Here is a 57671-nt window from a genome sequence, read left to right as displayed (position 1 = left end):
TGCTTTTTCGATTGCGTAGATTGCAACGTTACCTGCTCCAGAAACAGCAACTGTCTTGCCAGCGATGTCTTTTCCTGCAAGTTTGAGCATCTCGCGTGTGAAATACAGAAGTCCGTATCCTGTAGCTTCTGTACGTGCAAGGGATCCACCGTAGCTGAGTCCTTTACCTGTCAGAACACCTTCTGATAATCCACGGATTCTCTTGTACTGTCCGTACATATATCCGATCTCTCTTGCACCTGTTCCGATATCTCCGGCTGGTACATCTGTGTCTGCTCCGATATATTTGCAAAGCTCTGTCATAAAGCTCTGGCAGAATGCCATAACTTCACGATCTGATTTTCCTTTCGGATCGAAGTCTGATCCACCTTTTCCTCCACCGATTGGAAGTCCTGTCAAAGAGTTTTTGAAGATCTGTTCAAATCCAAGGAATTTGATAATTCCGATATTTACTGAAGGATGGAGACGTAATCCTCCTTTGTATGGTCCAATTGCACTGTTAAACTGTACACGGTATCCTGTATTAACCTGAACCTGACCTTTATCATCTACCCACGGTACGCGGAATTTGATCTGTCTTTCCGGCTCAACGAGTCTTTCAAGAAGAGCGTCTCTTCTGTATTCTTCTTCATGAGCTTCTACAACTGCACGAAGAGATTCCAGAACCTCTTTTACTGCCTGATGAAATTCTGGTTCATCTGGGTTTTTCTTTACTACAAGTTCAATTACTTCATCAACATAAGACATACTACTCAATACCTCCTGAATGTTCTTTTACAAAAATGTGACTTTGCACACTTCTTTGCTAAAAAAAGAGGGACAAACAAATGTCTGTCCCTCCGGAACACCTTTGTTCTTTAACAGAGTAAAGCATTCAGGCGCCTGTGTCAAGATTTTTTTTCATATTTTTCAATTTTTATGAATTTCCACTACATTTTTGTTTCAAATACAGCTGATTTTCATTTTTTTTCTTGATACTTCTTCTCTTTTTTGCAAGTTCGTGTCGACAATCTTGCATTTTTGTCTCATTCGAAGCATTTTATTCCAGATTTCCCGTCTTATTTGAAATATTTCACACCGGATTCAAAGATCTTCATATCCTGCTCACCATAAATATTGATTGCCACGGAATCTGCACGACGTTCTGAATGTGCCATCTTACCAAGCACACGGCCATCCGGACTTGTAATACCTTCAATTGCGCGATAAGAGCCATTGACGTTCCATTCTTCGTCCATAGATACATTTCCGTCAAGGTCACAGTACTGTGTTGCAACCTGTCCGTTTGCAAAGAGCTTGTCAAGCCATTCTTCACTTGCAACAAAACGTCCCTCTCCGTGGGATGCCGGATTGGTATAAACTCCGCCAAGCTCTGCCCCCTGCAACCATGGTGACTTGTTGGTAACAACTTTCGTGTAAACCATCTTGGAAATATGGCGTCCGATGGTATTGTAGGTCAGTGTCGGAGAATCCGGTGTCTGTCCCACAACTTCTCCGTAAGGAACCAGACCAAGTTTAACCAGTGTCTGGAATCCGTTACAAATACCAAGTACAAGACCATCTCTTTCGTTCAGAAGTTTTTCTACTGCTTCTTTGAGTTTTGCATTCTGGAATGCAGTTGCAAAGAATTTTGCTGAACCATCTGGTTCGTCACCAGCTGAGAATCCGCCCGGGAACATGATGATCTGGGATTTTGCAATTTCTTTTTCAAATGTATTCACAGAATCTACGATATCTGCTGCATCCATGTTACGGAATACTTTTGTGATGACCTTTGCGCCTGCTCTTTCAAATGCTTTTGCACTGTCATACTCGCAGTTTGTTCCCGGGAATACCGGGATAAATACAGTCGGCTGTGCAATCTTGTGTCCGCAGATTACAATGTCTTTTGTATCATACAGCGGAGATTCTACCTTTTCGTCAGAAGCTTCGTCAGATACCGTACGGAATACCTGTTCCAGAGTTCCTGTCCATGCATCTTCTGCTTCTTTCAGTGTGATTTCTGTATCTCCAAATGCGAATTTCGCATCATCTGTCACTTCACCGATCACAGTGTAAGAAATGGAGAGTTCTCCAACCTTGTCTGCCGGAACTTCTGCTACGATGTCACCGAATGCAGGTGCAAAAAGTTCTCTTGCATCCATGCTGTGTTCGATCTTCACACCCATTCCGTTACCGAATGCCATCTTACTGACAGCTGCGATCACTCCATGGCGGTCAAGTGCGTAAGCCGATACAATCTTTCCGTTGTGGATATCATCAGCGAACTTACCGTACTGATCCATTACCTGTTCATATACCGGAAGCTCATATTCATCTTTTTCAATCTTCATCCATACAAGTTTATTACCTGCTTTTTTCAGTTCCGGAGTAATGATATCTCCTTCTTTGGCAATGTCAACTGCAAAGGATACCAGTGTCGGCGGTACATCGATATGTTCAAATGTTCCGGACATGCTGTCCTTTCCTCCGATTGACGGAAGTCCGTAAGCAATCTGTGCCTTATATGCACCAAGCAGTGCTGCAAATGGCTGACTCCATCTTTCCGGATCCTCTGTCATTCTGCGGAAATATTCCTGGAATGTAAAACGGATCTTGCTGTAATCTCCACCACAAGCCACGATCTTAGCCATAGACTCTGTGACAGCATAGACAGCTCCGTGATACGGACTCCAGCTTGACAGATACGGATCAAATCCATAACTCATCATCGTAACGGTATCGCATTTACCATGCATAACCGGAAGCTTTGCAACCATACTCTGCGTCTCTGTCATCTGGTATTTTCCACCGTGAGGCATGAAAACCGAGCCTGCTCCGATCGATCCGTCGAACATCTCAACCAGACCTTTCTGCGAGCATACATTCAGATCTTTCAGAGTATCCAGCCATTTTTCTTTTACATCGCCAACCTCAACCTGTTTCTTAAGGATGGTATCTTCTCTTGAAGGAATATCAACTTTAACCGTTGTCTCCTGGTGTGCACCGTTGGTGTTCAGGAAGGCACGGGAAATATTTACAATCTCTTTTCCTCTCCATGAAAGAACAAGTCTCGGATCTTCGGTAACAACTGCAACCTTTACCGCCTCCAGATTCTCTTCTTTTGCATAGCCAAGGAATTCATCTACATCCTTCGGATCTACCACAACAGCCATACGCTCCTGGGATTCAGAAATTGCAATCTCTGTTCCGTCAAGACCTGCATATTTTTTCGGTACTTTGTCCAGATTGATCTGAAGACCATCTGCAAGTTCTCCGATTGCAACAGATACTCCGCCTGCTCCGAAGTCATTACACTTCTTGATCAGCTTGCTGACTTCTTCTCTGCGGAACATTCTCTGGATTTTACGTTCGGTCGGCGCATTACCCTTCTGAACCTCAGCTCCACATGTCTCGATGGATTCTTCGGTATGAACTTTGGAAGAACCGGTTGCTCCACCACAGCCATCACGTCCGGTACGTCCGCCAAGAAGAATGATGATATCTCCCGGATCCGAATTTTCACGGATAACTGCACGTCTCGGAGCAGCACCCATAACCGCACCGATCTCCATTCTCTTTGCCACATAATCCGGATGATAGATCTCTTTTACCAGTCCGGTTGCAAGTCCGATCTGATTACCATATGAGCTGTATCCATGTGCTGCACTACGCACCAGTTTCTTCTGCGGCAGTTTTCCTTTCATCGTCTCTTTTACAGATACGGTCGGATCTGCTGCACCTGTTACACGCATTGCCTGGTATACATAAGTACGTCCTGACAGCGGGTCACGGATTGCTCCACCAAGGCAGGTAGCTGCACCACCAAATGGTTCGATCTCGGTCGGATGGTTGTGCGTCTCGTTCTTGAAGTTGACAAGCCACTCTTCTTCCACACCATCTACTTCAACCGGGACAACGATACTGCAGGCATTGATCTCATCGGATTCTTCCTGATCCTGAAGTTTGCCTTCTTTTTTCAGCTTCCGCATTGCCATCAACGCAAGATCCATCAGGCATACAAATTTGTCTTCGCGTCCTTTAAAGATCTCACTGTGTGTCTGAAGGTATTCTTTATAAGTATCTTCCATCGGCTTTCTGTAATCGCCATCACCGAAGGATACTTCTGTAAGTTCTGTTGAGAATGTAGTATGACGGCAGTGGTCAGACCAGTAAGTATCCAGAACACGGATCTCTGTCATAGATGGATCTCTGTGTTCCTCCCCTTTGAAATAATTCTGGATGTGCTGGAAATCCTTGAATGTCATAGCAAGTCCAAGCGAACTGTATAACTCTTTCAGTTCCTCTTCCGGCATATCTTTGAATCCGTCAAAAATCTTTACATCTGCAGGTTCCTCGAATTTCGTAACCAGTGTCTCCGGTTTTTCAAGCCCTGTCTCTCTGGAATCCACCGGATTGATGCAGTGTGCCTTGATAGCTTCCATCTCTTCTTCGCTGATCTCACCTTCGATCACATAAGTGGTCGCTGTCTTGATAACCGGCAGCTCATCCTCTTTGATAAACTGTACGCACTGAACAGCAGAATCTGCTCTCTGGTCAAACTGTCCAGGAAGAAATTCTACAGAAAAAATGTGGTCACTTTCTTCGCGCGGGAAGTCCTCTCTGTAAAGCACATCTACCGGTGGTTCTGCAAACACACCGTTGCATGCTCTTTCAAATGTTGCATCAGAAAGATTTTCCACATCATAGCGGATCAGTACACGTACATTCTTCACCGTCTTAATTCCAAGATAACTCTTCACCTCATGGCGAAGTTCTTTAGCCTGTACTGCAAATTCTGGTTTTTTCTCCACATATACACGTTTTACGCCCATAATTTCCTCCATTAGCTTTGGTAGTAATATTGAAACCGCATGCCTTGATCCGGCATAACGGCAGTTTCCTCGATTTTTATTTTACCACATCACCTTTTATAAGTACAATAAATATAACTAAATCTTTTTATAAGTATATCTTATTTATTACAATTACCGTGAACCGCATCTCTTATTTATCTTTTTCTGGACAATACTGCAGACAAAAGATACGATTAAAAACACAGCAAAAATACTTCCGATCCTCATCACCATATCATAGAAAAAGCCCTCCGGAAGCATCCGGATCATATAGTCTTCTGCCGGATCAAGGATCCATAGGTTATTACTGAAGAAAATATGATGAAAGATCACAAAATATTTGTTAAAGTCTCTTGAGAACAGAAATCCTGCTACCGCGGTAAGTGCCAGAAATACCGCCAGCACCCGCTGATACATCTGCGGGATCAGTCTCTTCCAGTCTGCTTTCATAAGCACAAGTGCCGCCATTGAAAAAAGCAGTACGATGATCGCTCCCCTCCGGATTGCAAGTCCGCCAAGAAAAAGCCCCTGCACATCTGCCATATGAAGCCGGTCCTTCTCATTGAAAAAATCCTGTATATTTCCTTCCACTTCCGTCTCAATACTCAGTTTCTTCTCGTTGCCCCGCAAATAAGACATCATGAATTTTGTCACCTTCATAATATCCGGCATCTCCATATAAAGTTCATCCGCCACCTTATATTTTTCATATTCTTTTTCATAAAAATTCCAGTCTCCGTATGCACCGATCTCAAAACTGCTGATCAGCAGGATCACGATCAGTGAAATACTCGGCAAAATCGCCAGGATTTTATGCAGCCATTTCTTTTTTGCCATCCTTTTTCTCCTTCTCTTTTTTGTCTATAGTTTAGCAACCCTGTCTTCATTTGTCAAAAATGGTTTTCTCTTGAAATTTCATTTTTTATCACTTATAATACTAATAGGTTTTATAAGGAGGACTAATAATGGATATCAACTATGAATTATATAAAGTATTTTATTATGTTGCAGACACGCTCAGCTTTTCTGAGGCTTCCAAGCAGCTCTTTATTTCACAGTCCGCTGTCAGCCAGTCCATTAAAGCACTGGAAAAGAAACTGGATCAGGTTCTTTTCATCCGAAGCACAAAAAAAGTTCAGCTCACCCCGGAAGGCGAGATCCTTCTGCGTCATATCGAACCGGCGATCAATCTGATCAAGCGCGGGGAATCCCAGATCATGGAAACAGCCTCTACCGGCGGTCAGATCCGCATCGGTGCCAGCGACACCATCTGCCGGTATTTTCTGGTCCCTTATCTGGAACGTTTCCACAAAGCTTTCCCTAACGCACATATAAAAGTGACCAATGCCACTTCGATCAAGTGTACGGAACTTCTGGAGAACGGTCAGGTAGATCTCATTGTCGCTAACTATCCGAACGTTTACCTTGGCAGTCTTGCCTCCTTCCGAAAGATCCGTGATTTTCACGATGTCTTTATCGCAAACCAGTCCTTTGCGGAACTGCAGGGGAAAAAGCTTTCCCTCAAAGAACTGCAGCGTTATCCGATCATCATGCTGGACAGAAAAAGTACAACCAGTGAATTTCTGCATTCTCTCTTCCAGCAGCATCAGTTGGATCTGGTTCCTGAAATCGAGCTGAGCAGCAACGATCTTCTGATCGATCTCGCACGGATCGGACTTGGCATCGCTTTTATTCCGGACTACTGTGTACCAAAGAATTCCGACCAACTCTTTGTCGTCCAGACCGAAGAACAACTTCCAAAGCGTCAGCTGGTTGCCGCGTGGAACGGACATGTTCCGGTTTCCCGCGCGACACAGGCATTTCTGGATTACTTTAATGCATAAAAAGTTTCTTAATTATCCGTCTGTTTTTCCCAGAACAGACGGATTTTTTCTTCCACAATGTCTAACCGGCATCTTTCACAGTCCGCCCATTCTTTCGGGAAAATCTCTTTCCCCTTCTCCCTCTGAAAACGCTCATCCAGAAGAAGTATCACTCCGCGGTCATCCTCTGTGCGGATCACCCTTCCTGCTGCCTGCAAAACCTTGTTCATCCCCGGATACCGGTAAGCATAGTCAAATCCGTAAAGTCCCTTCTGGTCAAAATAGCTTTTCAGGATTTCCCGCTCATTACACACTTGCGGCAACCCTGTTCCGATGATCAGTGTCCCGATCAGCTTCTCATTTGTCAGATCGATTCCTTCTGAGAAAATCCCGCCAAGAACTCCAAAACCGATCAGACTTTTCTCTCTTCCCATTTCAAATGCACGCAGGAAATTTTCCCGTTCTTCTTCATCCATGTGCTTCTGCTGAATAACCAGTTCCATCTCTTCTTCATCTGATGCAAGAAGCTGTGTAAATTCCTGATACACATCTTCCATAAACCGGTAAGACGGGAAAAAGATCAGATAATTCCCCATTTTTGCTTTCACTACCCGGAAAATGTATGTCGCATATCGTTGATACATTTCCCTGGAACGCATGGTGTAACGGGTACTCACATCCACACCATTCATAAGCAGTCTCTTCTTTGTATCAAACGAAGAATCAATGTAGACCGCATAGTTGTCTTTTTCCGTACTAAGAAGTCTTTTGTAATACTGGATTGGCAGAAGTGTTGCCGAAAAGAATACAGCACTGTTCCCCTTATCCAGACATTTCTGCAGATTTGCCGCCGGGTTAACACAAAACAACTTCAGAACAAATCTTCCATTCTCCTGATACTCCGTATAGACGACATAGTTCTCATCCAACCCATCATATATATTCAGGAAAGACCTCACTTGAAAATAAAAATCCAATACGGTTTCCCGGACTTCTTTATCCACACATTCCTCGAGATACCGGTCTGTCTCAGATAGTACATTCATAAGCTGGATTCCAAAATGCGAAATATTGTCCAGCACTTTATAGTTTTCACACTCTTTTTTCATTGCCAGAAGAATCTTATTGCATGCCTCCAGTCTTTTTGCAAACCGCGGTGCTTCTCCCTTTACCAGTTTCTTCACCGCAAGAAAGTCCTCCTTGCATAACTCTGCACTGTACATCTGCCGTCCACGTTCTACCAGATTGTGTGCCTCATCGATCAGAAACAAATATCCTCCAGCGCCACCTTCTGCAAAGAAACGTCTGAGCCGGGCATCCGGGTCAAACACATAATTATAATCGCAGATCACACCATCCACCCAGGTCGACACATCCAGTGCCATTTCAAATGGACAGACCTTATGCTTTCTTGCCTGCGCTTCCAACACTTCCCGGCTCATCACATCTTCCTGCATCAAAAGCTCATAGACCGCATCATTTACCCGATCAAAATGCCCTTTGGCATATGGGCAGTCATCCGGATTGCAGCTTGTCTCCTCACAGAAACAGATTTTTTCTTTCGCCGTTAAAGTGATCACTTTGAACTTCAGATTCTGTTCCCGCAAGGTTTCGAATGCCTGCTCCGCCACCGTCCGGGTGATTGTTTTTGCCGTCAGATAAAAAATCTTCTCGCCCAGTTCTTCTCCAACCGCTTTCACTGCCGGAAATACCGTTGAAATCGTCTTCCCCACTCCGGTTGGTGCCTGGATGAACAACTTTTTCTTCCGAAGAATCGTCCGGTAAACAGATACCGCAAGATCTCTCTGCCCTTTACGATATGGAAACGGAAATTCAATCCCTTTAACAGATGCATTTCTTGCCTTTCTCCATTCAATCTGGAACTTTGCCCATTTTTCATACTGTCGGATCACTTCATCGAACCAGACTTTCAGTTCATTACTCCGATAAGAATACTGAAACCTTTTCACCTCTTCCGTCTCCATCTGGCAATAGGTCATCTGTACCCCGATCTCATCCACCCCTTCCTGTTCTGCTACCATGCTGGCATAACATTTTGCCTGTGCCAGATGAATGCCTGCCGGCTCCTGCACCCGGTCAAGTTCCCGCAGAACACCCTTGATCTCATCTACCATGACCTGCTCTTTTGTATGAATCAGTCCGTCGGCACGTCCTTCTATTTTCAAAGTAAACCCATCACAGACAATCTCTGTCTTAAGAGGTACCTCCGCCTGATAATCCGATCCCATCTGTCTCTGGATCTTCCGGTGAATCCGGCTTCCCATCTGCATATTCTCCGGATCTTGTCCGCCTCCTGTTCGATTGTCAATATCCCCTTCTCTTAAAATAAACTCCACAAGGTTTCGCACCGAAATCCGGATCATCGGGAGATTCTCGTCCATGTTCTTTCTGCCTCCGCTTTTTGCTACCTGTTATCATACCATAAACACATGTTCCTTGCCAATTGTATCCGTCCTGTCATGATATGGCTTTTCACATTTTCCGTGCCTCTATAGCTAAAAAGCCCCGGCGATCATCACCTCGCCGGAGCTTTCTTCTTAATTGAACTTGTCAATGATGTTTTTAAGATACTGGTTGTCTGCCTCATAGAACTTCTCCTGTTCTACAATTTCGGCAAGTTTCGGATCAATCGGCATCTTTCCGAGTACTTCTACCCCAAGTTTTTCTGCAATCTCGTCAATGTGGCTTTCCCCAAATACAGATATTTTCTTTCCACAGTCCGGACATTCCAGATAACTGTAGTTTTCCACCAGTCCGAGAACCGGTATGTTCATCTTCTTTGCCATATTGTAAGCTTTCTCTACGATCATCTGTACCAGATCCTGTGGCGAAGTCACGATCACAACGCCGTCTACCGGAAGTGACTGGAATACCGTAAGAGGAACATCCCCTGTTCCCGGCGGCATATCAACAAATAAGAAATCCAGATCTCCCCACATTACATCAGTCCAGAACTGGGTTACTACTCCTGCGATCACCGGTCCTCTCCAGATGACAGGATCTGATTCGTGTTCCAGAAGCAGATTGACCGACATGATCTTCGTGCCGTCTTTTGCAACGCACGGGAACATTCCCGCCTCGCTTCCGACTGCACTTCCATGCACTCCATACATCTTCGGGATAGATGGTCCTGTGATATCCGCATCCAGAATACCAACTGAATATCCCTGCTGTACCATCATACGTGCAAGAGATGCTGTCACCATTGATTTGCCGACTCCACCTTTACCGCTGACTACTCCAATTACTTTTTTTACCTGTGAATACGGATTTGCCGGTGCTTTCAGATCTTTCTTCGCACTGCTGCATGAACCCGCATGCGCACAGGAAGAACACGATTCCGGCGAACATCCGCTGTTCTGCTCTTCTGCCATAACGCCATCCTCCTAATTTTCAGGATTTATAAATCCTATTCTTCTACTGCTGCTATCACTTCAATTTCGCAAAGAAGGTTCTTTGGAAGTGTCTTAACAGCAACACAGCTTCTGGCTGGTTTTGATGTGAAATATTTCGCATAAACTTCGTTAAATGCGGCAAAATCTCCCATATCAGCAAGGAAACAGGTTGTCTTTAATACTTTGTCAAAAGAAGTTCCTGCTTCTTCAAGGATTGCTCCGATGTTCTTACATACCTGGTCAGCCTGTCCTTCGATGGTATCAGCTTCTACAGTATCTGTAGCCGGATTGATCGCAATCTGTCCTGCTGAATAAAGGATTCCCCCATGTACATATCCCTGGGAATACGGTCCAAGTGCTTTTGGTGCTTTTTCTGTTGATACTAATTTCATGTTGCAAATCTCCTTTTCAAATATATTCTTTCTATATCATATCACATCTGCCTCAAAATTCCAAATTTATTTTCGCATACAATGTTATGCCAGCTCTGCTTTTTCTCTCGTCACATTCTGAATCCATTTATAGCTTCGGTAGCGCATGACTGTGATCGGTACTTTGATCACCTCATCACTCATCAGAAGGATATAAACAACCTGCACCGGCGCATGAAAGACAAAGGCAGCGATCATACCCAGCAGAATAGAGCATCCCCACATGGTAGACACATCCAGGATCAGACCAAACCTGGTATCTCCTCCTGCCCGGAATACACCCACCACAAGGGTCGTATTGATCGCCTGGCAGAGTGTAAAGTAAGACATAACAAAAAACATAAAATAAAGATACCCCTGCGCTTCCTGTGAGAGTGTCATCACATGATTTGCAATCGGAGCAGCTATCAGAATGATGCCGCCTCCTACCGCACCAGTAATAATACTCAGCCACAAAAATCTTTTTCCATACTCTTTTGCCAGATGAAACTCTTTTGCACCGATGGTCTTACCAAGATAAATGGCAGTCGCATTGGATACACCAAAGGCAACCACCGTTGCCAGCTGTCTTGCAACCTGAGCAACAGAATTTGCTGCCACCGCAGCACTTCCCAGATGACCGATCACTGCTGTATTCGCTGTAGAACCAAGTCCCCACATCATTTCATTCAAGATCACCGGACTCGCATAAATCAGAAAGTCTTTTAGAAGCACCTTGTCGATCTTACGCATATAGACCGGGTGAAATCTAACGTCATGGTTTTTTACTTTTGCATACCAGATTACAATGATAAGTTCTACGATCCTTGCTGTCAGAGTTCCGATTGCCGCACCCATAATTCCCATCTTCGGTAAACCAAATAAGCCAAAAATAAGAAGCGCATTTACCAGGACATTACAAACTAGTGACGCGCTGTAAACAACCGTTGCGATCACAACCTGCTCGATACTCCGCATAATGTAAAGATAGACCTGCGTTGCCGCCATCAGAACATAGGAAAGCGCCACGATCCGCAAATATTTCACACCTTCTGCGATCACGGCCGGGTCACTGGTATAGATATGAAGCAGCACTTCCGGAATGATTTCCGCAACAATGGTAAAAAGAGCTGCACAGCTGACACCGATGGTCATTCCCATTCCAAGGATTTTTTCAATCGTCTGTGTATCTTTCTTTCCCCAGTACTGTGCAGTCAAAACCGTTGCACCTGATGTTGTACCAAAAAGGATCAGTGTCATGACAAACTGTATCTGCCCTGCAAGGGATGCACCTGAAAGAACTTTTTCGCTGACTCTTCCAAGCATCAGCACGTCTGCCGCCGTCACACCCACATTGATCAGATTCTGAAGTGCCATTGGGATTACAAGTGCGAACACTTGTCTGTAAAATTTTCTCTTATTTATTTCCATCTTATTTTTCTGCCGCTTTCCGGAAAATCTGGTATACATCTTCGGCAGTAAGTTCTTTGATTTTTGAAAGTTTTACAGTATCATTTAATGTCGCCGCCATTGCAAGTTCCCGCAGATCTTCCTCTGATACTTCTCCGATCTCCAGTTCCTTTAAATTTGTCGGCATATGAATCTCACGGAAATATTCTACCGTCCGGCGAATTCCCTCTTTTGCGGCTTTCGCCACATCTTCTTCCTCTACGCCCCATACTTTTTTTGCGTAATGCGCAAATCTTTCTTCATCGTTTTTATAGACATATTCTGCCCAGGATCCCCAGACAGCTGAAAGGGTTGCACCATGCGCCTTATCATATTTTGCACCAAGTGCATGTCCGAGCTTATGTACAGAAAAATCTTTTGCTCTTCCGAGACCTGTCAGACCATTATGGGAAAGGCTTCCTGCCCACATGATTTCACTCATGGCATCGTAGTCTGTCGGATTCTCCAGACCTTTCTTTCCATTTTCAATCACAACCCGCAGAACTCCCTCTGCAATTTCATCTGTTATCTGATTTCTCGTATTTGGAATAAAATATCGCTCTAGTGTATGCATCATGATATCCACGATTCCGCACGCAATCTGATATTTTGGAAGCGTATAGGTAAGAACCGGATTCATAATCGCAAACTTCGGGCGGTTCAGGCTAGTGCTGATTCCTCCCTTTTTCCCTGTTTCTTCGTTTGTCAGAACTGCGGAATCGCTTGTTTCACTTCCTGCTGCCGCAATCGTAAGTACGCATCCTACCGGTGTCGATCTGGTAAGTATGATTTCACCTCCCCAGATTTCCTCCAGAGACCAGTCCGGGTTTGCCACACCATGGGCGATTGCCTTTGCTGTATCAATAGAACTTCCACCGCCTACTGCAAGAAGAAAATCCGCACCGAACTCAATTGCTTTCTCAACGCCTTCCTGTGCATATGCCATCCGGGGATTTGGCTTTACTCCGCCAAATTCCTCATAAGCAAGTCCTTCTTTTTCCAGTGCTTCTTCTACCTGCGCAAGAAGTCCGCTTTTCTTTACACTTCCACCGCCATATACGATAAACACACGGCTTCCGCCCCATTTCTTAACTTCTTTCCCAACTTCTGCCTGTGTGTTTTCTCCAAACAGGATTTCTGTCGGGGTATACTGTATAAACTTTTGCATTTTACCTCTCTCCTTAAAAAAATCCGAACCGTTCAATAAAGATTGCGGTTCGGACTAAATCTTTCAGTCTTATCTTATAACCATACTTTTCCGGTATGTTCGCCATTGATTACATAGTATACTGCATAATCTTCCGGTTTTACATAAAGCTCAATACTCTTGATCTCGGAAATTTTATGTTTCTGTTTTGTCCAGTCTTTTTTTACTGAAGCAATCATATCTTTTGTGTTTACTTCTTTTTCACCATACTGAAGAACAACTTCTGTTTTGATTTCTTTCTTTGCCGCAGATTTTTTTGCTGTTGTTTTTGGTGCTGCTTTCTTTACTTCTTTTGTAACTTTCTCTGCAGTTTTCTTCACTTCTTTTGCAGCTTTTTCAGCTGTTTCTTCTACTGTTTTTTTCACTTCTCCTGCAGCTTTTTTTACCTCCTGCGCTTTCTTTTCAACAGTAGCCTTTACTTCTTTCGGCTGTGCTTCTTTTTTAGCAGTTTCTTTTACTTCTTCTACTTTTTCGCTGACTTTATCTTCTGCTGCTTTAACTGCTGTTTTTACTTCTTCTTTAGTTTCTGCCGCTGCCTTTACCTCTGCTGCCTTTGTTTCTTTTATCTGTTTTTTCAGTGCCATATTGGTTTGCCCTCCTTAACCGTTAAGCCTTACTATTTTAAATCCGCAAAACTGACAATACGCTGTGTTATCATTTGCTCTTTGACATTATAGCATACTAAATGAAAAAAGTCACATTTTTTCATTTAATTTTACTTGCCTCCGTGTTATACTATAAAAAGACGAGAAAAGGAGGTACGTGTTATGGGTATTTTAGTAGCACTAATCGGTGTAGCAATCATCGCCGCTGTCGTTGTTGCTTCTTTCACTGCCGTTCTCGGAGGTGTCATCGGAGGAGAACTGGAAGACGAAGAAGAATAAAAAAGGTGGCTGTGAAAAATTCAATCGAGTTTTTCACAGCCACCTTTTTATTATTCTTCAAATGTTTCTTTTAACTTATCCATGAACCCTTTTTTCTTAGCTTTACCCTTCGATTCAGAAGCCGGCTCTTCCTGGTTCAGTGTATTTCCTGTCAACTGATCAAAATGTCTAAGCACTTCTTTGGCTTCCGGACTTAATTTTTCCGGAGTCTGAATAACCAGCGTCACATAATGATCACCTCTGACCTGAGGATTTCTCAAAGAAGGTACCCCTTTTCCTTTCAGTCGTACTTTTGTATCAGTCTTAGTTCCCGGTTTTACGGTATAGATCACATCACCATCAACCGTCTTGATTCGCACATCACCACCAAGTGCTGCCTGCGCAAACGAAATTGGTGCAGTTGAGAAAATATGAACATCCTGTCTCTGGAAGATTGGATGTCTGGAAACCGTAACTTCTACCAGAAGGTCTCCCCTCGGTCCGCCATTCACACCCGGTTCACCTTTTTCACGGATTCTTACGCTCTGACCATTGTCAATACCTGCCGGGATTGTGACTTTGATCTTCTTGCGGCTTGAAGTATAGCCTGTTCCACCACAGTCCGGACATTTCTCACGAATGATCTTACCCGTTCCATGACAGTCCGGACAGGTCTGCACATTCTGCACCGTTCCGAAGAACGACTGTGATGTATAAACAACCTGACCTTTTCCACCACATTTTGAACAGGTCTCCGGACTTGTTCCCGGTTTTGCTCCTGTTCCGTTACACTTTGTACATGGATCTTTCAGAACGATATCCAGTTCCTTCTCGCATCCAAAAATTGCTTCCTCAAATGTAATCCGGACACCTTTACGGATATTGGCGCCTTTCATCGGACCATTGTTCGCACGTCCGCCTCTTCTGCCACCGCCAAACAGATCACCGAAGATATCACCAAAAATATCACCAAAGTCTGCCCCGTTAAAATCAAAACCGCCATATCCACCGGCTCCGCCTGCACCGCCTTCAAACGCTGCATGACCAAACTGATCGTACTGACGCCGTTTGTCTGCATCACTCAGAACAGCATAGGCTTCAGAAGCCTCCTTGAACTTCTTTTCGGCTTCTGCATCTCCTGGATTCATATCCGGGTGATATTTTTTCGCCAAAGCTCTGTATGCTTTTTTCAGAGTCGCATCATCCGCATCTCGTGATACGCCCAGGATCTCATAATAATCCCTTTTTGCCTCTGCCATAATCCTACCTCACTTAGATATTTCTCAAAGTATTTTAATACAGAATGTACCCTGGCACATTCTCATGCCCGCGCCGGCTCTCTGCAACATCTTCTTTGCACATGCAGTTCACCTAACCGGAGGCTTTTTATGTCATAAAAAACTATTTTTATTTATGATACATGAAATCTGCAAGACGGTATAATGCCGCCTTGCAGTTTCTCATCTTATCTTACGGATTAAACTTCTTTGTAATCTCCGTCAACTACGTCATCTCCGTTAAATCCTTCTGGAGCCGGTCCTGCTTCTGGTGCAGGTCCAGCCTGTGGTCCTGCCTGACCAGCCTGTGCGCCTGCCTGTTCGTAAACCTTTGTGAACAGTTTCTGAGCGCTTTCCATCAGTTTTTCTTTTCCTGCTTTGATTTCTGCAACCTGAGCATCTGTAAGTTCTTCTGTATTCGCTTTCGCAAGCAGATCTTTCAGAGCCTGTACGTCAGCTTCTACTGCTGCTTTGTCTGCTGCATCGATCTTATCTCCAACTTCGCCAAGTGCTTTTTCTGTCTGGAATACCATAGCGTCGGCATCGTTCTTAGCATCGATTGCTTCTTTACGTTTCTTATCCTGAGCTTCAAATTCAGCAGCTTCTTTTACAGCTTTGTCGATATCTGCATCAGACATATTAGATCCTGCTGTAATTGTGATGTGCTGTTCTTTTCCTGTTCCCAGATCTTTTGCAGATACATTTACGATACCGTTTGCATCAATATCGAATGTAACTTCGATCTGTGGGATTCCACGTGGAGCCGGCGGAATTCCATCCAGTCTGAACTGTCCGAGGGACTTGTTATCTCTTGCAAACTGTCTTTCACCCTGTACAACATTGATATCAACGGCTGTCTGGTTATCAGCTGCTGTAGAGAAGATCTGGCTCTTCTTTGTCGGGATTGTTGTGTTTCTCTCGATCAGTCTTGTAGCTACACCACCCATTGTTTCGATAGAAAGTGAAAGTGGAGTTACATCAAGAAGAAGGATGTCGCCTGCACCTGCATCTCCTGCAAGCTTACCACCCTGGATAGAAGCACCAAGTGCTACACATTCATCCGGGTTAAGAGATTTGCTTGGTTCTTTTCCTGTCAGACGTTTTACTTCTTCCTGAACTGCCGGGATACGTGTAGATCCACCAACAAGAAGTACCTGACCTAAGTCTGCTGCTGTAAGTCCTGCATCAGAAAGTGCACGTCTTACCGGTTCCTGTGTCTTTTCTACAAGGTCACGTGTCAGTTCATCGAATTTAGCTCTTGTAAGAGTCATATCAAAATGCTTCGGTCCTTCAGCTGTTGCTGTGATGAACGGAAGGTTGATGTTTGTTGTTGTTGCAGAAGAAAGTTCTTTCTTTGCTTTTTCAGCTGCTTCTTTCAGTCTCTGAAGTGCCATTCTGTCTGTTGACAGGTCTACGCCTTCTTTTGCCTTGAAATCTGCAAGCATATAATCTGTGATCTTCTGGTCGAAGTCATCTCCACCAAGTCTGTTGTTACCAGCTGTAGAAAGAACTTCGATAACGCCGTCACCGATCTCGATAACAGATACATCAAATGTACCACCACCAAGGTCGTATACCATGATCTTCTGTTCTTTTTCATTGTCAAGTCCATATGCAAGAGCTGCTGCTGTAGGCTCGTTGATGATACGTTTTACATCAAGACCTGCAATCTTACCTGCATCTTTTGTAGCCTGACGCTGAGCATCGTTGAAGTAAGCCGGAACAGTGATAACTGCTTCCGTAACTTTTTCTCCAAGATATCCTTCTGCATCTGCTTTCAATTTCTGGAGGATCATAGCTGAAATTTCCTGTGGAGAATATTTCTTTCCATCGATGTCTACTTTATGATCTGTACCCATCTCACGCTTGATAGATGAGATTGTCTTTTCTGCATTTGTTACTGCCTGACGTTTTGCAGGTTCACCTACAAGACGTTCTCCTGTCTTTGTAAATGCTACTACAGATGGTGTAGTTCTTGCTCCTTCTGTATTTGCGATTACGACCGGCTGTCCACCTTCCATAACCGCTACACAACTGTTTGTTGTACCTAAGTCAATACCAATGATTTTGCCCATTATGAAGACCTCCTGTTAATATAATAAAAATTGTATTTTGCTTTGTTATTTATATAAAGTGTATCGTAAATGCGGTACACGGTATATCTTAGTTTGCTACCTTTACCATGCTGTGTCTTACGACTGAGTCACGGTACATATATCCTTTCTGGAATTCCTCAGCTACTACATTTTCACCAAGTTCTTCATCCTCCACATGCATCACTGCATTGTGGAAATTCGGATCGAATTCCTGACCAACTGCTTCGATCGGTTTTACTCCGATTCCTTCCAGTGTGCTCATCATTTGTTTATAGATCTTATCCATTCCATCTACGAACGGATCATCTTTCTTTTCTTCCGGTACGGACTGAAGTCCGCGTTCAAAGTTGTCTACAATCGGAAGAATTTTTTCTACAACATCTTTGGCTCCGATCTCATACATCGCTGACTTTTCTTTTTCAGTACGCTTTCTGTAATTATCGAACTCAGCCATGTGTCTCGTAAGTTTGTCTGTCAGATCTGCGATCTGCTCATCCTTTTTATCTTTTTTATTCTTCTTTTCAAACAGCTTCTTTTTCTTTGGTTCTTCAGCATCTTCGGAATTCGTCTCTTTACCAACAGCTTCTTCCTCTGTTGCTTCGGTTTCTTCCGGTTCCTGCCCTTTTGCCTCCTGCTCTTTGGCTTCTGCCTCCGCAGCTTTCTTTGCTTCTTCCACTGCTTCTTTTACCATTTCTTCATTACTCATCTTTTTATCCAATGGTTCTTCCACCTTTCTTACTTCTTATTCGAGCTTTTTCGGCTCATCCCTGTGGAATATGTCATCCAGCTCTGCCATCAGTGTCTTAAGCGTCTTCATGACATGTTCATAATCCATTCGCTTCGGTCCGATGATTCCGATGGTTCCCTGCATGCCCTCGCCCAACTCATATGTTGCTGTGACTACGCTGCAGTCTTTCATGTTCTCCACATTCGATTCATCTCCGATGTATACCTGGATGTCTCTGTCTTCACCGCCGTTTGCCATTGACTTTGTTACCAGAGCGGCAAGCTGCTGCTTTTCTTCAAAAGCACTGATGATCTCCTGTGCGCTCTGCTTATCACTAAGCTCCGGATACTTGAAAATATTCGTCGCGCCACTGGTGTAAATCTCCATGTCGTCATCCAGCTGGATCACATTCGCTACTGCATCCAGGACACTGCTCATCACACCACTGTGGATCCCTGCCTGTTCTTTCAGTCTTGCGATCACTCCCAGATTGATCTGCTCTAGCGAAGTTCCGTTCAGCGAAGTATTCAGAAGCATATTCAGCTTCAATAGTGCTTCATTGCTGAGCGGCTCATCCAGTGTCACGATCTGGTTCTTTACAATGTTGCCTTCCATCACGATCACAACGATCAGCTGATGGTCATCAACCTGTGAAAGCTGGATAAATTTTAATTTGTTCCCGTTGTAAGTCGGAGTCGAAATCATCGTCGCATAATTCGTGTTGTTCGCAAGAACCTTTGCAACCTGCTTCAGAAGTTCTTCCATCTTGTCAGCCTTCTCAAGCATCTGACCTTTGATTTCGGTAATCTCCTGTTCTTTCTGGCTCATCAGCATATCCACATACCATCTGTAACCTTTATCCGACGGAATCCTTCCTGCTGATGTGTGAGGCTGCATGATATAACCAAGCTCTTCGAGATCTGCCATCTCATTCCGGATCGTTGCCGAACTTAAATTCAGATCCGTATACTTGGAAATCGTTCTGGATCCCACAGGCTCTCCGGTCTCAAGATAGTTCTTAATGATTGCATGTAAGATCTTCGTCTTCCGCTCACTAAGTTCCTGTATGGCTTCCATATGCTACCTCCTTTTTGTTATTAGCACTCGTTATGTATGAGTGCTAATATTTTCTACGCTTATAAATGTACCACTTACTATTCACTTTGTCAACAGGGTTTATGATTTTTTTATTTTTAGTCCGGTTCCACCCGGATATGCTGTCGGATTCCAATTCAATCGGCAAACCATTCCGTTTGAATCGGAATCCCTTCTTTTCTGCCTGAACCGCCTGCTCCCTTCCTCCCAAACTCCCCACCCGACCGTCAAACCAAAAAATACACACCCCAGCCTCCCGGTCTGATGGTGTGCATTTCTTCTATTATATATAGTACATATCCTGACTGTATTCACTGTATTCCTGATATTTTTGTTCGAGGTCAGAGAGAAACAGATTCTCAAGGATATCCTGTAGTCCTCTGTTCAGACGTTCGATAACTTCACTCTGTACAGCCTGAGCCGCAGCCCTTCCGTTCTCGGCGCCTTCTACATCCTCTTCTTCGATGAGATAATCACCTTCCAGCGCACGTAATATTTCCGCAACCGAAATCTTTGTGGCAGGCTTCGCCAACAGGTATCCCCCCTGCGGTCCTTTCACACTTTTGATGATTCCGGCTTTTCTGAGTGCCGCAAATACCTGTTCCAGATACTGCGGTGAAATACTGTTACGCTCTGCAATTGCTGCAAGTGCAACATGGGATTCTTTCGAGTATACGGACAGGTCGATCAGTGCCCGAAGTCCGTATCTGCTTTTCTTTGAAAAATTCATATTCTACTCCGTGAAGAGCGGTGTGGAGTAATATCTGTCTCCGGTATCCGGAAGCAGTGCCACAATCGTCTTTCCTTTGTTTTCCGGACGTTTTGCAAGTTCGATCGCTCCATAAAGTGCAGCTCCCGAAGAAATTCCTACCAGGATTCCCTCTTTCTTTGCAAGCAGCTTTCCTGTTGCAAAAGCGTCATCATTTTCTACAGTAAATATTTCATCATATACAGTTGTGTTGAGTACGTCCGGTACAAATCCTGCTCCGATTCCCTGAATTTTGTGAGGACCACCTTTTCCTGTAGAAAGTACCGGTGAACTTGCAGGCTCCAATGCAACGATCTTCACATCCGGATTCTGGGATTTCAGATATTCGCCGACACCGGTCAGTGTTCCACCTGTACCAACACCTGCGATAAACAGATCTACTTCTCCGTCTGTATCCTTCCAGATCTCTGGTCCGGTTGTCTTTCTGTGTACTTCCGGATTAGCCGGATTAACAAACTGTCCAGGGATATAGCTGCCCGGGATCTCTTTTGCAAGTTCATCTGCTTTTTCAATCGCACCCTTCATTCCCTTTGCGCCTTCTGTCAGAACAATCTCTGCTCCGTATGCTTTCAGTATGTTTCTTCTTTCTACACTCATTGTCTCCGGCATAGTAAGAATGATACGGTATCCTTTGACTGCTGCAATCGATGCAAGACCGATTCCCGTATTTCCCGAAGTAGGCTCAATGATAACAGAACCTTCTTTTAATAATCCTTTTTCCTCAGCATCCTCGATCATTGCTTTGGCAATTCTGTCTTTTACACTTCCGGCCGGGTTAAAATATTCCAGTTTCACAAGGATTCTTGCCTCTAATCCTAATTCTTCTTCAATATTTTTCACCTCTACAAGAGGAGTATTTCCAACAAGCTCTAAAGCACCATTATAAATTTTTGACATCGTAAGTTCTCCTTTCTTTCCTACTGTTTTGATAGGTTTAACTCGATGATGTCATTATATGCCTATAAAACCTATTTGTCAAGTATACTTTATATTTTTCTGATTTTCCAAATTTTACTCTTCCAGCAGAAACTCTACAAACACACTGTTGCTGACATCGATCCCCCGTTTTGTAAGCCATACTCTGTCATCATCCTGCTCAAGAAGCTTTAAGCTTTCCAGTTTGCAGATCGGTTCACCGTAAATATCCTCCAGACTCTTCCCAAAATACTCTGAAAATTCTTTTTTTGAGATTCCGTTCATTTTCCGCAGTCCAAGAAACATAAATTCCTCCATCTCCTCAGTTTCTGTCAGAAGCTCTGCCTGAAATTTGTTCCTGTAGGAATGTGCATACTCCCTTAACTGATCCGGGTTCGTGTAGCGACTCATTTTTCCTTCCAGCTTCCTGCATTTTCCAATCAGATCCCCGGGAACCAGAGATGCCGCACCAATTCCAAATCCCAGATACGGAATTCTCTCCCAATATCCCAGGTTGTGCCGGCAGGCATATCCCTCCTTAGCATAATTGGAAATCTCGTACCGGTGATATCCGTTCTTCTCCATCAGCGTTTCCGTATCCCAGTACATCTGACGCTCCGCATCCTCATCCGGAAGCTTTGGCCCTTCTTTTGCCTCGTCTTCTACATATTTTTTATAGAAAGTTGTTCCCTCTTCCAAGATCAGACTATATGCAGAAATATGCTCCGGGGAAAGTGCCATTACCTGCTCCAGTGTACGCCTCCAGCTTTCCACCGTCTGCCCCGGAATTGCCGAGATCAGGTCTACATTGATATTTGAAAAACCATTGGCTCTCGCCAGATGATATGCTTCCCGAAATTCTTCATAAGTATGGATTCTTCCAAGCAGACGAAGTTCCTCATCATTGACCGACTGCAGACCGATACTCAGACGGTTCACCCCTGCCTGTCTGTACTTTCGCAGTTTTTCTTCCGTTACCGTTCCCGGATTCATTTCCACAGTGATCTCTGCGTCCTCATCCAACGTAAATATTTCCCTGACCGTATCCATCAGCCGCCCAATCTGCTCACCGGTAAGAAGAGATGGGGTTCCGCCTCCGAAAAAAATGGAAATCACCCTGTAATTCTGCACTGTATCCGGACAGTTTCTGATCTCGTCGACCAGCATTTTCACATATTCCTCTTTTTCCTTTTCTCCGGCCGGACCGGAAAGGAAATCACAATATGCACATTTTTTCACACAAAACGGAATATGAATATATAGTTCTAAAGGCTGCATCTGCTTTTCTCCTTTTCTGTGCAAAAGGCAGGAACTTTTCCCTCGGAAACCGCTCCTGCCTTTTTATGTATACGATGAGCCAAGTACAGATTTGTGCTTGCACAAGAATCTGTACTTGGCGAATGTACATCATCGAGCTGTTAAGCGAGATAGTGTACAAAGTATACGAATCGAGTAGGAGTCAGCCTGCTCGATTATCCTTTGTCTGTCTATTTGTCGTCCAGTTTTAATACACTCATAAATGCCTTCTGTGGAATTTCTACATTTCCAACCTGGCGCATACGCTTCTTTCCTTCCTTCTGCTTTTCCAGAAGCTTCTTCTTACGGCTGATATCACCGCCGTAGCACTTGGCAAGTACGTCCTTACGCATGGCTCTTACTGTCTCACGGGCAATGATCTTGCTTCCGACAGCTGCCTGGATCGGAATTTCAAAAAGCTGTCTCGGAATCTCTTCTTTGAGCTTCTCACACATCTTTCTTCCTCTCTCATAAGCACTTCCCGCAAATACAATAAAGGAAAGAGCATCCACTTCTTCTTTGTTGATCAGGATGTCCAGCTTGACCAGATCAGATTTGACATAGCCGAGCATTTCATAATCAAAAGACGCATAACCGCGGGATCTGGATTTGAGCGCATCAAAGAAATCATAGATGATCTCATTCAGAGGCAGGTGGTATTTCAATACCGCTCTGGTCTCTTCGATGTATTCCATTCCTTGATATTCGCCACGTCTTTCCTGACACAGATCCATGATCGCACCGATAAATTCGGATGTCACCATAATCTCTGCTTTTACCATCGGCTCTTCCATAAAATCAATTTCTGACGGATCCGGAAGATTAGACGGATTGGTCAGGTCGATCACTTCTCCGTTGGTCTTGTGCACCTTGTAGATAACGCCCGGCGCAGTTGTCACCAGATCCAAATTGTATTCTCTTTCCAGTCTCTCCTGAATGATCTCCAGATGCAAAAGTCCAAGGAAACCACAGCGGAAACCAAATCCCAGCGCAAGAGAGGTCTCCGGTTCAAACTGAAGTGCCGCATCGTTGAGTTGCAGTTTTTCCAGTGCATCTCTCAGATCCGGGTATTTGGAGCTGTCTGCCGGATACATTCCGCAGTACACCATCGGGTTGACCTTTTTATATCCCGGAAGAGGCTCAGAACATGGATTTTCCGCACCTGTTACGGTATCACCCACACGGGTGTCCTTTACATTTTTCAGGCTGGCTGTAAAATATCCAACCATTCCTGCTGAAAGCTCATCACAAGGGATAAACTGTCCGGCACCAAAATATCCAACCTCCACAACATCGGCAGTTGCACCTGTCGCCATCATATGAATCGGCATTCCTTTCGTGATACATCCTTCTTTGATACGGCAGAATACGATAACGCCTTTATACGGATCATAGAGGGAATCGAAAATCAGTGCCTGAAGCGGTGCATCCGGATCTCCTGTCGGAGAAGGAATCTTTGTCACGATCTGTTCCAGAACCTGATCTACATTAAGCCCTGTCTTTGCCGAGATCAGTGGTGCATCCTGCGCTTCAATTCCGATCACATCTTCAATCTCTTCGATCACACGCTGCGGCTCTGCGCTTGGAAGATCGATCTTGTTGATAACCGGCATGACATCCAGATCATGGTCCAGTGCCAGATATACATTTGCCAGTGTCTGCGCTTCTACGCCCTGTGCCGCATCAACGACCAGGATCGCTCCATCACAGGCTGCAAGACTCCGTGACACTTCATAGTTAAAGTCTACGTGTCCCGGAGTATCGATCAGATTAAAGATATATTCCTCCCCATCCTTTGCCTTATAAACCGTGCGGACTGCCTGTGATTTGATTGTGATACCACGTTCTCTTTCCAGATCCATGTTATCCAGCACCTGTGCCTGCATCTCTCTGCTGGTCAGAAGACCTGTCTGCTCAATAATACGGTCCGCCAGTGTGGATTTTCCATGGTCAATATGTGCAATAATACAAAAATTTCGAATCTTTTTCTGATCCATATGCATATTTTCAGTCTCTCCTTTTTCTTCTTATCTATATCTGATTACTTTTCCCGTTTGCTACTGTACTGCACCAGAAAGAGTTCCACCGAGAGGATATCTCCCATCTTTCCGGTTTTTACATCTTCTTCCGTCTGTACACCGGCTTCTACGATCCCACGCAGCTCTTTCCTGGTAAATGCCTTCGCCTGTGCCCGGTACTTTCCTACCAGGAATGGCATGATTCCCACCTTGGCGGCAATCTCTTTTGGCGGAATCCCAGTATGGTCCATCTCTTTTACCTCCATCAGGATACGGAACTGTCTGGTCAGCAGGTAGAGGATCCGCATCGGCGGTTCCTTCAGTGTTAGAAGATCATAATAGTAATCCAGCGCTTTTTTCTGCTCTTTTGCTGCAACTGCATCTACCATATCAAAAATATGGTTTCCGATCTGCGTAGTACAGATTTCATCAATATCTGCTGCCGTGATCTCCGTGTGGTTCATGCAGTAACAGAATAATTTTTCCAGCTCCTGCCCGAGATTCTCCATGTCATTACCAGTCTTTGCAAGCAGATAGCGCACTGCTGCCTCCGACATCTGAAGCTTCTCCTTTTTCGCCATCCCAAGGATCCAGCGGATCAGTGTCTTTTCATCCTGCCGCTTCAGTTCTACAATATGACCTTTCTCCTTGATCACTTTGTAGAGCTTTCCTCTCTTATCCAGCTCTGATTCCACAAAGATCATATAAGTGGTCTCCGGCATGTTCTTCAGATATTCTGCCAGCTCCGGTGTCGCATTTTTCAGAAAACCGGTATTTTCCAGAACGATCAGCCTGCGCTCTGCAAAAAAAGGTAATGTCTCGGCAAGGTCGATAATCTCCTTCGGGTTCGTGTTCTTTCCCTCAAAATAACGATAATTCATCGTGTCACCTTCCGGAACCATCGCTTTGACGAAACGGTTTTTATATAATTTTTTCAGATAAGCTTCTTCGCCGTACAGAAGATAAATCTGCTTAAACTGTCCTGTCTTTAAATCTTCATTCAAACTTTTCATGGACTTTGGATACCATATTCCCTTCCATCTGTATACATACTGACAGCACCTCTGTCTTTCGTATTATATAGGCTTACGCCCCATTTTGCAAGTCTTTCCAGTGTTTCCGCATGCGGATGTCCATAACGGTTTTCTTTTCCGGATGAACAGAATGCTACCCGTGGTCGGATCACTTCCAGAAGCTCTTCGCCGGTCGCATTTCTTGATCCGTGGTGTCCGACTTTCAGCAGATCATAACACGCCGGAAGTTCTCCTTTTTTCCGGAGATTCTTTATTCTCTCTGCCAACAGCTCTTCTCCGGTATTTTCCAGATCTCCGGTAAAAAGCATGGTAATTTTTCCATATTGCAGGTGAAGTACCAGAGAATTTTCATTTCCATTTTCAGATGGCTCACCTTCTCCAGGCCAGAGACAACGCATCTTCAATTTTCCAGACAGAAAAATAGTATCCATCTCCATTACCCGTACCTTCGTTCCTGCCTCTTCTGCCAGATTACATAATTTAATAAGCCTTTCATCCCAATATTTCTGTTCCGGAAAAATCAGATACTGGATTTCTACTCCATACTTTCTCCGTTCCAGAAGTTCTTCCACTGCATTTAAGTGATCCACATCCCCATGCGTCACCCACACATAATCCAGCCTCTTCACGCCCCGGAATTTTAAAAATGGTTCCAACCGGTATCTTCCTGCTGCATCTACCGAACTGCTTCCGCCGTCGATCAGGTAATTTTTTCCGTTTCCGTCCCGAAAGAAAAAACAGTCGCCCTGTCCCACATCCAGCATAGTCAGCTCCATCTGCCCTCGTTTCCACTTTGGGATCCCGAGCAGGATGAGCAGGATCCCAGCTGTCACAAGCTGTCTTACCACCCGTTTCCCGGTTTGTCTGCCCTCTTTCTTTTCCTTCCTTTTTCTCCACAAATAAAATAGAAGAACCCCATAATAACAGGCAATCTGCCAGAGCCGTGGTCTTCCCGGAATCCACCTTGCCCCCGGAAGTTCCAGGAGCAGACCGCTCCCTTTTTCATAAAAAAGCAAAATCCACTCTGTTATTTTCCAAAGTGCGCTCTGCATTATATCTCCTGCCCCACACGGAATCAGCATGACTGCCATCCCTGCACTCCCGCAAAACAGAAGCACGGATGCCATCGGAATTACCAGAAGATTCCAGGCTGGCGCATACAGGCAGGTTTCATAATAGTGCCACAATGTAACTGGCAGCAGAAAAAGCCAGAGCCTCACCGACATCCGGACACTGTCTGAAAATCTGCCTTTTTTATTTCCCAAACCAATCAGATAGATACCGAGAACCGCAGCAAAAGAAAGCTGGAACCCTGCCGTAAAAAGCCGCAACGGATTTGCCAGAAGCAAACCAATTTCCGCAATCCCAAGTGCCGTCAATCCATCGTATTCCCTTCCTGTCAGCTCTGCTCCCATCCGGATCAGAAACATGGTAAACGCCCGCAGTGCCGAAACACTCATTCCTGTCATCACCACATAGCTCCCAAGAAGCAGACTTCCCACTACACCGGCCTGTAAAATAGAAAATCCGGTTTTCCTAAGCCCCCGGTAAAGTCCGTTGCCAAAAAAAGAAATATGCAGACCGGATATGGCAAGCAGATGCCCGATCCCTGCCACCCGGTAAAGTTCTTTCACTTTCTCTTCTGTATAAAAAGAATCTCCCAGAAGAACCGCACACAAAATACCCCCTCGACGCTTTCCCATCTCTCTGCAGATCTCATCTGCGGTCCGGTTCCTAAACTGCCACAGCTTTTCCCGGAAGGAAGTCTTTTTCACCTGTTTTTCCAGAACCTTCCCTTTCCATAAGACTGCCTGGATATTCTGCTGCTTATAATAATTTTTCTGGTCAAAATTGCCCGGATTGGCCGCCGGATCAAAAAATCCCACATTGCCTTTAACCAGGATCCGCTGTCCGATTTCCGGACCATTTCCCTTTTCATCCAGATAGACAAGCAGCCTCTCGTCAGCGACTGCTTTTCCATTCCCCATCTCTCTGATCTGTATTTTTTTCAGATACAGGATCAGTTTTTCTTCTTTTCTGGTTTTCTGATAAACCTCTCCTTCCACCATCACTTCTTCCGACTCTTTCCAGAGCTTCTCACACCTTGACACACCGAGTCTTCCAAAAATCTTTCCTCCCCCTGTCAGATACAGTACCAGAATCAGTCCTGCCAGAAGTATTCCGGCAAAACCAAGTCTTCGCTTGATCAACCGATCAATCCTCCTTTATCATTTCCTGGTTTCTGCTCAGAGGTTCATCCAGCTTTATACTCTCCTGATATACAATACTGCTGTCTCCGTTGATTGAAATCTGTACTTCAGAGACATTTCCACCATCGATCACTGAATTTACGATGGAATAGATCACCGTCTCCGGACTGACTCCCGGAGCAATGTTCCGAAGTCCTTCATCAAAATTCAGATAGCAGATATGATCTTTGATCGACACACCCAGCAGCTTTGTTCCTTTTGGTATGGTAGCAAGCAGTCTGTTATTGGATGGTCCTCGCATCAGCTGTTCCACTACAACCCGTTCCTTCGACTCATTGCTGTTATACCGCACCGTATCCTCTTCCTTTTGCAGCTTTTCTCCAGATGAATCTGCATAATACAGCGTAAGCTTCATCTCCTGGAAAGAGTTAATAGAAGAGCCTGTGTTCTGTACAAAATCTTCTGCCTGCTGGTATCCATAAGTATTCCCTTTTTTATCCGTAAGTGGCGTTCCATCTACACAGATCATCACCAGATCCACTCCATCGATCTGCGTCAGCGAACGGACAAGTGCCGCCCTGCACAAAACCTCTCTTACCGTATCCATCTTTCCGTAAGCAGCATTATAGTACAGGATCAGCTTTTCATCCTCCAGAGTGTATCTCTCCAATTTTACCTTTTTCGGCAGTGCCGCCTGTGCCTTCACCTCGTCATCACACTTCTGCAGCGCAGACAGCATTCCTTTTACTTCTTCGTCCGCCGACTTTCCTGTTCCATCATAGCCTTTCGGAACCAGCGCCGTTCCGCTCTGGTTAATCTGGTAAATCGTGTATTTTGCATCTGCTTTCTGCTCCTTTTTTCTGCATCCCACAACGCCTGTAAGAAGACACACCGCAAGAAGAATGCTTATGATCTGGTAATTTTTTTTCATTCTTCTCACCCTTCCCTCTTGATATAAGTAAGCGGGATCCGGACTGTAAATGTCGTTCCCTCTCCCGGTTCACTGTAGACCTTGATTGCACCGCGGTGCATGACAACCGCATTTCTTGCAATCGAAAGCCCAAGACCGGTTCCGCCGATCTCACGAGAATGGGATTTGTCCACACGGAAAAATCGCTCGAATATATGATCCGCATCTTCTTTCGGAATCCCGATTCCAGAATCCGCAACCTTCAGATAAAAATACTTATGATCCGCATTTAACGACACGTGTACCCATCCGTTCTCTTTATTGTACTTGATCGCATTTTCCACCAGATTCGTGATCACAAGTGCAATCTTTACCTCATCAATCTCCGCTGTCACCGGACGAAAACTCTCAAATACCAGCTCAATATTACTTTTTGCCGCAAGTGGCTGTAATCTTTTGAGAATCCGTTCTACCAGTTCATTAACATCCTGACTCTTAATATTTAAGTTTGCACCCTTCTTATCCAGTTTTACAAGATCCAGAAGGTCATTGATGATCTTATTCTCCCGCTCGATTTCTTCGGACAAATCACCCATGAATTCCCGGTAAATCTCCGTCGGTGCATCCGGCTGCATCAGCAGTGAATCCGCCAGCACCTTCATAGAGGTCAACGGTGTCTTCAACTCATGGGATACATTTGCCACGAACTCTTCTCTCGATGCATCCAGTACTTTATAGCGGTCCCACAGCTTATTAAATGCATTGGAAATCCGGTCCGTTTCATCGTAAGCATTTTCATGGAGATAATTATCTCCATAGCCTCCTGCCATCTCCTCGATCGATTGAGACATCCTTTTCAGCGGCCTTACAAGCAGCATACCGATGATTGCTGATAAAAAGATCCCGATAATACTGATTGCAACCGTTGCAATTCTTGCCTTTGTCTGCAATGCCTCTACATTGTCACGCAGACTGTCTGTAGAAACACTGACCAGAATCATTCCTTTTACCGGCTCTTCCCCTTTTTTGACCGGGACTGCCACTTCAATGTACCGGCTCTTTCTGTCATAACTTGCCGGCTTCTCGCCGCGGAAGCATTTGACTACATCCTCGGAAATGATCGTCTTTCCCTCCTCCAGATCATAGGTATCTTCCACAATCCGGAATTCATCATCAATAACAAGCACTCTTCCATTGTAAATATTGGATAACTGTGATAGTTCTGTATCGATCACATCAGAAACTCCCGTTTTCAGATAATCAGAATTGACCAGCTGATTACTCAGAATCGTACACTGGTTTTGAATCTCTGCTGTGCGCACGGATACGGTTCTCTGATCATAGCTTTGCAGAATCGCATTCATCAGGATCACACTGGATAATATGACAAATACGCTCAGGATCACCGTTACCCGCACTTGCAGACTTTTTATGAATTTTGGTACAAAAAATTTAACCCCTGAAATAATAGCCAACTCCCCACTTTGTGTAAACGTATTTCGGATCACTTGGATTTACTTCAATCTTCTCGCGCAGTCGTCTGATATGTACATCTACCGTTCTTGCATCTCCCGGATACTCATATCCCCAGACAATATTCAAAAGACTTTCCCTGCTGTAAACCTTGTTCGGATTCATTGCAAGAAGCTCCAGAAGATCAAATTCTTTTGCGGTAAGATTCAGTTCCCTGTCCCCGGAAAAAACTCTCCGGCTTTCACAGTCGATCTTCAGATCTCCCTTTACCACAACTTTACCGCTCGCGCTCATCCCGTCTTTTTTAGCGACCCTGCGCATGATTGCCTTCATTCTGGCCTTAACTTCAAGAATGTTGAACGGCTTTGTGATGTAATCATCTGCGCCATATTCCAACCCGAGGATCTTGTCCATATCCTCGCCCTTCGCAGTGAGCATGATGACCGGTACATCTGAGAAATCACGGATCTGTCTGCATACTTCAAATCCATCGTATTTTGGAAGCATGACATCCAGAAGAATCATATCATACTCTTTTCTTTTTACCATCTCAAGTGCTTCCTCACCGTCGTATGCGCAGTCAACTTCCATATCATCCTGTTCCAGGCTGAATCTCAGTCCTTTCACGATCAGCTTTTCATCATCTACTACCAATACTTTTCTGCCCATCTTGCGCACTCCTCTACTCTACCGTTATCTGCTCCCGGATCTTCTGAAAGATTCCTTCCTTGATCCCGTCCACTTTCTTCAGATCCTCTATCTTCCTGAATCCACCGTTTGTCTCTCTATAAGCAATAATTGCTTCCGCGCGGGACTCGCCAATCCCGCTTAAGCTTAAAAGTTCAGCCTTTGTCGCGGTGTTCAGGTTTATTATTCCTGTGTCTTTTCCCATCCCGGCATCAGCCATATCCGATGGTGAACCTTCTTCTTTCAAAGTCTGTTCTTCTTCTCTGGATGGTACATAAATCCTTTGTCCATCTGTCAGATGTGCTGCCTGATTCAGATAAACCTGTCCTGCTGCCTCCGTCAGACCTCCCGCTGCTTCTATGGCATGCGTGATGCGGTCTCCTTCCTGCAGTTCATATACACCGGGTGATGCCACCTCGCCACATACATACACCCAGATCGAACCTTCTTTTTCTTCACCACCCGGATCTGCTTTTGCCTTATCCGGCTTTTCTTCGGCAGCCTTTGATTCTGCCTCGTTTTTCTTATCCCCGGCATCCGCTTCTGCAGCAGCCACACTGGTAAAGGTCTCTTCTTTTTCATGGCATGCTGACAGCATACAGCTGATTCCAAGGAAAATTCCACATATTTGATATAAAATCCGTCTTCTTTTCCGCATACATACTCCTTTTCCGCAGAGCATGTCCCCTCGTACTTCCAAGACATGATTATTGTAACGAATTTTTTTCCAAAAGACAACCTATTTCCACTGAAAAATTGTCGTGCCGATCAGAGCGATCCCCATACCGATCACTTTTCTCCAGGAAAATGGCTCTTTTTCCACACCAAATAATCCCACCAGTTCAATCAGATACGCCACAATAAGCTGAGACATAACGATCAGAAGTGCCGCCTTTGCAGGCCCGAGCTGCGCCATACTTTTGATCACGGTCCAGGTGATCCCTGCTCCGATCACACCGCCAAGCAGCATATATTTAGGCTGCACCTCTCCTATCGTGGCAATACTGTCCCTCCCCATGATCAGCCACATTACCAGACAGATGGCAAATGCACTAAGCTGCACCCAGGCATTACTCACCCACATTCCTGTCGTCTTTGTTACCTGTGTGTTAAATACCCCCTGCACACTCATCAGCGCTCCCGACAGCAGGGCAATAAAAAATCCGGTCATCTTTCATACCTCCTTTTCTTCTGAAAGTATATCCGATGACCGGCTCTTTTATTCTCTTATTTTTATCAGGCACCGACTTTATGCAAGTGCTTTTTTCAGGATCTCTGCCATCTCATCTACCTGTTCTTTACCGATAACAAGCGGTGGGATCATTCGGATCACATCTGTTCCAGCTCCGATGATCAGAAGTCCTTCTTCCAACGCTTTGGCTGTCACTTCACCCAGCGGCTTGGTGATCTGAAGTCCCTGGATCAATCCTCTTCCCTTTACTTTAACGGCTGCATCGCAGGTATCCACGATTTCCTGCAGTTTCTGTGTCAGATATGGTGCGATTTCATTGACATGATCGAGCATATGCTCTTTTTCAAAGATCTCAATAGTCTTGCTGACCGCTGCACAGCAAAGTGGGTTTCCACCATATGTAGTTCCGTGATCTCCCGGTACCAGCGAATTATCTGCAACTTCTTTTGTCATCGCAAATGCGCCGACCGGAACACCGCTTCCGATTGCCTTCGCCATTGTCATGATATCCGGTGTGATTCCCATCTGCTGCCATGCAAACCATGCACCGCTTCGTCCCATACCACACTGTACTTCATCGCAGATCATCAGGATTCCGTTCTCATCACAGATCTTACGGATTCCCTGCATAAATTCTTTTGTCGCTGCGTTGATTCCGCCTTCGCCCTGGATTGTTTCCAGAATGATCGCGCAGGTCTTATCATTTACCAGTGCTTTTACACTGTCAAGATCATTGTAGATTGCAAAATGTACACCAGGCATAACCGGTTCAAATGGCTCTCTGTATTCTTTGTGTCCGGTAAGTGCAACTGCACCCATACTTCTGCCGTGGAATGAATTCTCCATTGCAATAAATTCATAACGTCCGGTTTTTTTTGTGTACGCATATTTTCTTGCAGTTTTGATCGCACCTTCGATTGCTTCTCCACCACTGTTTGTGAAGAATACCTTGTACATACCGGTGATCTTTTTCAGATCTTCTCCTGCTTTACCGCAGGTTGTATTATAATACAGGTTTGATGTATGGATCATCTTGTCAATCTGAGCCTTTAATGCATCATTAAATTCCTTGTTGTTATATCCCAGAGAAGATACTGCATATCCTGCTGAGAAATCCAGATATTTCTTTCCTTCCGGATCATAGAGGTATGCGCCGTCTCCATGGTCCAGTACAACCGGATAACGGTTATAAGTTTTTAAAATCGCGTCGTCCTCTTCCTGCATATACTGATTTGCCATAAGAATTACCTTCTTTCTTTGTCTTCCCTTTAATCTTCTTCACCGTTTCTTAAAATTGCAGTTCCGATACCTTTCTTCGTGAAAATCTCAAGAAGCAGGCAGTGCGGAATTCTTCCATCCAGAATATGGACTCTGGACACTCCGTTTTCAATCGCTCCTACACAGTTCTGCAGTTTCGGGATCATTCCTCCGGAAATTGCTCCGCTTTCGATCAGTTCATTCGCCTGATCTACAGTAAGAGCTGTGATCAGAGAAGATTTATCCTCGTAGTCTCTGTATACCCCTTCAATATCAGAGAGGAACGCAAGCTTCTCAGCATGAACCGCTTTTGCGATCGAATAAGCCGCATCATCCGCATTGATATTATAAGTGTTGTAATCATCATCGATTCCGACCGGGCATACGATCGGGAGAAAATCTTTATCCAGAAGATCCAGAAGAACCTCTGCATTGACCTTCTTGATATCTCCTACGAATCCAACGTCCTGTCCTGTCATGGAAAGCTTTTTATCAACTCTTAAAAGTCCGCCGTCTTTTCCACTGACACCGATAGCACGGACACCAAGTTCTTCGACCATACGAACCAGATTTTTATTAACCTTGTTCAGTACCATCTCTGCAATTTCCATGATCTCTGCGTCCGTCACACGAAGTCCGTCGATGAATTTCGGCTCCATTCCGGCTTTACTTACCCATTTACTGATCTCTTTTCCACCGCCGTGAACGATGATCGGTTTGAATCCAACCAATTTCAAGAATGTAACATCCTTGATGACATTTTTCTGGAGTTCTTCGTCCAGCATTGCACTTCCACCGTATTTTACAACGATGATCTTACGGTTGAAACGCTGAATATAAGTAAGCGCCTCAATCAGAACTTCTGCTTTGTCCAGATACTGCTGCATATCCTGATCCATTTTGCTTACCTCCTAGCTTCTGTAATCTGCATTGATGTCAATATATCCGTGAGTCAGGTCACATCCCCATGCGGTTGCGCTTTCGCTTCCCATCTTCACATCAGCAACTGCTTTTACTTCTTCCTGTGAGAGGATCTCCGTTGCTTTTTCTTCACTGTAATCTACCGCTGTACCATTTTCGATGATCTGGATCTTTCCTGCCTTGCTCTCGAAGAACAGATCCACCTTTTCCGGGTCAAACTGTGCTCCGGAATATCCCATTGCACAGAGGATTCTTCCCCAGTTTGCATCATGTCCTGCAATTGCTGCCTTGGTAAGATTTGAGCATACGATTGATTTTGCAAGTGTCTTTGCAGTCTCTTTTGTATCTGCACCAACTACAGTTACTTCAAATAAAGCAGTTGCTCCTTCTCCGTCCCCTGCGATCTTCTTTGCAAGGTATTCGTTGATCTCATGCAATGCTTCCGCAAAGGTCTTATAGCTTTCACTGTCTACCGTGATCACTTCATTTTCAGCCATTGCGTTTGCAAGAAGAACTACAGAATCATTTGTAGAAGTATCTCCGTCTACGGAAATCATATTGTATGTATCATTGACATCATCACTGAGGGCTTTCTGAAGTGCCTCTTTTGTGATTGCTGCATCTGTTGTGATAAAGCTGAGCATGGTGCACATATTCGGATGAATCATACCAGATCCTTTTGCCATACCACCGATGGTAACGGTCTTTCCGGCAACCTCGATCTCTACTGCGATCTGTTTTTCACAGGTATCAGTCGTCATAATTGCTTTTGCTGCCTCAGTTCCGTTTGCCAGTGTATCATTTTTCTTTTCAGCAAGAGCCTTTACCCCTGCCACGATGCGATCAATTGGAAGCTGCTTTCCGATGACACCGGTCGATCCGATCAGTACACCATCTGCATTAATTCCAAGAGCTTCTGCTGCCGCATCTGCTGTGTCCTTGCAGTAGCCAAATCCTTCCGCACCGGTACATGCATTGGCAATTCCGGAATTGACGATCACAGCCTGTGCTTTCGCACCGCTCTTTACAACCTGCTGATCCCATTTTACGCATGCTGCCTTTACAACGTTTGTAGTAAATGTTCCTGCACATTCACATGGAACCTGGCTGTAGATCATTGCCATGTCGGTTCTGTCCTGATATTTGATCTTTGCTGCTGTTGATGCTGCCTCAAATCCTTTTGCTGCGGTCACACCGCCTTCGATAATCTTCATCGTATATAGCCTCCTTTAGCCCTCTTCGATAAATGCTGTAATATTTTCCTCATTTAAAACAAACTCATAGTAGTTGACATCCGGTCTCTTGGTCCATCCGATCGTATTCCAGAACGTATTGCCGATATCATTCTTGGTAAATGCGATCAGTGTGATCTTGTTGATATGTTCCTCTTTCAGAGCTGACATTGCATAGGCAACCATGCTCTTTCCGATCCCATGACAGCGGTACGCCGGATCTACACATACATGATAAAAACATCCGGTTCTTCCGTCGTGTCCGCAGAGGATTCCTCCTACTACTTTTCCGTCTATTTCGGCGATCACACTGGTTGTCGGATTCCTTTTCAGGAATCGTTCCACGCCTTCTTTTGAATCATCTATGCTCCGGATTCCAAATCCTTTGATCCGCATCCAAAGTGCATGAAGCTGGTCATAATCTTCTACTGTCATCGCACGAATAATTGTTGTCATATATTTTCCATTCCTTTTCTTTTTCTGCCGTGTTCTACGGGAACATCGGAACCAGATCAAGACCTTCACTTTCCGGAAGTCCAAAGATCAGGTTCATGTTCTGTACAGCCTGTCCTGCCGCACCTTTTACCAGGTTGTCGATCGCACCCATCATAATGATACGGTTTGTTCTCGGATCGATCTTAAATCCGATATCGACATAATTGCTTCCTTCTACCCATTTTGTTTCCGGGTAAACATCTTTCTCCAGAACACGGACAAATTTTTCATTTGCATAGTATTTATCGTAAACTGCTTTTACTTCTTCCCAGGTAACATCCTTTGTAAGCTTCGCGTACTCTGTTGCCAGGATTCCTCTGTTCATCGGAACCAGATGCGGTGTAAAGTTGATCACAACCTCTTTGCCGCTCGCATATCCAAGCTGTTCCTCGATCTCCGGTGTGTGTCTGTGTGTTGCCACACCGTATGCTTTCATATTCTCATTGACTTCACAGTACAGGTTCGGAACCTTTGCCCCTCTTCCTGCTCCGGATGTTCCGGACTTGGCATCAATGATCAGCGTATCCATATCGATCAGTCCTTCTTTTGCCAGTGGATAAGCAGTCAGGATGGAGCATGTTGTATAGCATCCAGGATTGGCGATCAGTCTTGCGCCTTTGATATCTTCTCTGTTCACTTCACACAGTCCGTAAACTGCTTCTTCGATAAACTGCGGGCTCTTGTGCTCAATACCGTACCATTTTTCGTAAGTCTTGACATCTTTGATACGGAAATCTGCGCTCAGGTCGATGATCTTAACCTTTGATAAGATTTCTTCATTAACTAATGATGCGCACAGTCCCTGTGGAGTTGCTGTGAAAATCACATCTACCTGATCTGCAAGTTGTTCCATATTATCATCTAAACATACCGCATCTACGATCTGAAACATATTGCGGTATACATCTGCATATTTCTTATCGATATAGCTTCTTGAGCCAAACCATTTAATTTCTACGTCTTTATGTCCTGTTAAAATGCGAACCAGTTCTCCTCCGGCGTAACCGGTAGAACCGATGATTCCTGCTTTAATCATGTAAACCATCCTTTCGTAAATGCCGTATTTGTGTATAGATAGGCATAATCATAAATACTATAAACCCATTAATCCCTATTGTAAAGGGGTTCGCGGGAATTGGGGGAATGTTTTTTGATTGGTGCGGGGACGCTCCTGCGCGAAATATCTTTGCACGCAACCGCGCTTGCGCTTGCCATGCATGCCTAAAGAAATATCCAGTGGATATTTCTTCGGCGCGTCTCAAACGCAGCGGTACTAGGCTCGGCTTTGCTTACGCTCGCCTTGCCAAGTGCCGGCGTTTTCGAGGGGTCGCTTAGCAAAGATATTTCGCGCAGGAGCTGTGCACTGACGAATGGGAACATTTTCCGATTGGTTTAGTATACATGGTTTTATTTGGTAAAGCAAGTGGTTTTTTGATTTTTATGCATGTTTCTGTGTATTTTTATGTATAATTTCTTATTTTTATGCATTTATATTTATTTTTATGCATTGTTATGCATTTTTATTATTATAAGATGCATTAGGTCTGTATTCTTTTTATTGACTATTTTAGGAAAATTCAATTAATATTAAGAAAGTGATTGTAAAGGAGTTGTTATTTTATGGAACGGGATCTTACTTCAGGGAGTGTTTTTCGGAATGTGATTTATTTTTCGCTACCTTATTTTTTATCTTATTTTTTGCAGACGCTTTATGGGATGGCGGATCTTTTTATTGTTGGGCAGTTTAATGGGGTTGCCAGTACAACAGCGGTTTCGATTGGGAGCCAGGTGATGCATATGTTGACGGTGATGATCGTGGGGCTTGCGATGGGGGCTACGGTTTCAATCGGGCAGTCTATTGGAGCGGGCGATAAGAAAAGGGCTTCTGTGTTTGTGGGAAATACGGTGACTTTGTTTATGGGGATTTCTCTGGTGCTGGCGGTTTTGCTTCTGTTTTTTGTAAAGCCAATTGTTTCGGTGATGTCTACGCCTGCGGAAGCTGTTTCCGGGACAGCAGCTTATCTGACGATCTGTTTTCTCGGGATTCCTTTTATTACGGCGTATAATGTGATCAGTTCGATTTTCCGCGGACTGGGGGATTCTAAAAGTCCGATGTATTTCATCGCAGTTGCATGTGCGGTGAATATTATACTGGATTATCTGTTTATCGGATTTTTCCATCTGGGAGCTTCCGGTGCTGCGCTTGGCACAACACTTTCCCAAGCGTGCAGTGTTCTGTTTGCACTGATTGCCATTAAACGTAAGCAGACCGGACTTTCTCTTTCCGGAGACTGTTTCCGCCCACAGAAAAAACCGCTTGGCAAAATTCTGAATATTGGGATTCCGGTAGCGCTTCAGGACGGATTTATTCAGATTGCTTTCATTGTTATTACGATCATTGCCAACCGGCGCGGACTGAACGCAGCCGCTGCTGTCGGCATTGTGGAAAAAATCATCAGCTTTCTGTTTCTTGTTCCGTCTTCCATGCTTTCGACTGTTTCTGCACTCGCAGCTCAGAATATCGGTGCCGGAAAGTATGACCGTGCAAAGCAGACGCTTCGCTATGCCATGATGATCGCCATTGGATTTGGTCTGGTCGTCTCTATATTGATCCAGTTTATCGCAGCTCCGGTTGTCGGACTTTTCACTGCAGACGCAGCCGTTATTCTTCTCGGCGCGCAGTACATTCGCGGATATATCTGGGATTGTATTTTTGCCGGCGTTCATTTCAGTTTCAGCGGATACTTCTGTGCATGCGGAAAATCTGGAATTTCATTTTTACATAACCTGATCGCTATTTTGTGCGTGCGTATTCCGGGTGTTTATCTGACTTCAAAAATTTTCCCGCATACACTGTTTCCGATGGGACTCGCAACCGCTACCGGCTCCTTATTGTCTGTGATCATCTGCATCATTGCTTACCGATGGTTATGTGAAAAATCCGGAAAATAGAATACATGATCGGACTCTTACGGATTTCTCCAGATCATCAAAAATGGTGACTCACTACGAGCCACCATTTTTGATGATCACTTATCTGATATGCGCTTCCTCATGTGCAAGCAGCCATTTTTTCTTTTCAATCCCACCGGCATATCCGGTCAGACTTCCGTCACTTCCAATGACACGGTGACAGGGAATGATCACAGAGATCGGATTATGTCCGACCGCACCTCCGACTGCCTGCGGCGAGATACTTTTCACGCCTCTTTTTACAGCAATGATCTTTGCGATCTTTCCATAAGTGATGGTGCATCCATATGGGATTTTTGCGATAATCTTCCATACTTCTTTTCGGAAATCACTTCCTGCAGGTGCAAGAGGAAGTTCTTCCGGATCCGGATCCTGCCCTGCAAAATACCGATCCAGCCAGTACTCTGCCTGATCCAGTACCGGCAAGTCTTTCTTCTCCTCAAAATCTTCTATAATCTTGTCCATATAGTATTTCTGTCCTTCAAACCATGCACCGACAAGTACATCCTCCCGTGCTCCAAGCGTAATTTTCCCGATCGGCGAATCATAGTAGCTTACATACAGCATTTTTCATTCTTCCCCTTTTTCATCCGTCCTGATACCCATGTTTTTGAGGATTGCGAGAGTGCAAAGCACGTAGCAATCTGGTATCAAAGGGGTCAAAATACCTTTGGACCCCAACATCTTAAAAATAAAAACAAAATTCCTTAACTTTTGTACCATTCAAATTATAAAATGGAGATTTTTTCCTGTCAATCTTCTTATCCGCGAATTTGTCCATTTCCAAAGATCACATACTTTTTCGTGGTAAGGGCTTCCTGCCCCCAGTCGCTTTCCTATGCCCAAGCGATCCGCTCATCAATCTGCCTTGCCGCTTCGTCTCCCCGGATCTCTACCCCTTTTGCCGAAAGCCGGTCACAGATCACCGGAAACGCCTCCTCTGCAATTTTCCGGATTCTGTTTTCATTTAGAAGAAGCCGGTCGATCAGTGGCTCTGTCATCTTATTTTTTCTTGCAAGCATAATATCCTTTTGGTTTTCTTCTATTATATATGCCTGTTTGACAGAACCAGCCGGCTTCTCACTGATTCCAAGGACATTTTTTCCGATACCGACTGCACCGGAAGATACTACGATTATTTCTTTTCCTTTAGAGTGGCTCTTAATTCCATTTCGTTTTTCCCCTTTTCAATTCATATTCTTAGTAGGTATAAATAAAAGAAGCAGAAAAAGAGTATACGGCGATACCTTTTTCTGCTTCTTTTTTCACTATCGAATCATAATACTTCAATGACTGAACAAAACCTATCACTTTTTCATTCCATCCGAAATGAACATTTTGAGCTGTATATATTGGATACACGCATTCCCTGATCTGCAATATTGAATTTTCTGTTCTGTGCCCTTGAAGGACACGGTCGATGCGGGAATGTAGGAATGAAAAATACACTGCCTTCTACCGGCAATGTCAGAACATAATCAAATATGTTATTCTTATTCATTTTATGCATATCACTCATCTCGCCGGTTCCTTTCTTCCTTTAGCGTGTTACCTTGTTACTTTTTGTTATATTTTACGGGTTTTTGTGTAAATGTCAGGTATTTTTCTGATTTATCTTTATATTTTCTGTTTAATCTTCTTCTATCCTTCTTTTTTCTTATTACTCTCTTTCCTTTTTTATACATAATTATGCATATTTTATGTATATTTTTACTTTTATTTGCATAAAATAACATTTTTAAAAGTTTTTTCATTTTATTATTGCATAAATATAAAAAATGGTGTATAGTGGGTTGTGAATTGAATACAAAAGAAAATTTTTAGGAGGTTTATATACAATGAAAGAAAAAGTAGTTCTTGCATATTCTGGTGGTCTTGATACTACCACACTGATCCCTTGGTTAAAGGAGACATTTGATTACGAAGTTATCTGCTGCTGTATCGACTGCGGACAGGGCGAAGAGCTGGATGGTCTTGATGAAAGAGCAAAACTCGCAGGTGCTTCTAAATTATACATCGAAGATATCACTGATGATTTCTGTGACAACTATATTATGCCATGTGTACAGGCAAATGCTGTTTACGAAAATGCATATCTTCTCGGAACTTCTATGGCTCGTCCGGCAATCTCCAAGAGACTTGTTGAAGTAGCAAGAAAAGAAGGTGCTACTGCTATCTGCCACGGTGCTACCGGAAAAGGAAATGACCAGATCCGTTTCGAGCTTTCTATCATGGCTCTTGCCCCGGATCTTAAGATCATCGCTCCTTGGAGAATGACAGATCTGTGGACACTTCAGTCACGTGACGATGAGATCGCTTACTGTAAAGCTCACGGAATCGATCTTCCGTTTGACGCAAGCCACAGCTATAGCCGTGACCGTAACTTATGGCACATCAGCCACGAAGGACTGGAACTTGAAGATCCATCCTGCGAACCAAATTACGCTGATCTTCTTGTTCTTGGAAATACACCGGAAAATGCACCGGATGAAGATGAATATGTAACTATGACATTTGAAGAAGGTGTTCCGAAGACAATCAACGGCGAAGCCATGAAGGTTTCTGATATCATCCGCAAACTCAACGAACTTGGCGGCAAGCATGGTATCGGTATCGTTGATATCGTTGAGAACCGTGTTGTTGGTATGAAATCCCGTGGTGTTTATGAAACTCCTGGTGGAACAATCCTGATGGAAGCTCACAAACAGCTTGAAGAACTGGTTATCGACCGTGCTACCATGGAAGTTAAGAAAGATCTTGGCAACAAACTCGCTCAGGTTGTATACGAAGGAAAATGGTTCACACCACTTTGTGAAGCTCTTCGTGCTTTCGTAAAATCTACCCAGAAATATGTTACAGGTGAAGTTAAATTCAGACTTTACAAAGGAAATATCATTAAAGCCGGAACTACTTCTCCATACTCACTTTACAATGAATCTCTGGCAAGCTTCACAACTGGTGATATGTACGATCATCATGATGCAAGCGGATTCATCACTCTGTTCGGACTTCCGCTGAAGGTTCGTGCGATGAAGAATCTTGAGGTAAACAACAAATAATTGTATATCCCCCTACTGACAGATTTAAAGGACGTTGATATGAAATTATCAGCGTCCTTTTTCTGAGCAAGCCAACGCTTAAAAGGTTCCGCTTTTGGCGAGGGTCTACATGAAATGTAAGTTTCACTCCAACAGGCTCGTCAGGCATACAATGTCATTTTTATAATTATGCTATAGTAGTTATCAGCCATTTATGATTCATATAAAGGCATATCCACCCCGTATTCTCTATCAATCCCCATACAGATCTGCTCAAATATCTGATTCGGCAGATATACACCTTACTTTCCGCTTTCAGGCAGCTCTCCCAGTGATAGTTTCCCCGGCACAACGCAGTTCCAAGACCGGGAGACGCGCGCAAAGTGAGATCATATTTCAGGCGATACTCCCCTGGTTTTATTTCGGGAAGTTCCTTACAAAATTGCAGATCTGGCATGAATTTCATTCCCATTTCTTCTGCTTTCTATCATTATATGATACCACAGGCATAGTCGTTCTTATTCTGTCAGTTCTTGCTCTTTAATCTTCAACCAGTCCTCTTTCCACTACATTTTCCACGGCATCCATCTGTTCCAGGATTTCTTCACGGCGTTCATCCAAAAGTAAACCTTTGTTGTATTTGTAATACATCGCACAGTCATTTTCCCGCAGGAACGCAATGCTGTACACATTACTGTTGAGTTCCGTGACAAATACTGCCATTTCCTGGCTCTCGCCGAAAGCAGATTCCAGGAATTCAAAGCAGTGATTCAGCGTTTCCAGTGTCTTATCTTCCATTTGCTCTCTCTGCTCTTCTTCGCTGTCAAATGTGGCCTTTACAGACTCAAATTCCGGAGCTTTCTGGTATTCTTCCAATTTGCATAAAATACGCTCCATACGGTGCATTTCCGCCTTTGTAAGCTGTCCGGCGACCTTCTTCTGTTCAACTTCCCGCCTAAGAGACTGAATTTTCGCAGCAAGGACCTCTCCCGGAACTGCACCTTCCTTTTGCAATTCCTCTTTATAAGCACACAGCTGAGCAAACAGTCCCTCCACAAATTTTTCCATCTCATATTCTTCTTTAAAAAGTTCTGCCATCTTTCCGACCAGAAGATTTACCACACTCAGCCGCTCATCAAACGACGCAAATTTCAAACGTTCTAAGGTATCTTTTTCATAATATCCTGCAAGGATCCGCTCCAGTCCATACTCCTTCTGATACTTTCGGTAAAGCTCCAGATAATTTGCAAAATCCTTCGCTGTCTTCCAGTGCTGGAGGTACTGATGCACAACCTCACGATCCACCTCTTTACCAAGCTTTTCATAAACCTGGATCAACCTTGACAGGTCTTCCCATCCTCTGGCTGTGACAAACATTTTTCCATCTACTGTATTTTCCATACGATAGAAATTCTCTTTTCGAAGTTCCAGATAAGAAAGCACTGCAGGATGGATTCCAACCTGATACGCATATTCCTTCCAGACATCAAAATCAGCTTCCACATCGATCCGCTTGATCCGGTCCAGTGTCACCACATCAAATTCCCGCACCGACTTATTATATTCCGGCGGATTCCCTGCCGCCACAATGATCCATCCATCCGGCACACTCTGATTACCAAACATCTTGCACTGTAAAAACTGCAGCATAGTCGGCGCCAACGTCTCTGAAACACAGTTGATCTCATCAATAAACAGGATTCCCTCTTTCATGCCGCTCTGCTCTATCTTTTCATATACAGCAGCAATAATCTCACTCATCGTATACTCGGTTACCGAATACTCTTTTCCACCGTAGATCTTTGTCTGAATAAACGGAAGCCCGATCGCACTCTGTCTGGTATGGTGCGTGATCGTATACGCAACCAGTCCGATCTCACATTCCCTTGAAATCTGCTCCATGATCTGTGTTTTTCCAATTCCCGGAGGTCCCATCAGAAGGATCGGTCTCTGATGGATTGCCGGAATCTGATATTCTCCATATTCATCCTTCATCAGGTATGCCTGCACCGCATCCTTGATTTCCTGTTTTGCACGTTTAATATTCATCTATTTCTCACTCCTCTCAAATCTTCTTCATCCAGAACCAGTTTCATCGCCCACGGCGGAACTTCCTGTTCTTCTGCCCCGTCGTCCATAAATACAAACGCGGTCTGGTACAAAGGCATTTTCTGCGGATAAATCCCCTGTCCATCGGTAAAATAGATCACACCCTTCAGTTCAGTGAACCGGTGCGTCGCGATCAGATCATCAATATAGGCAAACGCCGGTCTGAAATCCGTTCCACCTTCCCCGGCAAGATCCAGCTTTTCCATATATTCCTGTAATTCTTCTTTACAGGTAATCTTCCTGTCCGACTGCACCTGGTCATCACATTGTATAATGTGGATATTGACTCTCTGAAAAAAGCTCTCTGCTTCACTTAAAATGCCATAGGTCTCCTCCAGGAATTTTTTTACCAGATCTCCTGAACAGGACATGGAAGTATCGATCACGATTGCAAAATCCTCCACTTTTTTCACTTCTTTCCATTCCTGTGGCTCGATCAGAGGCATATTTCCATAAAGGCGCAGTCCATAACTGTAAAATACATAATCAAAGCTGTCATCATCCACGGTAACCTCTTCCTTCAGTACAGCAAATTTATGCAAAAAGCTGCGGTAGTCATATCGCTGTCGGTTCTCTACCCGGACCTGATCCAAAAAATGCCCGGTATTTGATGCTGCTTCTTTCGAAAAAGTTTCCATATCGGTCTGCATTTTCTCGCTGATATCCTGCCACCTCTGGTTCATTTCGCTTTGTTTTTCATCATCTTCATCTTTTGCCCAGTACTTGTGATCATCCACGGTAAATTCCCGGACCATGCGCTCCATCTCTCTGTCCGAAAGCTTCCATCTTACCAGTACTCCATAAATTTTTTCCGCTGTAAATACCTTGATTTCCTCTTTCAGATCCCGGTAGGTTCTCTGTCTGATCCAGGACTGGCTTTTTCGTATATTCTGGAGGTTCCAGTCATCAATCACAGATTCTACCGCAATATCCGCCGCCAGGTTCCATACAAGCTCTTCCCGTCCATTTCTGCGAAATACATGTCGGAAAATGCAGTGCAGAACCAGATGTAGATAGGCGCGGTTTACCCCGATCCGGTTCTGCCTGTACTCACCTCCCAGCATCTGCCCGTTAAAATACATTGTCTCTCCGTCTGTAGCAAGAAGGTCTACCGAAAAATCCTGTACATAATAAAACGCCGAAAGCGCCACATCCATAAATCTCATCTTCATATACAGTTCGTTCCTCGTCAGAACCAGTATTTTATGTCCGATTTCTTCCAGACCCTGTTCTAATGACATTTCTTCCAATCTTTCCACCTTCTTTTACAATACAAACTTTTTCTTCTTTTTTGGAAAACTACGGTAACGCTCGTCCATCAAAATAGCTGAAATCTCGGCCTGTCCTGCATCTGCCGCATAAGTAATCGTTTTTCCCAACGCTTGTTCATCAAAATAATGCTCTCTGCAGCAAAAAAGCAGAACCTCCTGCGGATCTCCGGCGGCGATTTCGCGTCTTTCTTTCACCGCATGGATACAGCTTTCTCCAATTTCTTCCATATGCGCCTTTACATAATTTTCATAGCGCAGCTTTGCCGCATCTTCCAGCTTCCACGGATATCGCAGACGCGTCAGAGCCACACTGAAAATTGCCTCTTCCGAATCTCTTGCTTCAGAAAGTGCAAACAGCCGGTCGTATTTTCCATAATCCAGTTCCCGCCGGTAAAAGCACTCTCTGTACTCTCCACCGGAACCATAATAATGCGTCTCCACGATCCGCGCCGGCGTATTTTCCACCGCATCTGCGTAATATTCCGGAAACAGGATCTTCGTCTCCGTTCCCTGATAACACAGTGTTGCAATGATCTGATACCGGATCTCCGTCAGAATTTCCTTAAGACAGGACTTATTTCCATCCATAAAATCAATCTCCACCTTCTCCAGACGGCATCCGGTAAATACCCCGCTCCCCATCCGCACGATTGCATCTGTCCCATGGAAAAGTTTCAGATTCATACATCCATAAAACGCATAATTTCCAATTGACTGTACGGTAGACGGAAGATGGATCTCCCTTACTATTCCACCACAGCAGAGTTCTTCCGGCTGCGCAAAACGATCATCCTCTTCATCTGTCTCTGTCTGATAAACAGATGCATTTTTCTCTTCTTCATCTTTATGCAGTGAAAATGTATATGGAGCAATGCGGATGACAGGAATTCCCTCTATCTGCTCCGGTACTTTTATGATTCCTGAATCCTGCCAGATCCTGAGAATTTCAAGTCCGTTTTCTATTTTCTGATATTGTATCTTCATAAATTTCACTCCTGAAATTGATTCTGTCTGTTCTATCCAATTAAGGATTATAGCAAAAAAAAGCAGATTTTTCCATTATCCACTTCACACAATATATCGAAATTTCACGAAATGTATCGTTATGAACAAAATTATTTACATATCTATAGAATTCCTTTATTCTATAGTTAGATAGTCGGTATGAATATTTGAAGGAGGTACTTATGTATGACGTCAGGCATGTATTAAGAAAAGCCGGTCTCCGTTCCACCTACTCTGGTTATAACTATCTTGCTTCAGCAGTCGCTCTCGTTCTCAAAGATCAGGAATTTTATATGAAGAACGTAACCTCTAATCTCTACCGTGTTGTCGGCGAGCAGTATGGCGTTTCCAACATGTGCGTTGAAGCCGCCATCCGCACAATGATCAACAGTTATTGGAATCAGAATTCTAATAAAATTTTAAGCCCGCTGCTTGGTTATCCTGTATTTGACAAACCGACCGCATCCGAATTTATTTCGATGCTGGCGGATTATATCCAGGATCATTCCCCTCGTTAATTATAAGATACTGCGTAGAATTTATGCATTATCGCATATCAGCATGGTATATACAGAATAACATTAGTAGGCCGGCATTAAACAAGGTGCAGCCTATGAGGTTGCACCTTGTTTATCGAACCGGATTTTTATAACATAATTTTTATAATTGGGGACGTTTTTCCATACTCGCTGTTTTAGTTGCCACAGCTACAATTTGAATCCTTATCAAACTCCGGATTGATTGCATAAAAGTTCTTACTGTTCAGATTATCCTGAACGATCCTTAAACTTTCTCCAAATCTTTGGTAATGTACAATTTCCCGTTTTCTTAAAAACCGAATTGGATCACATACTTCCGGGTCTTTTACAAGCCTTAAAATGTTGTCATACGTCGTCCTGGCTTTCTGTTCCGCAGCCATATCTTCATGTAAATCTGTAATTGGGTCACCCTTGGACTGAAAATAAGTTGCTGTCCACGGTGTTCCACTGGCTGCCTGCGGCCAAAGTGCAAGTGTGTGGTCCACATAATATTTATCAAAACCAGAAGCCTTAATTTCCTCCGGAGATAAATCCTTGGTAAGCTGGTAAACAATGGCACATATCATTTCCATGTGGGCAAGTTCCTCTGTGCCAATATCGGTTAAAATTCCTGTCACTTCTTTGTACGGCATGGTGTACCTCTGTGATAAATAACGCATGGACGCAGCTAATTCTCCATCCGGTCCACCGAACTGACTGATGATTACCTGGGCCATCTTCGGATTGGTCTGGGTAATTTTTACGGGATATTGTAAACGTTTTTCATAATTCCACATAAACTAACACCCTCCTTCCTGCCACGGCCATGGCTCATTGATCCAGTTCCATCTGTCTGAGCAGGAAGGAACAGCGGTATCTACTGTGAGTGGTCCATAATGTTTTGCATATTCTTTCAACAACTGGTTCCTTTTTTTATTATATTCATAAAAATAGTCCAGTGCTTCCTGATCACGAGGATGAGTGTCCAGATAAAGCTTCACATCATCTACCGCAAAGCTCGCATGACCAATCTGCATCAGGAGATCTTTTCTACAAGGTTTGGAATTTGGCATTTCATTCATGCGTTACATCCTCCTTTCCCCTTAAACGGAAGATCAAGCTCTTCGAATATGGTTCCTCTGTGGAATCCTTTTCCGGCTTCGTATATGTGTCTCCAGCTCTGCCATGGCACATAAGCCATTGCGATCGGCATTCCATCTAACGCATCGTCCCGGTCGCTACATCCAGATCGTTCTCGGTAAACAGGTACTGCCATCGATGGATTTCTTCCATCATTGTTCGCCATACATGAATTACTATTACAGCTATTGTTATTATTGCCACACCCACAATTTGCACGTCTCATATATGGATTATTATTTCTGCAATTTTGCATTGTTTTGGCTCCCCTTTCTTATATCTGCAATATTATTGTATGGTAATTTTTTAAAAAGGGTTCTGACTTTTGCATCCGGTATAATCTGATGCCCGTTTCCGTTTCAAACAGGTCGTAACATCAATAATGCCGCCAGACCATTTCTGATCTGACGGCATCTTTCTTTAGTATTTTATGATGTAACCGGATTGCTCCATTGCTATGCAATTCCCGCAATCCTCGAACACCTCATACTCCCATAAAACGGCGTGTTCACATCATTTTATGAATTTTTACCAAGTGTAACCTTGATATCTTTCTCTGTATATTCACCATTCTTATCCGGGATCTGTACGGTAAGCGTTACCTCTTCTCCGGCTTTATAATACTGAAGTTGTTCCTGAAGAGAGCTCATACCACTGATGGAACTTCCCTCAAAACCAGTAATGATCGATCCTTTTGTAAGACCGGCTTTCTCAGCTCCGCCACCACTCATAACTTCTTTGACATAAACACCGGTCGGCATATTGTACATCTGTGCACCTTCTTCAGATACATCGTATCCCTTGATTCCAAGATATCCTCTTTCTTCATCTGAAACCTTGCTTCTTGTCTCTTTATTCATCAGATTCTGGATAACATCACTTGCATCAGAAATCGGAATCGCAAATCCCATACCCTCTACTGCCGAGCTGTTGATCTTTGCAGAGTTGATACCGATTACCTCACCATTTGCATTCAGAAGAGCTCCACCACTGTTACCAGGGTTGATTGCTGCATCTGTCTGGATGTATTCTCCGTCAAATCCATCAATTGTTCGTCCGGTTGCACTGACGATACCAGTTGTAACAGACTGCCCATAGCCAAGCGCATTACCGATTGCAATAGCAGGTTCTCCAACCTTCAGAGAATCTGAATCTCCAAGTGTTGCAACCTTAATCGCATTCATTGTATCGTCTGAAATTTTATCAAGCGGAACGGCTACGACTGCAAGATCCCTTGCGGAGTCTGTTCCTTTAATCTGCGCTTCCACGCTGTTACCATCATTAAATGTAACAGTAAGTGTATCGCTTCCTTCTACAACATGGTTATTGGTAACAACCAGGAGTTCTGAATCATTCTGGCTGATGATGATACCCGATCCGGCGCTTTCACTCTCCTGCTGGCTGATTCCTCCGAAGAAATTCTGTACTTCCTGTACGCTCATATTGGTAATAGAAACAATTGACGGAAGTGTATTTTCAACGATATCTGATACATCAGATGTCACTGTACTGGTAGATGTTGTAAGCTTTGCGTTCGATACAGTCTTTGTTGTGCCTACGGTACTCTTTGTATTCTTTCCAAGCAGCTTACCAGTCAGATAACTGGTTCCCTGCATCGTCACACCGCCGACTGCCCCAAATAATACGGCTGCTCCTACAACAAGTGCTACTTTTTTCATGTAACCTTTTTTCGGCTTTGAAGTCTTCGGATCCTTCTGTGGTCCTGCTCCGAATCCCTGCTGATTGCCTGCTCCTCTATTTTCATCTGAATCTGGTCTGTAATAATTGTACTGATTGTCCATCATTCAAGACTCCTTTCTTTTCCTTTTCTATAGTTAAGAGTTTAGCCCATAATTGTGATGAAAGTGTGATAAAATATGAAAAAAAAGATGAACGGCACATTTTTATGTCGTCCATCTCGTTTATTCAACAGGAAATTCCGCTGGAACTTCTTGCATCACTTTATTCAACCGTTACAGATTTCGCCAGATTACGCGGCTTATCTACATCCAGTCCCTTTGCAACGGATACATAATATCCCATCAGCTGCAGCGGAATCACTGCAAGCGATGCCTCAAAATGCTCATCTGTCTTCGGAATGTAAACCACAAAATCAGCAGTATCCTCAATGCTGTAATTGCCATAAGTTGTAAGTCCCATCAGATATGCACCACGGCTCTTGCACTCTACCATGTTGCTGATCGTCTTTTCATATAATTCCGGCTGTGTCAGCACACCGATCACAAGCGTTCCATCCTCTATCAGAGAAATGGTTCCGTGCTTGAGTTCTCCCGCTGCATATGCCTCTGAATGAACGTAACTGATCTCTTTCATCTTCAGGCTGCCTTCCATACAGATTGCATAATCAATTCCACGTCCGACAAAAAATGCGTCCTTTGCGTTTGCCTGCTTTGCTGCAAACCACTGGATTCTTTCTTTATCTTCAATAATCTTTTCAATCTTCTCCGGGATTGCCTGTAATTCGGCAATATAATTTTCATACTGCTCTTCAGTGATTGTATTTTTTACTTTGGCAAACTGAATTGCAAGGATGTAAGAAGCCATCAGCTGTGTACTGTACGCTTTCGTTGTTGCCACAGAGATCTCCGGTCCTGCAAGAGTATAGAATACCTTATCCGCTTCTCTTGCAATAGAAGATCCGACTACATTGACAATTCCAAGTGTACGGATTCCCTGTGCTTTTGTCTCACGGAGCGCTGCAAGACTGTCTGCGGTCTCTCCTGACTGGCTGATAATGATCACCAGACCATTTGGATCCAGAATTGGCTTACGGTAACGGAATTCAGAAGCCAGCTCCACACGAACAGGAATCTTCACCAGATCCTCGATCACATACTGTGCCACCATACCTACATGGTAAGCAGAACCACATGCTACAATGTAAATCTGGCTTGTTCTCCGGATATCCTCTTCCGCTAATCCGATATCTGTCAGATCAATCTTTCCGTCTTTTAATACAGAATTCAGAGTATCCTTAACCGCTCTTGGCTGCTCATGGATCTCTTTCATCATAAAATGCTCAAAACCAGCTTTTTCAGCTGCCTCTGCATCCCAGTCAACAGTTTTCATTTTTTTCTGGATCTCTTCTCCGTCCAGATTGTAGAAGGTAATTTCCTCTTTGCTGACCTTTGCCATCTCCAGGTTGCCAATATAGTATACATTTCTTGTATATTTCAAAATAGCCGGCACATCTGATGCAATAAAACTTTCTCCATCTCCTACGCCAAGAATCATCGGACTGTCTTTTCTTGCCACATAAATTTCTTCCGGATAATCCTTGAACATCACAGCAAGCGCATAAGATCCACGAATACGGACCAGAGAATGGTTGATCGCATCTACCGGTGTTCCTTCATACTTTTTATAATAATAATCGATCAGCTTAACAGCAACCTCTGTATCCGTCTCAGAGTAGAATGTATATCCTTTGCGGAGCAGCTTGTTCTTTAACTCCTGATAGTTTTCAATAATACCGTTGTGTACAGCAACTACATTGCCATCGTCACTCATATGCGGATGCGCATTGTTCTCTGACGGTTCCCCGTGTGTTGCCCATCTGGTGTGACCGATTCCACAGGTTCCCGGAACGGCTGCACCACCATTTGTCTTCTCAAACAGTACTTTCAAACGGCCTTTCGCCTTGATAACTTCTGTCTCTTCTGTTCCATTACGAACAGCAAGTCCTGCTGAATCATATCCACGATACTCCAGCTTCGACAGTCCATCCAGTAAGATCGGAGCCGCCTGCTGCGATCCAACATATCCTACGATTCCACACATTTATCTATATCCTCCAGTCTTTTTTGCGAAAATAAATTTTACTCTTTTCGTTACATTGTAGCAAATATGGGACTTTTTGTAAAGAATAAGCGGGAATAACAATCGTCATCCCCGCCTTTCTCTTTAATCCAAATCAATAAAATCCATTTCGAAAGTATCACCTTTTTTACGCTTTTCTTTCTTGATATTATAATCATCGAACGAATCAAAGTCGTCATCATCAAACTCATCAACGCTACGAGTATCATCACTTATTCCTTCGTCATCATAATCATCGTCGAAGTCATCATCATAATAATCATCATCGTCGAAATCATCATCGAAGTCGTCATAATCATCTTCGAAATCATCATCCTGTCTCTTTTTGAACTGTGATTTCTTTTCTGCCTTAACAGGCTGGATCGGTTTTACCGGATTACGTTGCGGCTCATCGTCCAATTCATATTCATCATACAGATCATCCAACTCTCTGTTGCGGTTATGTAACTTCACAACGGAAACAAGAAGGAAGATTACCAGAAGAATAACGATAACTGCTGCCGCTGCTACAAACCAGATCAGATGATCGGAAATCTTTTCTAAAATTGCGTCAAACTTGCTTGCACTCTTCTTATCCGGTGTAGTCGCAGACTTCGGAGTCTCCATTCTCTGATAAGTATGCTCTACAGAGTCATATAAATAGAGGGATTCTTCACCGTCATTATTTACTGCATATAATACATAGAAACCATCGCGGTCCGGTTCATCCCAGATTTCAAAAGTCTTGCCGTTGATCTCCAAATTTCCTTTTGAATACTTTGATGGCATAGACACTTTACTGCCTGCATCAAAAATTACGATAGAATAAGTATCTGAAATCACAACCTGTTCTGCCGGTGAGAAGCTGCTGTCAGATGAATCATACATCCAGAAATCGCCTTTTCCATCACCGTCTACCAGGTAAGCCATCTGAAGTCCTGTCTTTTCCTGCACAGCACCTTTATACGTCGAATCATTATAAGTAAGCTCTCCTGCTGTAAATCCAGCTGGAATCATGCTGTCTGAGAAATCACCGGATAAGGTATACTCCTGACCATCAATCGTGACACTTGCTCCATTCGCAACATCTTTAATCTTGCTTGGATCTCCTGCTCCGATCGTAACATCCGCATATCCTTCTTCACATGCCACACTTGATCCAGCGCTGTCTGTAACCGTCGCATCTCCCTGTTCAAGTCTTGTACTTCCTTCCTGGAGAGCCTGGAATTTCATTGTAAACTCAATCCGGTCACTGCTTCCGTCACCTGAACCTCTAAATGTCAGATTACCATCCGTGTCTGCATTCACTCCGTCTCCCTCTTCAAATCGCATATAAGAAGGATCGTAAGTCATATGAATCGTCGCGTCTCCGATTACATCTCCGCTGACAACTGCTGTACCTGTGATCGTAAATTCATCCCCGACACTTGTCTCAAGATCAGAAAAGAATATCACACCATTTGCAGCTAGCGCCATCACAGAAAAACCTGGTACGATCAGACATACAGACAAAAGAATTGTCGCTATTTTTTTCGTAAACTTCATCTTCATGTACTTTCCTCTTTCTAACCATATTAATTGTAAGTATAAATACTCTTAGACTCTATCTTACACTTTTTATGGGGAAATGTCTACTTGTTTGTAGAATTTCTCATTGTATCAATTTACGGACAACTCCGTTCTGCTTTTTTTATCTGAAGAAAAACCCCGGCATAAACCGGAGTTCTTCTCTAATTTACATTTTCTGTTGTCCCGCCTGCATTGCTTTCTGCGCCTCCACCGGGATCCGGAGTTGGTGTTGAATCCGGTGCCGGATCTGGTGTTGGTGTCGGATTTGGCGCTGGATCCGGTTCCGGCGTTGGAACTGGAGTCGGTTCCGGCGTTGGAGCTGGAGTCGGTTCCGGCGTTGGAGTTGGTTCTACATAAGTATTATCATCATATCCTCCATTCCATGAATTGTCCCAGGAATTTCCTCCGTCATACCAGTAATCATTCGATCCGTCATTATAATTATACTGATAATTATCCTGCGTATACCCCTGCCATGCATCCGGCGTTTCAATACCACTTGTATCTACACCTGCATCTGGCTGATTCATTGGCTGGTCCTGATTATCGGTATTTTCCTCCTGCTGGTTTTCAGCCTCTTCAGCTCTTTTCTTTTTCAAAATGTTAATATCTACATCGTTAATCAGCATATCGTAGAATGTAGATTTCTTTTTCAGTTCCTTATCTAATTTTTCTCTTCCGCATTGTTCTGTAAGAGTCTCCACACCTGAAAATAAATTCACACCAAGACCAAGTTTCTCTCCTGTAATCTCTGCTCCCAATGCTGCAAGTGTCGTTGGAAACATATCCATTGTAGAAAATTCTCGATTATGTGTTTTTTCAAAAGAAGTATCAAGATTTTCTGGTAAATTTATAAATGCATTATATACACTTCTCTCATAATCGTCACTCACATCATTACAAAAATCAGAATCCATTGTTAAATGATCCCCGCTTATTATAATTGTTGTATTCTCATAAAATGGCTGCTCCTGAATCCACTTAACAAATGCATCAACCTGTCTACTTGAACATGCCATTACATTTGCATATTGATTATCTCCAAATTCATTTTGACACTGCTCACATACATATCCATCTTCAAAATGAGTATCTACTGTCAACATTGTAAAATTAAATGGCTCGTCCTTTGTTCCTATTTCGCTTAACTTTTCTTTTGCATTTTCAAATAACTTTTGATCTTCATACCCCCACCATACCCAATAACCTTCTGGGATTTTTCCTTCTTCTACAGCCGTAGTATAATCAAATATTTCTGTTTTACCATGACTCTCAAAGTATGTTCTCCTTCCTCCAAAAGTAGCATCTGATCCAATCATAAAATATTGATTATATCCTTCTTCTGATAAAATATCTTCTAAATTTTTTGCTCTTGAAGAAAAGGATGTCTGCTCCGCTAATGTATCATTAATATCCTCATTCACATTTCTAATATCTTCTGTATTTTTTATTGGAATTCCAGATGTCTGAGCAAAAATTCCTCCCATCGTCCATGTGCATCCATACGCAGGATATCCTCCTCCCAACTTATCGCTTTGAGAAAAATTAGTATTTTCTTCTGCAAGAGTCGTCAATTCCGGAATACAGTTGAAATCCATTCCACCGCCATCTTCTTTTGACGCATAAGTGGATTCCATTGACTCCAGATAAATATAAATCAGATTTCTTTTTTGTTCCGGAAATGTAATCTTCGTTGTACGTGGATCCACATAATTCTGTTCAATAAAATGCGATTCTTTCTTCTGACTTACCAGATATTCTTTTACATCCAATTCATCATATACTTCATAAGCCGCCCTTCCTGCACTTCCACAGGCAATCACAGCTACAAGAAATAACGCAATCATACATTTTCCATGCTTATTCCTTAATCCTATAATCAGGAAAATAGATAAAAATAATACTAATACTGCCAATGGTACGCATGCATTGATCCCATCCAGTACTACATCTGAGTTTGTCCCATCAAGCGGTACTTTCAGATGAAAAATAATTTCATCGATAGACAACAGCCCCCACGTGTCTAATACCCAGTTCCCCAGATTATAAAGAATAAATCCAAGAACCGATATTATGATCATTAGAATACAATAGAATCCATATCCGATACTCTTTATCTTTGGTTTTTTCATTTTCCTTTCATTTCCTTTACTTAGTATTTACAAACATACATAATATAGTAAAGCATAAATATAAAAAAATTGCAATATTCACAAGCAATACAAATTCTAAAAAATGTTTCATTCTGTCATTGCTTAATAACTTACACTTAGTTTTTAAAGCCAAAAATTTTTCTAACCAAAGTAATCTTTGATAAAACAAATGCACCCCCTAAATCTAAAAGCACTTTACCGGCAATAATCAAAATCAACTGAATATTTGCTGACATTCCATTCACAACATATTTTTCTGTTATCTGCCACCACGGAAGAAGATCAAGTTCTACAATATGCACACACAATATCAACAAACTATATCTTCCAAGATATGCCAAACTTCCACCAATATATTTCGTCCTACACTCAATAATTTTGGAGATTAAAATAACAATCACACATGCACATATACAGCCAAAAATATCTATTATCCCTCGTCCAATATCACAATGCACTAACCAGAACGATTGGAAATTTTTTATAAATGAAATCCAAGTAAGTAGTGCAAAAAGAACTGAAAAGATTTTCACTTCCTTTGGCAACTCACTAATTTTAGTCTTTGCGCCCCTCCAGAGATATCCCATATAAATGAACATTGTAGCACATGCTCCTGCCTGTATGCTAAAAGGAAACCAAAATATTCTTCTTGAAAAATATCCTACTGCAAACAAACCCACTATAAATAACAATCTAATATATTTATCAAACTTGAACGATATTCTCAAGAAAATACTTCCCCAGAAAGTTGCCCACAAAAACCATATTGCACCAATTCCCGGTATCCAGAATGGCTCTGTATATGTATCACCTGCTCCATATAAAGCTGCATAACACCAGTTTTGAAATTCATCAAAAGCATTATTCCACCATACGCCCTTTAACGTTCCAATAATGATTATGACTATGCTGGTTATTATATATGGAACAAGCAATGTTCTTGCCTTATTTTTTATAAAACCATTCAAATCGCGCTTCTTATTCGTAAAATATCCTGTAATAAAGAAAAAAATAGGAACATGAAATGTAAACACAATTCGATTAATACTGGCATTTCCTAAATGGCCTAATATAATACAGATCATTGCTATCCCTTTAGCTATATCTATATATTGCAGTCTGGTACTTTTTGTTTTCATAACATTTATCCCCCACTCAATTTCCACATTTTCTCTGTCTTTTTCCGATATCCTTCACATCAAAATTCGCAAACGGAAGCATCAAAAACACATCATAATACGCTTCAAACATATGATGCTCCATTACTGAATGAATGCAGACAATTGCCATAGCCATTAACATATATGGAAGATTTAAGTTTTTGATTATTATAATTGAAATAATCAGCATAACCAGTATAAATACCACCCGTCCTAACCTCATCAAAATATTCACATAAGAACTATCAATAAAGAAATAGTCTGCTACCACTTCTGTTGATCCTCCATTTCCACGCATTGGAATGTCCTGTTCCCATATCTGAACATCATACCTGTCAAAAACTTCTTTTCCTAAAGAAAGTCTCGTTGAAAAAAGAGTATTTAATTTTGCCATCCATTCTATATCTGGTCGATAAAATCTTGATACTAAGATCATAAATCCAGCTAAACCATATGGTGCCACCAGACATAAAATTTTTAGTAATAGTGATGCTATATATCCCTTTCCTTTCTTTGCAGCTAATTTGTTTCTAATTTTCAAATAAACAACACATATAATCAAAATCATCATTACAATTTCACTATTCCGTACATCACAATATTTTGCAAACAGAACCACACTGATTATCATCATTCCAATTTCTATCCATGTGCATCTTGCCTGTCGGAGTACAATCCATGCTGTTATCATAAAAACAATGCCCGCCGCAAAATCTGTAGGATAAATAAACCCAAATGACATCCGCACCTGATCTCCCCTATGGTAAACCAAATTCGTGATAACTCCTGTATATCCTGCAATCATCGTACAGATTGTCATCGGAATTTCTACAATCAAATATACCTTTAAAATTTCTCTATAATCAATATCATTTGCACCAGCAATCAATAATCCCGTTTCAAGCAATGCATCAACTCCAGAATATCTCCTTGCAATTACAAATGATCCAATAATCAGAAATACAAATAATATTTTCTTTATATCCACTGGTCTCATCACCATATACCGGAACAATACTACCAGTCCAATCCCTATCTGAACACAGAAATAAAAAAAGGTGGCCACGGAATATGTGCCATCGTTGTCCAACTGTAAATCAAAACCAGCCATACGGCAAAAATTCCAAGAAAAAATATTTCTGATAAATTACATTTGAATTCATAAGATGAATTTATCCATTTTCCCTCTACCTTATTGTTAATTTACTTTATCCAATTCATTTTATTTCCTCTCTTTACAGACAGTTTAAGGGGCTGTGAAAAAAGAATAGTCCCGAAAAAAAAGAAAGACCAAGAGTTTATATTGAAC

Annotated in this window: 47 protein-coding genes (1 of these 47 running past the window's edge); 4 read left to right on the top strand and 43 right to left on the bottom strand. The window is 43.2% G+C overall.

All coding sequences use genetic code 11. From position 1 onward, the window contains the following. The 3 genes from gdhA to PGQ33_RS02445 form a co-directional block, all read right to left on the bottom strand. A protein-coding gene (gene gdhA / locus PGQ33_RS02455; protein ID WP_008374749.1) for an NADP-specific glutamate dehydrogenase crosses the window boundary here: on the bottom strand, positions 1-747 show its 5' portion. The gene continues 588 nt to the left of window position 1, outside the view; 747 of the gene's 1335 nt are visible here — the first part of the coding sequence; its start codon is at positions 745-747; its stop codon lies off the left edge, out of view. A 311-nt stretch (positions 748-1058) separates the two neighbouring features. Then, positions 1059-4817 (bottom strand): phosphoribosylformylglycinamidine synthase, encoded by a 3759-nt coding sequence (locus tag PGQ33_RS02450; RefSeq protein ID WP_270205278.1) that lies wholly within the window; start codon positions 4815-4817, stop codon positions 1059-1061. A gap of 150 nt (positions 4818-4967) precedes the next feature. Next, positions 4968-5672, bottom strand: coding sequence for a TIGR01906 family membrane protein (locus tag PGQ33_RS02445; RefSeq protein ID WP_270205196.1), 705 nt, complete (start codon positions 5670-5672; stop codon positions 4968-4970). A 128-nt stretch (positions 5673-5800) separates the two neighbouring features. On the opposite strand from PGQ33_RS02445, the gene PGQ33_RS02440 reads away from it, so the two are divergent. Continuing rightward, positions 5801-6679 carry a LysR family transcriptional regulator gene (locus PGQ33_RS02440; protein ID WP_008374739.1) on the top strand — a complete coding sequence of 293 codons (879 nt, stop codon included), beginning with the start codon at positions 5801-5803 and terminating at the stop codon, positions 6677-6679. A gap of 8 nt (positions 6680-6687) precedes the next feature. On the opposite strand, the gene PGQ33_RS02435 is transcribed toward PGQ33_RS02440, so the two are convergent. From PGQ33_RS02435 to argC, 26 genes are all read right to left on the bottom strand, one after another. Further along, positions 6688-9060, bottom strand: coding sequence for an ATP-dependent DNA helicase (locus PGQ33_RS02435; protein ID WP_270205195.1), 2373 nt, complete (start codon positions 9058-9060; stop codon positions 6688-6690). A gap of 156 nt (positions 9061-9216) precedes the next feature. Then, positions 9217-10053, bottom strand: a complete 837-nt coding sequence (locus tag PGQ33_RS02430) for an Mrp/NBP35 family ATP-binding protein (RefSeq protein WP_117823958.1) — start codon at positions 10051-10053, stop codon at positions 9217-9219. A 35-nt stretch (positions 10054-10088) separates the two neighbouring features. After that, the gene (locus PGQ33_RS02425; protein ID WP_117556305.1) at positions 10089-10466 is read right to left on the bottom strand and encodes a RidA family protein; all 378 of its coding nucleotides are present in this window, start codon (positions 10464-10466) and stop codon (positions 10089-10091) included. Positions 10467-10550: 84 nt separating this feature from the next. Next, positions 10551-11915, bottom strand: coding sequence for an MATE family efflux transporter (locus PGQ33_RS02420; protein ID WP_117556428.1), 1365 nt, complete (start codon positions 11913-11915; stop codon positions 10551-10553). A gap of 1 nt (position 11916) precedes the next feature. Further along, a complete protein-coding gene (locus PGQ33_RS02415; RefSeq protein WP_270205194.1) occupies positions 11917-13101 on the bottom strand; it encodes an iron-containing alcohol dehydrogenase in 1185 nt (394 codons plus the stop codon). Positions 13102-13175: 74 nt separating this feature from the next. Then, positions 13176-13724 carry a DUF6465 family protein gene (locus PGQ33_RS02410; RefSeq protein ID WP_070097332.1) on the bottom strand — a complete coding sequence of 183 codons (549 nt, stop codon included), beginning with the start codon at positions 13722-13724 and terminating at the stop codon, positions 13176-13178. A 350-nt stretch (positions 13725-14074) separates the two neighbouring features. Beyond that, positions 14075-15262, bottom strand: coding sequence for a molecular chaperone DnaJ (gene dnaJ / locus PGQ33_RS02405; protein WP_008374725.1), 1188 nt, complete (start codon positions 15260-15262; stop codon positions 14075-14077). Positions 15263-15480: 218 nt separating this feature from the next. Next, positions 15481-17355, bottom strand: a complete 1875-nt coding sequence (dnaK, locus tag PGQ33_RS02400) for a molecular chaperone DnaK (RefSeq protein ID WP_008374721.1) — start codon at positions 17353-17355, stop codon at positions 15481-15483. Positions 17356-17443: 88 nt separating this feature from the next. Then, on the bottom strand, positions 17444-18082 hold the full coding sequence (gene grpE / locus PGQ33_RS02395; RefSeq protein ID WP_195510150.1) for a nucleotide exchange factor GrpE: 639 nt from the start codon (positions 18080-18082) through the stop codon (positions 17444-17446). A 36-nt stretch (positions 18083-18118) separates the two neighbouring features. Next, positions 18119-19180 carry a heat-inducible transcriptional repressor HrcA gene (gene hrcA, locus PGQ33_RS02390; RefSeq protein ID WP_008374717.1) on the bottom strand — a complete coding sequence of 354 codons (1062 nt, stop codon included), beginning with the start codon at positions 19178-19180 and terminating at the stop codon, positions 18119-18121. Between the two features lie 301 nt (positions 19181-19481). Further along, a complete protein-coding gene (locus PGQ33_RS02385) occupies positions 19482-19928 on the bottom strand; it encodes an RrF2 family transcriptional regulator (RefSeq protein WP_008374709.1) in 447 nt (148 codons plus the stop codon). Positions 19929-19931: 3 nt separating this feature from the next. Continuing rightward, a complete protein-coding gene (gene cysK, locus PGQ33_RS02380; protein WP_055157569.1) occupies positions 19932-20864 on the bottom strand; it encodes a cysteine synthase A in 933 nt (310 codons plus the stop codon). Positions 20865-20978: 114 nt separating this feature from the next. Next, positions 20979-22160, bottom strand: a complete 1182-nt coding sequence (gene hemW / locus PGQ33_RS02375) for a radical SAM family heme chaperone HemW (RefSeq protein WP_270205193.1) — start codon at positions 22158-22160, stop codon at positions 20979-20981. A gap of 209 nt (positions 22161-22369) precedes the next feature. Then, positions 22370-24181 carry a translation elongation factor 4 gene (lepA, locus tag PGQ33_RS02370; RefSeq protein WP_008374702.1) on the bottom strand — a complete coding sequence of 604 codons (1812 nt, stop codon included), beginning with the start codon at positions 24179-24181 and terminating at the stop codon, positions 22370-22372. A 38-nt stretch (positions 24182-24219) separates the two neighbouring features. Then, positions 24220-25209, bottom strand: a complete 990-nt coding sequence (gene holA / locus PGQ33_RS02365; protein WP_270205192.1) for a DNA polymerase III subunit delta — start codon at positions 25207-25209, stop codon at positions 24220-24222. Continuing rightward, entirely contained in the window at positions 25206-27440 is a 2235-nt protein-coding gene (locus PGQ33_RS02360; protein ID WP_270205191.1) for a DNA internalization-related competence protein ComEC/Rec2, read from the bottom strand. The genes holA and PGQ33_RS02360 overlap by 4 nt, the downstream gene beginning before the upstream one ends. A 4-nt stretch (positions 27441-27444) precedes the next feature. Then, the gene (locus PGQ33_RS02355; protein WP_270205190.1) at positions 27445-28371 is read right to left on the bottom strand and encodes a GerMN domain-containing protein; all 927 of its coding nucleotides are present in this window, start codon (positions 28369-28371) and stop codon (positions 27445-27447) included. 5 nt (positions 28372-28376) lie between these two features. Further along, on the bottom strand, positions 28377-29714 hold the full coding sequence (locus tag PGQ33_RS02350; RefSeq protein WP_442872447.1) for a sensor histidine kinase: 1338 nt from the start codon (positions 29712-29714) through the stop codon (positions 28377-28379). A gap of 88 nt (positions 29715-29802) precedes the next feature. Further along, entirely contained in the window at positions 29803-30492 is a 690-nt protein-coding gene (locus PGQ33_RS02345; protein WP_008374691.1) for a response regulator transcription factor, read from the bottom strand. 13 nt (positions 30493-30505) lie between these two features. Further along, positions 30506-31168: a helix-hairpin-helix domain-containing protein gene (locus tag PGQ33_RS02340; RefSeq protein WP_022220712.1), complete on the bottom strand. Its 663-nt coding sequence runs from the start codon at positions 31166-31168 to the stop codon at positions 30506-30508. 81 nt (positions 31169-31249) lie between these two features. Next, on the bottom strand, positions 31250-31681 hold the full coding sequence (locus PGQ33_RS02335; protein WP_008374687.1) for a DMT family transporter: 432 nt from the start codon (positions 31679-31681) through the stop codon (positions 31250-31252). A 78-nt stretch (positions 31682-31759) separates the two neighbouring features. Further along, entirely contained in the window at positions 31760-32941 is a 1182-nt protein-coding gene (locus PGQ33_RS02330) for an aspartate aminotransferase family protein (RefSeq protein WP_118217300.1), read from the bottom strand. Between the two features lie 29 nt (positions 32942-32970). Further along, complete coding sequence (gene argB / locus PGQ33_RS02325) at positions 32971-33858, bottom strand: acetylglutamate kinase (RefSeq protein WP_270205188.1); 888 nt, start codon at positions 33856-33858, stop codon at positions 32971-32973. Positions 33859-33870: 12 nt separating this feature from the next. Then, positions 33871-35094 carry a bifunctional glutamate N-acetyltransferase/amino-acid acetyltransferase ArgJ gene (gene argJ, locus PGQ33_RS02320; protein ID WP_173686423.1) on the bottom strand — a complete coding sequence of 408 codons (1224 nt, stop codon included), beginning with the start codon at positions 35092-35094 and terminating at the stop codon, positions 33871-33873. Between the two features lie 15 nt (positions 35095-35109). Continuing rightward, positions 35110-35559 carry a GNAT family N-acetyltransferase gene (locus tag PGQ33_RS02315; protein ID WP_044999341.1) on the bottom strand — a complete coding sequence of 150 codons (450 nt, stop codon included), beginning with the start codon at positions 35557-35559 and terminating at the stop codon, positions 35110-35112. Between the two features lie 43 nt (positions 35560-35602). Then, on the bottom strand, positions 35603-36643 hold the full coding sequence (argC, locus tag PGQ33_RS02310; protein WP_022220715.1) for an N-acetyl-gamma-glutamyl-phosphate reductase: 1041 nt from the start codon (positions 36641-36643) through the stop codon (positions 35603-35605). 584 nt (positions 36644-37227) lie between these two features. Between argC and PGQ33_RS02305 the strand changes: the two genes are divergently transcribed. Further along, positions 37228-38559, top strand: a complete 1332-nt coding sequence (locus PGQ33_RS02305) for an MATE family efflux transporter (RefSeq protein ID WP_270205187.1) — start codon at positions 37228-37230, stop codon at positions 38557-38559. An 81-nt stretch (positions 38560-38640) separates the two neighbouring features. Here the strand turns inward: PGQ33_RS02305 and PGQ33_RS02300 are convergent, their stop codons facing one another. After that, the gene (locus tag PGQ33_RS02300) at positions 38641-39147 is read right to left on the bottom strand and encodes a methylated-DNA--[protein]-cysteine S-methyltransferase (RefSeq protein ID WP_270205186.1); all 507 of its coding nucleotides are present in this window, start codon (positions 39145-39147) and stop codon (positions 38641-38643) included. Between the two features lie 269 nt (positions 39148-39416). Continuing rightward, positions 39417-39602: a hypothetical protein gene (locus tag PGQ33_RS02295; protein WP_173685029.1), complete on the bottom strand. Its 186-nt coding sequence runs from the start codon at positions 39600-39602 to the stop codon at positions 39417-39419. Between the two features lie 816 nt (positions 39603-40418). Here PGQ33_RS02295 and PGQ33_RS02290 point away from each other — a divergent pair. After that, entirely contained in the window at positions 40419-41639 is a 1221-nt protein-coding gene (locus tag PGQ33_RS02290) for an argininosuccinate synthase (RefSeq protein WP_008374664.1), read from the top strand. 519 nt (positions 41640-42158) lie between these two features. Here the strand turns inward: PGQ33_RS02290 and PGQ33_RS02285 are convergent. The 3 genes from PGQ33_RS02285 to PGQ33_RS02275 are packed head-to-tail and all read right to left on the bottom strand — an operon-like array spanning position 42159 to position 45982. Beyond that, positions 42159-43667 carry an ATP-binding protein gene (locus PGQ33_RS02285; protein WP_270205185.1) on the bottom strand — a complete coding sequence of 503 codons (1509 nt, stop codon included), beginning with the start codon at positions 43665-43667 and terminating at the stop codon, positions 42159-42161. Further along, positions 43664-44968 (bottom strand): vWA domain-containing protein, encoded by a 1305-nt coding sequence (locus tag PGQ33_RS02280; RefSeq protein ID WP_117835315.1) that lies wholly within the window; start codon positions 44966-44968, stop codon positions 43664-43666. Before PGQ33_RS02280 ends, PGQ33_RS02285 begins: the two co-directional genes overlap by 4 nt. Positions 44969-44992: 24 nt before the next feature. Continuing rightward, positions 44993-45982, bottom strand: a complete 990-nt coding sequence (locus PGQ33_RS02275) for a leucine-rich repeat protein (RefSeq protein WP_270205184.1) — start codon at positions 45980-45982, stop codon at positions 44993-44995. A gap of 203 nt (positions 45983-46185) precedes the next feature. Between PGQ33_RS02275 and PGQ33_RS02270 the strand changes: the two genes are divergently transcribed. Continuing rightward, complete coding sequence (locus tag PGQ33_RS02270; RefSeq protein WP_117556335.1) at positions 46186-46521, top strand: sporulation initiation factor Spo0A C-terminal domain-containing protein; 336 nt, start codon at positions 46186-46188, stop codon at positions 46519-46521. A 176-nt stretch (positions 46522-46697) separates the two neighbouring features. Here the strand turns inward: PGQ33_RS02270 and PGQ33_RS02265 are convergent, their stop codons facing one another. The 9 genes from PGQ33_RS02265 to PGQ33_RS02225 form a co-directional block, all read right to left on the bottom strand. Beyond that, positions 46698-47318 (bottom strand): manganese catalase family protein, encoded by a 621-nt coding sequence (locus PGQ33_RS02265; protein ID WP_117556337.1) that lies wholly within the window; start codon positions 47316-47318, stop codon positions 46698-46700. A 3-nt stretch (positions 47319-47321) separates the two neighbouring features. Next, entirely contained in the window at positions 47322-47594 is a 273-nt protein-coding gene (locus tag PGQ33_RS02260; RefSeq protein ID WP_270205277.1) for a spore coat protein CotJB, read from the bottom strand. A gap of 5 nt (positions 47595-47599) precedes the next feature. Further along, the gene (locus PGQ33_RS02255) at positions 47600-47917 is read right to left on the bottom strand and encodes a spore coat associated protein CotJA (protein ID WP_243002763.1); all 318 of its coding nucleotides are present in this window, start codon (positions 47915-47917) and stop codon (positions 47600-47602) included. A gap of 262 nt (positions 47918-48179) precedes the next feature. Continuing rightward, a complete protein-coding gene (locus PGQ33_RS02250; protein WP_118217309.1) occupies positions 48180-49463 on the bottom strand; it encodes a S1C family serine protease in 1284 nt (427 codons plus the stop codon). Positions 49464-49623: 160 nt separating this feature from the next. Then, complete coding sequence (gene glmS, locus PGQ33_RS02245) at positions 49624-51462, bottom strand: glutamine--fructose-6-phosphate transaminase (isomerizing) (RefSeq protein ID WP_270205183.1); 1839 nt, start codon at positions 51460-51462, stop codon at positions 49624-49626. Positions 51463-51585: 123 nt separating this feature from the next. Continuing rightward, positions 51586-53031, bottom strand: a complete 1446-nt coding sequence (locus tag PGQ33_RS02240; RefSeq protein ID WP_270205182.1) for a hypothetical protein — start codon at positions 53029-53031, stop codon at positions 51586-51588. Positions 53032-53210: 179 nt separating this feature from the next. Next, positions 53211-55181, bottom strand: a complete 1971-nt coding sequence (locus PGQ33_RS02235; RefSeq protein WP_270205181.1) for an LTA synthase family protein — start codon at positions 55179-55181, stop codon at positions 53211-53213. Positions 55182-55318: 137 nt separating this feature from the next. Then, positions 55319-56341: an acyltransferase family protein gene (locus tag PGQ33_RS02230; protein ID WP_270205180.1), complete on the bottom strand. Its 1023-nt coding sequence runs from the start codon at positions 56339-56341 to the stop codon at positions 55319-55321. A gap of 16 nt (positions 56342-56357) precedes the next feature. Then, positions 56358-57350, bottom strand: coding sequence for a hypothetical protein (locus tag PGQ33_RS02225; protein ID WP_270205179.1), 993 nt, complete (start codon positions 57348-57350; stop codon positions 56358-56360). Between the last annotated feature and the right edge of the window lie 321 nt (positions 57351-57671).

The sequence above is a fragment of the Coprococcus sp. AM100_B19A genome (genome assembly GCF_027662015.1).
Taxonomy (GTDB): Bacteria; Bacillota; Clostridia; order Lachnospirales; family Lachnospiraceae; genus Allocoprococcus; species Allocoprococcus comes.
Note: the sequence above shows the minus strand (reverse complement) of the source record. Positions and strands in the feature narration are given on the sequence as shown.

What these genes read in the sequence shown, in the direction of transcription:
- PGQ33_RS02445 (WP_270205196.1), bottom strand. Translation starts at nt 5,672, where the DNA reads ATGGCAAAAAAGAAATGGCTGCATAAAATCCTGGCGATTTTGCCGAGT.
- PGQ33_RS02440 (WP_008374739.1), top strand. Translation starts at nt 5,801, where the DNA reads ATGGATATCAACTATGAATTATATAAAGTATTTTATTATGTTGCAGAC.
- PGQ33_RS02435 (WP_270205195.1), bottom strand. Translation starts at nt 9,060, where the DNA reads ATGGACGAGAATCTCCCGATGATCCGGATTTCGGTGCGAAACCTTGTG.
- PGQ33_RS02430 (WP_117823958.1), bottom strand. Translation starts at nt 10,053, where the DNA reads ATGGCAGAAGAGCAGAACAGCGGATGTTCGCCGGAATCGTGTTCTTCC.
- PGQ33_RS02425 (WP_117556305.1), bottom strand. Translation starts at nt 10,466, where the DNA reads ATGAAATTAGTATCAACAGAAAAAGCACCAAAAGCACTTGGACCGTAT.
- PGQ33_RS02420 (WP_117556428.1), bottom strand. Translation starts at nt 11,915, where the DNA reads ATGGAAATAAATAAGAGAAAATTTTACAGACAAGTGTTCGCACTTGTA.
- PGQ33_RS02415 (WP_270205194.1), bottom strand. Translation starts at nt 13,101, where the DNA reads ATGCAAAAGTTTATACAGTATACCCCGACAGAAATCCTGTTTGGAGAA.
- PGQ33_RS02410 (WP_070097332.1), bottom strand. Translation starts at nt 13,724, where the DNA reads ATGGCACTGAAAAAACAGATAAAAGAAACAAAGGCAGCAGAGGTAAAG.
- dnaJ (WP_008374725.1), bottom strand. Translation starts at nt 15,262, where the DNA reads ATGGCAGAGGCAAAAAGGGATTATTATGAGATCCTGGGCGTATCACGA.
- dnaK (WP_008374721.1), bottom strand. Translation starts at nt 17,355, where the DNA reads ATGGGCAAAATCATTGGTATTGACTTAGGTACAACAAACAGTTGTGTA.
- grpE (WP_195510150.1), bottom strand. Translation starts at nt 18,082, where the DNA reads ATGAGTAATGAAGAAATGGTAAAAGAAGCAGTGGAAGAAGCAAAGAAA.
- hrcA (WP_008374717.1), bottom strand. Translation starts at nt 19,180, where the DNA reads ATGGAAGCCATACAGGAACTTAGTGAGCGGAAGACGAAGATCTTACAT.
- PGQ33_RS02385 (WP_008374709.1), bottom strand. Translation starts at nt 19,928, where the DNA reads ATGAATTTTTCAAAGAAAAGCAGATACGGACTTCGGGCACTGATCGAC.
- cysK (WP_055157569.1), bottom strand. Translation starts at nt 20,864, where the DNA reads ATGTCAAAAATTTATAATGGTGCTTTAGAGCTTGTTGGAAATACTCCT.
- hemW (WP_270205193.1), bottom strand. Translation starts at nt 22,160, where the DNA reads ATGCAGCCTTTAGAACTATATATTCATATTCCGTTTTGTGTGAAAAAA.
- lepA (WP_008374702.1), bottom strand. Translation starts at nt 24,181, where the DNA reads ATGCATATGGATCAGAAAAAGATTCGAAATTTTTGTATTATTGCACAT.
- holA (WP_270205192.1), bottom strand. Translation starts at nt 25,209, where the DNA reads ATGAAAAGTTTGAATGAAGATTTAAAGACAGGACAGTTTAAGCAGATT.
- PGQ33_RS02355 (WP_270205190.1), bottom strand. Translation starts at nt 28,371, where the DNA reads ATGAAAAAAAATTACCAGATCATAAGCATTCTTCTTGCGGTGTGTCTT.
- PGQ33_RS02350 (WP_442872447.1), bottom strand. Translation starts at nt 29,714, where the DNA reads ATGAATGCGATTCTGCAAAGCTATGATCAGAGAACCGTATCCGTGCGC.
- PGQ33_RS02345 (WP_008374691.1), bottom strand. Translation starts at nt 30,492, where the DNA reads ATGGGCAGAAAAGTATTGGTAGTAGATGATGAAAAGCTGATCGTGAAA.
- PGQ33_RS02340 (WP_022220712.1), bottom strand. Translation starts at nt 31,168, where the DNA reads ATGCGGAAAAGAAGACGGATTTTATATCAAATATGTGGAATTTTCCTT.
- PGQ33_RS02335 (WP_008374687.1), bottom strand. Translation starts at nt 31,681, where the DNA reads ATGACCGGATTTTTTATTGCCCTGCTGTCGGGAGCGCTGATGAGTGTG.
- PGQ33_RS02330 (WP_118217300.1), bottom strand. Translation starts at nt 32,941, where the DNA reads ATGGCAAATCAGTATATGCAGGAAGAGGACGACGCGATTTTAAAAACT.
- argB (WP_270205188.1), bottom strand. Translation starts at nt 33,858, where the DNA reads ATGGATCAGGATATGCAGCAGTATCTGGACAAAGCAGAAGTTCTGATT.
- argJ (WP_173686423.1), bottom strand. Translation starts at nt 35,094, where the DNA reads ATGAAGATTATCGAAGGCGGTGTGACCGCAGCAAAAGGATTTGAGGCA.
- argC (WP_022220715.1), bottom strand. Translation starts at nt 36,643, where the DNA reads ATGATTAAAGCAGGAATCATCGGTTCTACCGGTTACGCCGGAGGAGAA.
- PGQ33_RS02305 (WP_270205187.1), top strand. Translation starts at nt 37,228, where the DNA reads ATGGAACGGGATCTTACTTCAGGGAGTGTTTTTCGGAATGTGATTTAT.
- PGQ33_RS02300 (WP_270205186.1), bottom strand. Translation starts at nt 39,147, where the DNA reads ATGCTGTATGTAAGCTACTATGATTCGCCGATCGGGAAAATTACGCTT.
- PGQ33_RS02295 (WP_173685029.1), bottom strand. Translation starts at nt 39,602, where the DNA reads ATGCTTGCAAGAAAAAATAAGATGACAGAGCCACTGATCGACCGGCTT.
- PGQ33_RS02290 (WP_008374664.1), top strand. Translation starts at nt 40,419, where the DNA reads ATGAAAGAAAAAGTAGTTCTTGCATATTCTGGTGGTCTTGATACTACC.
- PGQ33_RS02285 (WP_270205185.1), bottom strand. Translation starts at nt 43,667, where the DNA reads ATGAATATTAAACGTGCAAAACAGGAAATCAAGGATGCGGTGCAGGCA.
- PGQ33_RS02280 (WP_117835315.1), bottom strand. Translation starts at nt 44,968, where the DNA reads ATGTCATTAGAACAGGGTCTGGAAGAAATCGGACATAAAATACTGGTT.
- PGQ33_RS02275 (WP_270205184.1), bottom strand. Translation starts at nt 45,982, where the DNA reads ATGAAGATACAATATCAGAAAATAGAAAACGGACTTGAAATTCTCAGG.
- PGQ33_RS02270 (WP_117556335.1), top strand. Translation starts at nt 46,186, where the DNA reads ATGTATGACGTCAGGCATGTATTAAGAAAAGCCGGTCTCCGTTCCACC.
- PGQ33_RS02265 (WP_117556337.1), bottom strand. Translation starts at nt 47,318, where the DNA reads ATGTGGAATTATGAAAAACGTTTACAATATCCCGTAAAAATTACCCAG.
- PGQ33_RS02260 (WP_270205277.1), bottom strand. Translation starts at nt 47,594, where the DNA reads ATGCCAAATTCCAAACCTTGTAGAAAAGATCTCCTGATGCAGATTGGT.
- PGQ33_RS02255 (WP_243002763.1), bottom strand. Translation starts at nt 47,917, where the DNA reads ATGCAAAATTGCAGAAATAATAATCCATATATGAGACGTGCAAATTGT.
- PGQ33_RS02250 (WP_118217309.1), bottom strand. Translation starts at nt 49,463, where the DNA reads ATGGACAATCAGTACAATTATTACAGACCAGATTCAGATGAAAATAGA.
- glmS (WP_270205183.1), bottom strand. Translation starts at nt 51,462, where the DNA reads ATGTGTGGAATCGTAGGATATGTTGGATCGCAGCAGGCGGCTCCGATC.
- PGQ33_RS02240 (WP_270205182.1), bottom strand. Translation starts at nt 53,031, where the DNA reads ATGAAGATGAAGTTTACGAAAAAAATAGCGACAATTCTTTTGTCTGTA.
- PGQ33_RS02235 (WP_270205181.1), bottom strand. Translation starts at nt 55,181, where the DNA reads ATGAAAAAACCAAAGATAAAGAGTATCGGATATGGATTCTATTGTATT.
- PGQ33_RS02230 (WP_270205180.1), bottom strand. Translation starts at nt 56,341, where the DNA reads ATGAAAACAAAAAGTACCAGACTGCAATATATAGATATAGCTAAAGGG.